The organism is Bacillus niameyensis (genome assembly GCF_001375535.1).
GTDB classification, from domain to species: Bacteria; Bacillota; Bacilli; order Bacillales; family Bacillaceae_C; genus Lederbergia; species Lederbergia niameyensis.
Genome location: NZ_LN831197.1, coordinates 4,238,331 through 4,296,001, shown reverse-complemented (window position 1 = coordinate 4,296,001; position 57,671 = coordinate 4,238,331). Strand labels below are relative to the sequence as shown.

55 protein-coding genes (2 of these 55 cut by a window edge) are annotated in these 57,671 nt (G+C 37.8%); 13 read left to right on the top strand and 42 right to left on the bottom strand.

Going from position 1 to position 57,671, the window contains the following annotated elements:
* From BN1243_RS19850 to BN1243_RS19835, 5 genes are all read right to left on the bottom strand, one after another.
* Window positions 1-65, bottom strand: the 5' portion of a protein-coding gene (locus BN1243_RS19850; RefSeq protein WP_062109760.1) for a hypothetical protein. The gene continues 436 nt to the left of window position 1, outside the view; 65 of the gene's 501 nt are visible here — the first part of the coding sequence; its start codon is at window positions 63-65; the stop codon falls past the left edge of the window.
* Window positions 66-290: 225 nt separating this feature from the next.
* A complete protein-coding gene (locus BN1243_RS19845) occupies window positions 291-1,436 on the bottom strand; it encodes an AlbA family DNA-binding domain-containing protein (protein ID WP_062109758.1) in 1,146 nt (381 codons plus the stop codon).
* Window positions 1,437-1,553: 117 nt separating this feature from the next.
* Window positions 1,554-2,384, bottom strand: coding sequence for a hypothetical protein (locus BN1243_RS19840; RefSeq protein ID WP_062109756.1), 831 nt, complete (start codon window positions 2,382-2,384; stop codon window positions 1,554-1,556).
* 88 nt (window positions 2,385-2,472) lie between these two features.
* Entirely contained in the window at window positions 2,473-2,649 is a 177-nt protein-coding gene (locus tag BN1243_RS22795; protein WP_230200264.1) for a hypothetical protein, read from the bottom strand.
* A gap of 6 nt (window positions 2,650-2,655) precedes the next feature.
* Window positions 2,656-3,756 carry an AIPR family protein gene (locus BN1243_RS19835; RefSeq protein ID WP_062109754.1) on the bottom strand — a complete coding sequence of 367 codons (1,101 nt, stop codon included), beginning with the start codon at window positions 3,754-3,756 and terminating at the stop codon, window positions 2,656-2,658.
* An 803-nt stretch (window positions 3,757-4,559) separates the two neighbouring features.
* Here BN1243_RS19835 and BN1243_RS19830 point away from each other — a divergent pair.
* Window positions 4,560-6,041, top strand: a complete 1,482-nt coding sequence (locus BN1243_RS19830; protein WP_062109752.1) for a recombinase family protein — start codon at window positions 4,560-4,562, stop codon at window positions 6,039-6,041.
* A gap of 51 nt (window positions 6,042-6,092) precedes the next feature.
* Window positions 6,093-7,841 carry a recombinase family protein gene (locus tag BN1243_RS19825; RefSeq protein WP_230200263.1) on the top strand — a complete coding sequence of 583 codons (1,749 nt, stop codon included), beginning with the start codon at window positions 6,093-6,095 and terminating at the stop codon, window positions 7,839-7,841.
* Here BN1243_RS19825 and rlmH read toward each other — a convergent pair.
* Window positions 7,767-8,246 carry a 23S rRNA (pseudouridine(1915)-N(3))-methyltransferase RlmH gene (gene rlmH, locus BN1243_RS19820; RefSeq protein ID WP_062109748.1) on the bottom strand — a complete coding sequence of 160 codons (480 nt, stop codon included), beginning with the start codon at window positions 8,244-8,246 and terminating at the stop codon, window positions 7,767-7,769. The two genes, BN1243_RS19825 and rlmH, sit on opposite strands and share 75 nt — an antisense overlap.
* 134 nt (window positions 8,247-8,380) lie before the next feature.
* Between rlmH and BN1243_RS19815 the strand changes: the two genes are divergently transcribed.
* Both BN1243_RS19815 and uvsE read left to right on the top strand, forming a co-directional pair.
* The gene (locus tag BN1243_RS19815; RefSeq protein ID WP_062109746.1) at window positions 8,381-8,848 is read left to right on the top strand and encodes a ferritin-like domain-containing protein; all 468 of its coding nucleotides are present in this window, start codon (window positions 8,381-8,383) and stop codon (window positions 8,846-8,848) included.
* Between the two features lie 135 nt (window positions 8,849-8,983).
* Window positions 8,984-9,949 carry a UV DNA damage repair endonuclease UvsE gene (uvsE, locus tag BN1243_RS19810; RefSeq protein ID WP_062109744.1) on the top strand — a complete coding sequence of 322 codons (966 nt, stop codon included), beginning with the start codon at window positions 8,984-8,986 and terminating at the stop codon, window positions 9,947-9,949.
* Here uvsE and BN1243_RS19805 read toward each other — a convergent pair.
* Window positions 9,941-10,885, bottom strand: coding sequence for an AEC family transporter (locus BN1243_RS19805; protein ID WP_062109742.1), 945 nt, complete (start codon window positions 10,883-10,885; stop codon window positions 9,941-9,943). The two genes, uvsE and BN1243_RS19805, sit on opposite strands and share 9 nt — an antisense overlap.
* Before the next feature lie 184 nt (window positions 10,886-11,069).
* Between BN1243_RS19805 and BN1243_RS19800 the strand changes: the two genes are divergently transcribed.
* The 3 genes from BN1243_RS19800 to BN1243_RS19790 all read left to right on the top strand — a co-directional run bounded on the left by BN1243_RS19800 (window position 11,070) and on the right by BN1243_RS19790 (window position 13,460).
* Window positions 11,070-11,333 (top strand): transcriptional regulator SplA domain-containing protein, encoded by a 264-nt coding sequence (locus tag BN1243_RS19800; protein WP_062109740.1) that lies wholly within the window; start codon window positions 11,070-11,072, stop codon window positions 11,331-11,333.
* Window positions 11,330-12,358: a spore photoproduct lyase gene (gene splB / locus BN1243_RS19795; protein WP_062109738.1), complete on the top strand. Its 1,029-nt coding sequence runs from the start codon at window positions 11,330-11,332 to the stop codon at window positions 12,356-12,358. Before BN1243_RS19800 ends, splB begins: the two co-directional genes overlap by 4 nt.
* A gap of 127 nt (window positions 12,359-12,485) precedes the next feature.
* A complete protein-coding gene (locus tag BN1243_RS19790; RefSeq protein ID WP_062109736.1) occupies window positions 12,486-13,460 on the top strand; it encodes a phosphotransferase in 975 nt (324 codons plus the stop codon).
* Window positions 13,461-13,784: 324 nt separating this feature from the next.
* Here the strand turns inward: BN1243_RS19790 and BN1243_RS19785 are convergent, their stop codons facing one another.
* The 5 genes from BN1243_RS19785 to BN1243_RS19765 form a co-directional block, all read right to left on the bottom strand.
* Complete coding sequence (locus BN1243_RS19785) at window positions 13,785-14,843, bottom strand: LLM class flavin-dependent oxidoreductase (protein WP_062109734.1); 1,059 nt, start codon at window positions 14,841-14,843, stop codon at window positions 13,785-13,787.
* A gap of 29 nt (window positions 14,844-14,872) precedes the next feature.
* Window positions 14,873-17,227, bottom strand: a complete 2,355-nt coding sequence (locus tag BN1243_RS19780) for a polyprenyl synthetase family protein (RefSeq protein WP_062109732.1) — start codon at window positions 17,225-17,227, stop codon at window positions 14,873-14,875.
* Window positions 17,228-17,400: 173 nt separating this feature from the next.
* Complete coding sequence (locus tag BN1243_RS19775; protein WP_062109731.1) at window positions 17,401-17,718, bottom strand: thioredoxin family protein; 318 nt, start codon at window positions 17,716-17,718, stop codon at window positions 17,401-17,403.
* 1 nt (window position 17,719) lies between these two features.
* Window positions 17,720-18,739, bottom strand: coding sequence for a PTS sugar transporter subunit IIC (locus tag BN1243_RS19770; protein WP_062109729.1), 1,020 nt, complete (start codon window positions 18,737-18,739; stop codon window positions 17,720-17,722).
* A gap of 198 nt (window positions 18,740-18,937) precedes the next feature.
* The gene (locus tag BN1243_RS19765; RefSeq protein ID WP_062109727.1) at window positions 18,938-19,450 is read right to left on the bottom strand and encodes a lipoprotein; all 513 of its coding nucleotides are present in this window, start codon (window positions 19,448-19,450) and stop codon (window positions 18,938-18,940) included.
* A gap of 204 nt (window positions 19,451-19,654) precedes the next feature.
* Between BN1243_RS19765 and BN1243_RS19760 the strand changes: the two genes are divergently transcribed.
* Window positions 19,655-20,095 (top strand): YtoQ family protein, encoded by a 441-nt coding sequence (locus BN1243_RS19760; protein ID WP_062109725.1) that lies wholly within the window; start codon window positions 19,655-19,657, stop codon window positions 20,093-20,095.
* Window positions 20,096-20,249: 154 nt separating this feature from the next.
* Here the strand turns inward: BN1243_RS19760 and BN1243_RS19755 are convergent, their stop codons facing one another.
* From BN1243_RS19755 to BN1243_RS19680, 16 genes are all read right to left on the bottom strand, one after another.
* Window positions 20,250-20,765, bottom strand: coding sequence for a DUF84 family protein (locus BN1243_RS19755; protein WP_062109723.1), 516 nt, complete (start codon window positions 20,763-20,765; stop codon window positions 20,250-20,252).
* A 27-nt stretch (window positions 20,766-20,792) separates the two neighbouring features.
* Window positions 20,793-22,184: an NAD-dependent succinate-semialdehyde dehydrogenase gene (locus BN1243_RS19750; RefSeq protein WP_062109721.1), complete on the bottom strand. Its 1,392-nt coding sequence runs from the start codon at window positions 22,182-22,184 to the stop codon at window positions 20,793-20,795.
* A 351-nt stretch (window positions 22,185-22,535) separates the two neighbouring features.
* Window positions 22,536-23,552 carry a GTP 3',8-cyclase MoaA gene (gene moaA / locus BN1243_RS19745; RefSeq protein WP_062109719.1) on the bottom strand — a complete coding sequence of 339 codons (1,017 nt, stop codon included), beginning with the start codon at window positions 23,550-23,552 and terminating at the stop codon, window positions 22,536-22,538.
* A gap of 619 nt (window positions 23,553-24,171) precedes the next feature.
* Window positions 24,172-25,692, bottom strand: coding sequence for a nitrate/nitrite transporter (locus BN1243_RS19740; protein WP_062109718.1), 1,521 nt, complete (start codon window positions 25,690-25,692; stop codon window positions 24,172-24,174).
* A 178-nt stretch (window positions 25,693-25,870) separates the two neighbouring features.
* Entirely contained in the window at window positions 25,871-26,398 is a 528-nt protein-coding gene (locus BN1243_RS19735) for a hemerythrin domain-containing protein (RefSeq protein ID WP_062109716.1), read from the bottom strand.
* A gap of 19 nt (window positions 26,399-26,417) precedes the next feature.
* Window positions 26,418-27,065 (bottom strand): response regulator transcription factor, encoded by a 648-nt coding sequence (locus BN1243_RS19730; protein WP_062110808.1) that lies wholly within the window; start codon window positions 27,063-27,065, stop codon window positions 26,418-26,420.
* Complete coding sequence (locus tag BN1243_RS19725; protein ID WP_062109714.1) at window positions 27,065-28,129, bottom strand: sensor histidine kinase; 1,065 nt, start codon at window positions 28,127-28,129, stop codon at window positions 27,065-27,067. The genes BN1243_RS19730 and BN1243_RS19725 overlap by 1 nt, the downstream gene beginning before the upstream one ends.
* Entirely contained in the window at window positions 28,129-28,587 is a 459-nt protein-coding gene (locus BN1243_RS19720) for a GAF domain-containing protein (RefSeq protein ID WP_062109711.1), read from the bottom strand. Before BN1243_RS19720 ends, BN1243_RS19725 begins: the two co-directional genes overlap by 1 nt.
* Before the next feature lie 124 nt (window positions 28,588-28,711).
* Window positions 28,712-29,398, bottom strand: coding sequence for a respiratory nitrate reductase subunit gamma (narI, locus tag BN1243_RS19715; RefSeq protein WP_062109709.1), 687 nt, complete (start codon window positions 29,396-29,398; stop codon window positions 28,712-28,714).
* On the bottom strand, window positions 29,385-29,960 hold the full coding sequence (gene narJ / locus BN1243_RS19710; RefSeq protein WP_062109707.1) for a nitrate reductase molybdenum cofactor assembly chaperone: 576 nt from the start codon (window positions 29,958-29,960) through the stop codon (window positions 29,385-29,387). Before narJ ends, narI begins: the two co-directional genes overlap by 14 nt.
* Window positions 29,953-31,491 (bottom strand): nitrate reductase subunit beta, encoded by a 1,539-nt coding sequence (gene narH / locus BN1243_RS19705; RefSeq protein WP_062109705.1) that lies wholly within the window; start codon window positions 31,489-31,491, stop codon window positions 29,953-29,955. The genes narJ and narH overlap by 8 nt, the downstream gene beginning before the upstream one ends.
* Window positions 31,481-35,158, bottom strand: coding sequence for a nitrate reductase subunit alpha (locus BN1243_RS19700; RefSeq protein ID WP_062109703.1), 3,678 nt, complete (start codon window positions 35,156-35,158; stop codon window positions 31,481-31,483). Before BN1243_RS19700 ends, narH begins: the two co-directional genes overlap by 11 nt.
* 233 nt (window positions 35,159-35,391) lie before the next feature.
* Complete coding sequence (locus tag BN1243_RS19695; RefSeq protein ID WP_062109701.1) at window positions 35,392-36,462, bottom strand: M42 family metallopeptidase; 1,071 nt, start codon at window positions 36,460-36,462, stop codon at window positions 35,392-35,394.
* Window positions 36,463-36,504: 42 nt separating this feature from the next.
* Window positions 36,505-38,124: a hypothetical protein gene (locus tag BN1243_RS19690; RefSeq protein ID WP_062109699.1), complete on the bottom strand. Its 1,620-nt coding sequence runs from the start codon at window positions 38,122-38,124 to the stop codon at window positions 36,505-36,507.
* The gene (locus BN1243_RS19685; protein WP_195892165.1) at window positions 38,117-38,872 is read right to left on the bottom strand and encodes an ABC transporter ATP-binding protein; all 756 of its coding nucleotides are present in this window, start codon (window positions 38,870-38,872) and stop codon (window positions 38,117-38,119) included. Before BN1243_RS19685 ends, BN1243_RS19690 begins: the two co-directional genes overlap by 8 nt.
* Window positions 38,873-38,965: 93 nt before the next feature.
* Window positions 38,966-40,513: a peptide-N4-asparagine amidase gene (locus BN1243_RS19680; protein WP_062109697.1), complete on the bottom strand. Its 1,548-nt coding sequence runs from the start codon at window positions 40,511-40,513 to the stop codon at window positions 38,966-38,968.
* Between the two features lie 139 nt (window positions 40,514-40,652).
* Between BN1243_RS19680 and BN1243_RS19675 the strand changes: the two genes are divergently transcribed.
* Complete coding sequence (locus BN1243_RS19675; protein ID WP_062109695.1) at window positions 40,653-40,964, top strand: PepSY domain-containing protein; 312 nt, start codon at window positions 40,653-40,655, stop codon at window positions 40,962-40,964.
* 68 nt (window positions 40,965-41,032) lie between these two features.
* Here BN1243_RS19675 and BN1243_RS19670 read toward each other — a convergent pair whose 3' ends face one another.
* The 5 genes from BN1243_RS19670 to trmB form a co-directional block, all read right to left on the bottom strand.
* A complete protein-coding gene (locus BN1243_RS19670) occupies window positions 41,033-42,709 on the bottom strand; it encodes a DUF6044 family protein (protein ID WP_062109693.1) in 1,677 nt (558 codons plus the stop codon).
* A 19-nt stretch (window positions 42,710-42,728) separates the two neighbouring features.
* Complete coding sequence (locus BN1243_RS19665) at window positions 42,729-43,130, bottom strand: GtrA family protein (RefSeq protein WP_062109691.1); 402 nt, start codon at window positions 43,128-43,130, stop codon at window positions 42,729-42,731.
* A complete protein-coding gene (locus tag BN1243_RS19660) occupies window positions 43,130-44,119 on the bottom strand; it encodes a glycosyltransferase family 2 protein (protein WP_062109689.1) in 990 nt (329 codons plus the stop codon). The genes BN1243_RS19665 and BN1243_RS19660 overlap by 1 nt, the downstream gene beginning before the upstream one ends.
* A gap of 178 nt (window positions 44,120-44,297) precedes the next feature.
* Window positions 44,298-45,176: a YtnP family quorum-quenching lactonase gene (locus BN1243_RS19655; RefSeq protein WP_062109687.1), complete on the bottom strand. Its 879-nt coding sequence runs from the start codon at window positions 45,174-45,176 to the stop codon at window positions 44,298-44,300.
* Window positions 45,177-45,306: 130 nt separating this feature from the next.
* On the bottom strand, window positions 45,307-45,945 hold the full coding sequence (gene trmB, locus BN1243_RS19650) for a tRNA (guanosine(46)-N7)-methyltransferase TrmB (RefSeq protein WP_062109685.1): 639 nt from the start codon (window positions 45,943-45,945) through the stop codon (window positions 45,307-45,309).
* Between the two features lie 127 nt (window positions 45,946-46,072).
* Between trmB and BN1243_RS19645 the strand changes: the two genes are divergently transcribed.
* Window positions 46,073-46,351: a YtzH-like family protein gene (locus BN1243_RS19645; protein ID WP_062110804.1), complete on the top strand. Its 279-nt coding sequence runs from the start codon at window positions 46,073-46,075 to the stop codon at window positions 46,349-46,351.
* Between the two features lie 5 nt (window positions 46,352-46,356).
* Here BN1243_RS19645 and BN1243_RS19640 read toward each other — a convergent pair whose 3' ends face one another.
* The 7 genes from BN1243_RS19640 to BN1243_RS19610 form a co-directional block, all read right to left on the bottom strand.
* Window positions 46,357-47,136, bottom strand: a complete 780-nt coding sequence (locus BN1243_RS19640) for a phosphotransferase family protein (protein WP_062109683.1) — start codon at window positions 47,134-47,136, stop codon at window positions 46,357-46,359.
* A 374-nt stretch (window positions 47,137-47,510) separates the two neighbouring features.
* Window positions 47,511-48,455 (bottom strand): NERD domain-containing protein, encoded by a 945-nt coding sequence (locus BN1243_RS19635; protein ID WP_062109681.1) that lies wholly within the window; start codon window positions 48,453-48,455, stop codon window positions 47,511-47,513.
* Between the two features lie 11 nt (window positions 48,456-48,466).
* Complete coding sequence (thpR, locus tag BN1243_RS19630; RefSeq protein WP_154669907.1) at window positions 48,467-49,021, bottom strand: RNA 2',3'-cyclic phosphodiesterase; 555 nt, start codon at window positions 49,019-49,021, stop codon at window positions 48,467-48,469.
* A gap of 97 nt (window positions 49,022-49,118) precedes the next feature.
* Window positions 49,119-49,973, bottom strand: coding sequence for a D-amino-acid transaminase (gene dat / locus BN1243_RS19625; RefSeq protein WP_062109677.1), 855 nt, complete (start codon window positions 49,971-49,973; stop codon window positions 49,119-49,121).
* Between the two features lie 44 nt (window positions 49,974-50,017).
* Complete coding sequence (gene pepV / locus BN1243_RS19620) at window positions 50,018-51,436, bottom strand: dipeptidase PepV (RefSeq protein ID WP_062109675.1); 1,419 nt, start codon at window positions 51,434-51,436, stop codon at window positions 50,018-50,020.
* Window positions 51,437-51,491: 55 nt separating this feature from the next.
* Complete coding sequence (locus BN1243_RS19615; protein ID WP_062109673.1) at window positions 51,492-52,661, bottom strand: ABC transporter permease; 1,170 nt, start codon at window positions 52,659-52,661, stop codon at window positions 51,492-51,494.
* Window positions 52,651-53,358: an ABC transporter ATP-binding protein gene (locus tag BN1243_RS19610; protein ID WP_062109671.1), complete on the bottom strand. Its 708-nt coding sequence runs from the start codon at window positions 53,356-53,358 to the stop codon at window positions 52,651-52,653. Before BN1243_RS19610 ends, BN1243_RS19615 begins: the two co-directional genes overlap by 11 nt.
* Window positions 53,359-53,615: 257 nt before the next feature.
* Between BN1243_RS19610 and BN1243_RS19605 the strand changes: the two genes are divergently transcribed.
* The gene (locus tag BN1243_RS19605; protein ID WP_062109669.1) at window positions 53,616-53,834 is read left to right on the top strand and encodes a DeoR family transcriptional regulator; all 219 of its coding nucleotides are present in this window, start codon (window positions 53,616-53,618) and stop codon (window positions 53,832-53,834) included.
* Between the two features lie 77 nt (window positions 53,835-53,911).
* Here BN1243_RS19605 and BN1243_RS19600 read toward each other — a convergent pair whose 3' ends face one another.
* Window positions 53,912-54,634 (bottom strand): pseudouridine synthase, encoded by a 723-nt coding sequence (locus BN1243_RS19600; RefSeq protein WP_062109667.1) that lies wholly within the window; start codon window positions 54,632-54,634, stop codon window positions 53,912-53,914.
* Between the two features lie 114 nt (window positions 54,635-54,748).
* Here BN1243_RS19600 and BN1243_RS19595 point away from each other — a divergent pair, with 114 nt between their 5' ends.
* A complete protein-coding gene (locus tag BN1243_RS19595; RefSeq protein WP_062109665.1) occupies window positions 54,749-55,051 on the top strand; it encodes a hypothetical protein in 303 nt (100 codons plus the stop codon).
* Window positions 55,052-55,117: 66 nt separating this feature from the next.
* On the opposite strand, the gene BN1243_RS19590 is transcribed toward BN1243_RS19595, so the two are convergent.
* Entirely contained in the window at window positions 55,118-56,752 is a 1,635-nt protein-coding gene (locus BN1243_RS19590; RefSeq protein WP_062109663.1) for a putative polysaccharide biosynthesis protein, read from the bottom strand.
* Window positions 56,753-56,933: 181 nt separating this feature from the next.
* Between BN1243_RS19590 and BN1243_RS19585 the strand changes: the two genes are divergently transcribed.
* On the top strand, window positions 56,934-57,671 hold the 5' portion of the coding sequence (locus BN1243_RS19585; protein ID WP_062110801.1) for a BaiN/RdsA family NAD(P)/FAD-dependent oxidoreductase. 531 nt of this gene lie beyond the right edge of the window; the window shows 738 of its 1,269 coding nt (coding positions 1-738); the start codon lies at window positions 56,934-56,936; its stop codon lies off the right edge, out of view.

Here is a 57,671-nt window from a genome sequence, read left to right as displayed (position 1 = left end):
AGGCATAGGGATACAGCGAAGCCGTTTATTTCATTCATTTTCAATACTTTTCCGTAATCAGCCATATTTATCTCCCCTAAAGTAGTTATATCTTATTATATTATCAAAAGTACATTCATAAAGATACAAAATCAAATAATAAGTATTTAAATACTCAATAGAATGTCCTCTCTGGGATATTCCCGTCACCGTAGTGATTTAAGGGGCAAAAAACAGCATTGGGATAAAATCTCAGTGCTGTTTTCCTAAATCTAATCCCAATATTTAGCCGTTATTCATAAGTGATATGATTACTGCCTTCTGAAGTTCAGTAATTCCCTGTTAAGCAATATCCCCGTATGAATTCTTTTATTCTCAACATTCCTAATATGTTCATCTACAGTTTCAAAAACTAAATTACTTCTTTTCATTTCTTCTAAATCCTGGGTAATATCAGTAATATTTCCCCTAATATAGGATTCAAATAGTTCTTTTTCCCTTTCCGAATTGTATAATAGAACTAATTCCATAAGTCTATCTCTCGCAATTCTTGCTTCTTCATTATCTTCATCAAATAAAAAAATATTTAAATGATATTTCAGCGAACCTTTAACATAATATTTATAAGATAGTTTTTCTCGATGATATTTATCTAATGGAATAAATCCCCAGTTAGGAACCGGTGCAATATACCTTCCACTATCCAGGACAACAGACTGACACTCGAATAAAACCGTCATATAATATTTGCAATGAAGTGTTTCATATGAAGTAGAAGAATTCATTTGATAATAAGAATAGAATTCTCGATTCGTATTTTGATACCGATTTTCATAATCATCTATTTGTTCAATAGTAAATTCGGGGGATGGGTTATAATAACTAACAGATTCTTTTTTTGTCCAATTTTTCTTATCCGATAGGGAATGCTTTAATCTGTCTATTGGCAATGGAAGAAGTCCGAATCTTCTTTTCCATAAATTCTCTACAACCCTTTCATCAGCTGATTTATCTTTAGGTGTATTTGTATCCATAATCCTCGAATAAATATGATATGCTCTCACTTTTTTCTTACCATCGCTAAAGTATTTTGTTAAAAAATATGGTGTCCGATTACTTTGCTTGATAATTAAGACATCAATACTATGGCTTTCTAATTCAATACTATTATATTCAACAACTGGTCTATATCCACCCTCAAAATCCTTATCTCTTAAAAATGAAATGAAATTTTCTTGGTTTTTTCTATTTGGATCATCTTCTACGCCCTGGATTCTTCCATCATCTGTTATTCCAAAAATAAGATAAGCATCTCGATTCTCGGTGTTATTGGCCAAACAGATAATATCGTGTAACAAATCTGCTCTGTTTTTATGATATTGTTGCTTATAATCCCAATAATTCCCTTCATATTTTCTACTAATTAATTCATTAATTTTCTCTTTGAGCGATACCAATATGTTCACCTACAGTTTTTATATCTATTGACTGACTTTCATTATGCTTTTGTATGAAATTGCAACTTCAACTTATCGGGTCTAACCCCAATATAGGCATGGTAAAAAGTTGTAGTATTAATCATCTTCTTTACTAATGAAAAACCTAACAAAATCCTTTCCAAACTTGGACAGCTCCAGGTTCTCCTTGGATTTTAATTTTGGTAGCCTTAACTTTGGAAGAGATCGTGTATATTTAGGATTGGTTGCTTTGTCTAAGTATGCGTATATCTCCTTGAATTTCTTAACTATTTCTTCAAGATCATCAGTTATATTTAGATCTGTCTTTGTTATGAGCAAACCTATTCTTTGAAGGTTTCGTCTCACTGATTGGTATTGCTCGTAGCTAAGTCCATGCCTTTCCATAATATCCCGAAATGTCTCAGTGGTGTCGTTGGCAATTATATAACGTGAATTGTACATTAATCTAAGTACTGATATATCTACCATTCTCAATTCTTTAAGAACATCATAATACGTAAGGACAAAATCATCTGATACTTGTTCATGATTTGTTAAGTTTAAAAATCCATTCACCATGTATTCAATCTTGTCTTCTTGCTGTTCATCAATAACATAGTCCAAGACAATATTAAACAATTGATCAATTTTTTCTTTTTGCTCATTATTCTTGCTTTCTATGTTCACCCGTATCGTATCAATATTAGAATATAATTGCTCTGTAAAAGCAGTTATGTTTCTTTCGAAGCGGACACGCTTATATCCCTGGACTGCTCCTGAAATACCAGGAAGAAGAGAACTTGCGGTGTCAACCAGAAGATCCCCAAATATGCTAGTAATTGATTCTTTTGCAATCTCTGCAGCAGTCTCACTCCCTACACTTAATACAGTATCAAGTACAAGCCCTTTACCTGTTTCTTGTATATCTTTTCTTTTATCTTTACTCAAAAGTAATCTCCTCCCCCCTTATAAATCAACACAAAATCCATAGGTCCATGGATAGGTTACTTGCCCCATTAGTCATTAGTAATCACTTTCACTCTGTTAAACTAGCTCGATTCATTTTACTGTCAATATATCTCAAAATAATACGTGCGGAATTTATTACAAATTGGGCTTCCTCTTCTGGGAGAAAATCTTCATTTGGATGAGCCATACTTAGTGTCTTCATTTTCTTCTTTCCTTTCACGTGAGTTTTTAAAACAATTTTCATATCCTTCTATTCAACAGGGATTAGATTTTGTTCCAAGTCTGCCGTCAACATAATATTTTGTATCTCTTGGTAGATGTTCTTTTCCCGTGAGATTTCCGATACCTTTAACCCCTCATCTTCATAGGATTGCAATTGGTTTACAATTTGAGGAAATGATATTTTCGTTAAATCTTTCAAACGTTCGATGTCATAGTTCTTTTTAAAGCATGGATAGAGCGTTTTTGGTACATAAACCGCAAAATTAAACGCATTAAGGATGTTAAACATCAAAGAATCAGTAATAACCCCTTTGCGAAGCCAACCTGTCTTTTTCAAATTCCTTTTTACACTCACAATACATTCTTCATCTGATCGGATAAACAGGTAAAGATCAATAAGCTCCTTTAATATATAACGAGTTCTTTCCAAATTGATCTTGCCATCATTGTGTTTTTTCACGATGTCACCTTTATTGCGTAGATAGCTCTGAAACTTTCTGTAATCCTTATTGACAAATTGACTTGTCCGATCATTCACCTGAAAAATACCCGCTATATGCAAAACTGTGGCAATATCCAAGTCGTACTTATCACTTTCTTTATATTTAATCGGATAATCAGGTAAAATCTTTTTTACCCAATTATAGCGTTCTAGCTTTTCCCCACGGCTTATCTCCTTCGTTGGTGTACTTGAATTTTTTGCAACAATAATGTCCACGATTTCCTCTTCCGGTACATCAAAATAGATAACTAGAATCACATAACTATTAGATTTACCTTCCGTTTCTTGGACATTCTCAGTGTGTATTCCATTGTAAACACCCTGTCCCCTTTTGAAAAATACCTTTGTTGTTCCATCTTCATTTCTGATATATGATTCTGCTATTATATGAATTCCATTATTCATATAGACAAATAACTCAGGCTTATTACGAAGTGTTTTCTTCATTTCTGGGACATATTTATTATCATTACCCATGAAATCCCTGGTATTCGGCTTGTTGGGAATATCATTATTCTTTTCCCGTAGTGCCTTACCTGAAACAAATCCCATGAGAATCTTTTTATTGTTGACCATATATTCTCTTAAATCAGCATCAATTGTAACTGACATTAAGTCTTCTTTCATTTTTCTTTGCTCCTTCTATAGAATTAGATAATACTTGTATTTCGAAATCAACATCACTAGATTAACACCAGTTGTGTAAATTTTCAAACTATTGTTTATAGTCAATGGTAAAAAGAGAGATGAAAAAACCTTGTATAATGCGGGTTTGCATAGTTATTGATAAATCCCCCATTTCATGTAAATTTACCCAATGGGTAAATTAGCGTAGAAAAAGCTACCGACTCACGGAATTAACCTTTCAGTCGGTAGCTTTGCTTTAATCTGGATCTTGACGGTAGGGTTCGCATTTTAACATCTGGATTATGTTGGCCGACAAAGGACATTCGCTTATATTTGAATGAATTAATTTCAACGGAGTAAATAAAATTGCACACTAAAAAGCTAAGAGCCTAATCTGTACTTTCTAGTTTACTGTTTATCCATTAAGTGGAGCAGGTATACAGAATAATAGACTCCTTCCAAGTTTCCTAATGGAATAGAAATTTATCTATTACCCTAAATAAACTTTTTAAGGTAGAACCTTATTTTTTGGACTTTGATTTGATAGTCCGTTAAAGTTAAAAACACAGGGTAGCAATTATACCCTATCCCACGAAAAACACCTCATCTACGAAAGGAACCGAGTCTATGAAGAAATCCCCCTCACTTGATTACAATCATGAATTCGAACAACAATTATTGACTGAAAAGGAACTCGACAAGGTAAGAGCTAAGAGTTTCATAAACTTAATGTCTGAGATGTTCCTAAAATATGAATCTGAAATTGAAAAAACAATCATTCCAAACTAAGGAGGAGATTATCCATGCCGAGAGCTATTGGATATGTGCGTGTCAGTACAGATAAACAATTAGACAACACATCTATCGAAAAACAAAAAGAGGAAATAGAAAAGTACTGTAAAAACAACCAATTAACACTCGTTCACATTTATGATGAAGGAGCATACTCTGCCGAAAATATCAGAGACAGAAAGGAATTTAAGCAAATGTATTCACATGTTTTCGATAAAGATGAAAACATTGATTATGTGGTGGTTTTCAAATCGGATCGTATTTCCAGAGACAACCTTGATGCCTTGTACATCTATAAAAGAATTACACAGGCAGAAAAAAACTTAATTTGTATTGCTGACAATATTGATACCCGAGACAAAAATGCAAAACTACTCTACCAATTCATGTCGCTTGTTGCGGAGCTTGAAAGGGATATGATCAAACTTCGTACATCCTCTGGCATGGAAAAGAACGCAGATAAAGGAAACTTCAATGGCGGAAAGGTATATGGCTATAACACCGAAAACAAAGAGCTTAAATTGAATCCAGATGAAGCAAAGGTAATAAAATATATCTTTAAAAAATACGCCATTAATCAATGGGGATACCGAAAAATTGCTGCAAACCTTAATGAACAAAGGATCAGGACGAAAAACGGAAGGCATTGGACTATCACCGCCATTAAAACAATTTTAAACAACAGAATATATATTGGCGAAATCAAGTGGAGGGGAAGCTATCGGAAGGGAAATCATACAAGGATTATTGATGACAACCTTTGGAATCAAACACAGAAGGTACTTCAACTTAAAAGTTATATGCCAGAAAAGCTCCATCCCGGAACCTATCCTCTATCGGGTCTTATCAAATGTCCGGAATGCGGGGCTCCAATGGTTCAAGGGAACAGTAGCAAGAAATATAAATACTACCAATGCAGTAGAAATAAAAACAGTGGTAAATGTGCTTGTTCGTCCAACCTCGTTGTTAAAGAATACGCTGAGCAATTCGTATTCAATCACTTTTTCCATACTTTAAAATCATTGAACCTCACAACTCTCATCACAAACACCACCCTTGCCGATATTTCTAGTGAAGTAGAACCCATTGAAGATAAAATAAAAACGATGAAAAAAGAACTGAAACGCTTGTCAAAGAAAAAAAGCGATGTTATATCCTGGAGAAGTGATGATGTTATTGACGAAGTAACCTTTAGACAGCAAATGAAGGATGTACAAAAGGAAGAAAGTGAACTTATCCAATTTCTCAGGACGCTAGAAAAACAGCTAGAACAGCGACAAAAGCCTGATATAGGTGATAGTGTTGCAATCGCAATCGAAAAATTGGAGATGTTTTTTGAAATTATGTCTGATGAGGATAAGAAAAGGGTTCTACACTCTTTTATTGACAGCATTCATGTAACGCAAGGCACCACATCAAAAGAAAGAACCATTAAAGAGGTTAAATTTAAGTTTGATTTAAGTCATATAAGCCATTTGAATCGAACCGCCTAAAGGGAAAGGAGCATATCCTTTCTCTTTTTTTATTTTCATACTAAACTATCAATGAAGGGAGAAAGATATATGGGTGAAATAAAACGTGTGGCAATTTATTGTCGGGTTTCGACAGAAGAACAAGCGGCGGAGGGCTATAGTATTTCCGCTCAGTTACAGACCCTACGTCAATATACACAATTGTATGGATGGCAAGTAGCGGAAGAATATGTTGATGAAGGGATTTCTGGAAAGAACATTAAAGGGCGTCCTGCTATGCAAAGACTGGTTGCCGATGTTGAAAAAGATAAGTTTCAAGCAGTTCTTGTATGGAAGATCTCACGACTTTCCCGAAATATGTTAGATACACTCACACTTTTGGATAAGTTTGAGGATTATGGGGTAAAGTTCATTTCATACTCGGAAAACTTTGATACAGGTAGCCCTATTGGTCGTTTAGTCGTTCAACTAATGGCTTCCATTGCAGAAATGGAGCGTAACACATTATCAGAAAACGTAAAACTCGGAATGAAACAGAGGGCATTAGAGGGTTCTTGGAATGGCGGTGTTGTTTTTGGCTATGACACTATCGAAAAGGAGCTTGTAATTAACCAAAATGAAGCTAAGGTGATACAACTTATCTTTCAATTGTATGCCAGTGGTAAAGGTTTAAAGGCAATTGCTAATCACTTAAATAAAGCAGGATATAGGACAAAACGTAACTGCCACTTTTCTATTAATGGTGTGGAAACTATCTTAGATAACGTTATCTATAACGGTAAAATAAGTTGGTTAAAGGTTGAAAATTGGGATACGAAGCGGAGAAAAGGTAAAAACCCCAATCCTATACTTGTTGAAGGTCAGCATGAAGCCATAGTTTCAGACGAACTGTGGAGTGTTGTACAAGCAAGGAGAAAAAGTAAATCATTCAAACAGCGTCAATCACATGAACCATTTTTACTTAGCAGTCTTCTGCGTTGTCCTGATTGTGGTAAAGGCATGGTTCCTTCTATTACTACATATACACGAAAAGATGGAACAAAATGTAGGCATCGCTATTATGTATGTGGTAATTTCCACAATAAAGGATCATCTGCATGTAAGGCAAACTCAATAAAAGCGTATGAAGCAGAAGATAAAGTCATCAATAAAATTGAAACTTTCCTATCCAATAAAAGGTGGCTATATAAATCGCTTCAAGATAAAAATTCACATTCCGTCGATTCCTTGAATCAACTCAATAAAGAATTGGAGCAAATCGAAAAAAGGTTGTCCGAAATAGAATCACTTCAAGATCGTTACATGGAAGCATTTGAAAAGAACACCCTTCCAACGGGTATCTTACAGGAAAGGTTGCAGAAGATTTCTAATGAAAAAGGCGAGTTAGACCAGAGAAAAAATGAGATTACAGTACAAATAGGCTCTACCGATACAAAGATCATACAACCTGAAATCATAGAATCCCTCTTAGAAAAATTCCTGAACGTATATAGGAATGCTTCAAGGGAAAATGGAAAACAGTTGTTACAATTACTTATTAAAAAAATTACGATTAAGCAATTAAAGGAACGCTCACGATCAGTTAATAAAATTGAGCTTGATTTTGACTTTACGGAGGTCAATATATCCAAGACCTTTACACTTATCCACATGTTGTATCGTGAAACGGATACGGAAGATGCATTTTCACAACCAATACCCGTTTTCGACAACAAAATACCACCTTATCTGCAACAATTTTTGCCTCTATTTATGATACGGTTCCCCCCTAATAATCCTAAACCCCCGATACACTTGCTCCAACAAAATCAACCTCATTAACTGATGTGGAAATGTCATTTTAGAAAATGATAAGGCGTAGTCACTTCGATTCTGAACCTCTTCACTTAGGCCAAGTGAGCCGCCGATAATGAAGGCAATTTTACTTTTTCCGTAGGTTGCGAGTTCGTCGATTTTGGCGGCGAGTTGTTCGGATGTGAGCATTTTTCCGTTAATTTCTAATGTGATGACATAGGTGTCTTGGGAAAGATGGGATAGGATCCGTTCTCCCTCTTTCTTCTTTACGATTTCCATATCTGCTTCATTTAAATTTTCGGGAGCTTTTTCGTCTGCTACTTCGACAATCTCAACTTTCGCATAGGCGCTTAATCGCTTCAGGTATTCTTGAATCCCCTGTTTCAGATATTTTTCCTTTAGTTTTCCAACAGAGATAATAGTAATTTTCATAGTATTTTCCTTTTCGTGTTTTTTATTGAATAGTGTAGCAAAAAAGAATCCCTTTTCCTACCTAGGCCATGACACACCTCTCGATTCGATCAAACATATGATACATTACCACTGTTTAAACGAGGAGGTAAGTGATGAATTACGGTCAATATTATTATCATTATGTTCCCTCTTATGATGATGTTTATCGATTACTCCCTGATGCACCGATCATTGATGATATTCAAAAGGCTATTAATGGAGAGTATCAAGCGATTGTTTGTTATGAACAATTAGCAAGAATTGCCCCTGCCCGAGAGGAACGGAATATAATCCTTGAAATACGAAATGATGAAAGACGGCATTTGGAAGAATTCAGTAAAATATATGCAAAGTTATCAGGCAGGCAACCCACTTACGCAAATCCGAAGCAATGTCCCGATCACTACGTAACCGCACTGGAATGGGCTTTTAAAGATGAGCAAGAAACAGTCGATTTTTATTTGGATATCGCCGATAAAGCAAAAGACCCTTTTATCAAGGAAAGATTTCGTCGTGCCGCCGCAGATGAACAAAATCACGCGGTTTGGTTTTTATCTTTTCTTCAAAAAATCCGAAGGTAGAACCAAGTAATTTGGTACTACCTTCGGATTTTTGATCAAAATGGCGGCCTTTCTTCTGACAACCCTACCCGCATAATAATCAGAAGCTTGTCCATCCTATTTTTTAAAACGAATATCTTGAAATGTGGTGTCCATATGACGATTGTTCGTCTCGGTTTTGTTGCGATGAGTATGGAGTTACAAAACGCATCCCCATCAAAAACAATGACCTTTGCTCAATTTCAAAAAATAGCCGATCGGGAAGCTGCTCTACGAAAATTAGAACGAATTGCTCTACAAAATATCGAAAATACGTTGCGTCTGTTAAAACATTGCACTGCTTCTGAGATTCACTTTTATCGACTTACTTCCCGTATTATTCCATTAGCGAACCACGAAGAGTTGTTAGATTGGGATTATATGTTACCTCTTAAAGAACCTTTAAGAAAAATGGGTGACTATGCAAAAGAACACCAAATTCGGATCGATTTTCATCCCGATCACTTTGTTCTTCTCAATTCTGAGAAAAAACATGTATTAAAAAACTCACTAGAAACATTAAAGTTACATTATCGTTTACTTAAAGGAATGGGAATCAATTCAACTCATCGCTGCGTCATGCATGTAGGCGGTAATTATCATAATACGGAGACATCGCTCGAACGTTATATCGAAAACTGGATGATCGTTCCCCGTGCCATTCAAAACATGATTATGCTTGAAAATGATGATACTTCCTTCACTTTTGAAGATACGCTTTATTTATGCGAGAAATTGGATATCCCGCTCGTATTTGATTATCATCACCATCTCGCTCACCATCAGAATCCGAATTGGGAACTACATTGGACCCGAGTACTACAAACGTGGAAACATTCGCCGCTTCCTCCGAAAATGCATATCTCTAGTCCAAAAGACGAGAAACATTTTCGTCATCACGCGAACTATGTTGATTGTGATATGTTTTTTGACTTTTTAAATAAGATTAAAGATAGTCTTCCGCAGATTGATTGTATGATTGAAGCGAAGAAAAAGGATGAAGCCCTTTTCCAATTAATGAGAGAGATCAAAACAAGGCAGGATGTCGAAATTATCGATGGCTCCTCTTTCCTTTTAAAATAGCCCATTTGTATAATGTAAAACAAAATAAAGAAACGGAACCGTTACAATGCAAAGCAATGTTGTCATTAGGACGCCTAAAGAGGCATAGTGAGCATCTCCCCCGTACTTTTGGGCATAAAGAGACATCGTGGGTGCGGAAGGCATGCCCGATACAATCACAGCCACAATAAGTAAAGTAAACGGGACAGACAAAAAGGTAAAGGGGAGTAGCAACAATGGGATTATTAATAACTTAGCAATCGCTACTTTCCATAGGGAACTATCTTTCAACGATACCATTAGGTTCTTCCACGGGATATCTGAAATAAAGCTGCCAATTATCATCATGGAGAGTGGAATGGTCATCTTCCCAACCATTTCAAGCCCAGTAGAGATCGTTGTTGGAAAATGGATTGGAAGTAAAAAGAGGATAATTCCAATAAGTGTTGACACTGTTCCTGGATTGAACCAGATGTTTTTCCAGCGGATGCTGCCTTTATTTTTACTAAATAAATAGATGCCATATGTCCAAATAAGAATGAAGTAACATAGGTTAAACATCGTTAAATAAACGACCCCTTCTTCTCCCAATAGAATAAAAATGATCGCAAAGCCGATAAAACCTTGGTTACCAAATAATATAATCCCTTCGTACGCACTTTTTTGCGAGTCTAGCAAAGAGGAACGTTTTCGCATTCTATTGGCAAGAAAAATCGAAATGGTAAGGATATATACTGACATCGCCACAAGCCATACAAATTCTTTCATTAATGAGAATGAAAACGGAATATCTAATGAAAACAAAATAAGTGCTGGTAAAGTGAAATAAAGAATAAGCTGTGTTAACACTTGGTTTGTATGTTCATTTAAAACATTTGTTTTTCTCGCGATCCAACCGATAAACGCCATACCATAAAGAATGAACATTTGTTGCACAAGTACCCCAATGGAAATCATCTCAGCCTCTCTCCCCTCTTCGATACGGTATGCAAAATGCATAGGCAAAGTGTTCGCGAGAGCTTCTCGTAACGTATTTCATGTAATAATGCTGTGTTAACCAACAAATCCCTCTCCGATAATCAACATATTTTTCATTTTTAAAGGCACAATCTTAATAATGATGATTAAAATAGGTGATCAAATGGAACTTTTTAATGAAAATTTGCCGTACCGTCCTGGAGATATTGTTTATGTGTTTTACCGCAATCCCCACACTCAGGACGTTGCCAATATCCAATCGGCCGCTGTAGTAAATAATCCAGAAAATCCGGAAGAATTGGCGATATTTTTATATGAAAATTATTATCCGCTTTCAAGTGATATGGCAGTGTATGCAACTGAAAAAGAAGCGAATGAAGCGTATGAATATTACTATGGCGATCATCTTGAAGGGAGAATGGAATGAGAGGACCATTTACGCCTAAACTTGTTTATTTCGAACCAGACGCATTAGATTATCCATTGGGAAAGCAATTGCTGGACAAGTTTAAAGATACAGATGTGGAAATCCGATACACCACCTCACACAATCAGGTGAGAAATCTCCCCGGGGAAAATGACTTTCAAAAATATCGGGTCGCTAAATCAACATTAGTTGTAGGTATTCGGAAAACATTAAAATTTGATACATCGAAGCCTTCAGCTGAATACGCCATCCCTTTTGCGACGGGTTGTATGGGGCATTGCCATTATTGTTATTTACAAACAACGATGGGCAACAAGCCTTATATCCGTACCTATGTGAATGTCGATGAAATTTTAGCAGCAGCCGATCAATATATGGAAGAACGCGCACCAGAGTTCACGAGATTTGAGGCTTCTTGTACATCGGATATAGTGGGAATCGATCATTTAACCCACACGTTAAAGCGTGCGATTGAACATTTTGGTGAATCAGAATTTGGGAAGCTGCGATTTGTCACGAAGTTCCATCATGTCGATCACTTACTCGATGCCAAACATAATGGCAAAACGAGATTCCGTTTCAGTGTGAATGCTGATTATGTTATAAAATATTTTGAACCTGGTACCTCACCTTTAGCAAAAAGAATTGAAGCCGCCGGAAAAGTGGCTAGAGCTGGTTATCCCCTTGGGTTTATTGTCGCACCCATTTATCTGCATGAAGGCTGGGAAGAAGGTTATTATCATTTATTTGAACGTTTAGATGAGGAACTTCCCGAAGATGCGAGAAAGGATATCACATTTGAATTTATCCAACATCGTTTCACAAAGCCTGCTAAAAGAGTCATCCAAAAAAACTACCCAATGACAAAACTGGAGCTTGATGAGGAAAAAAGGCGATATAAATGGGGCAAATATGGCATTGGAAAATACATTTATCAAAAAGAAGAAGAACAAGATATTAAGGATCATCTTTATAAATACATGTACAAATTTTTCCCTGATGCGAAATTAGAGTATTTCACATGATCGGATTCGAAAAAGTGTTGGCTCAAAGTGGGCTAACGCTTCTTTTTAATGGTATAATGTGCCAATAGATAATGTAGAAACAGAATACAAACATGTAAATATATCTGGGATATAAGGGGAATAAGATATGCTGAATCTTCCAATTAATCATTCAATAATTTCTTCCGAAGCGTTATTACATACCATTAATGATTTATATGAAATCGGAGACGTATTGGAATGCCGTTTTCTCCAGACTGGTCTAAATGACACTTACAAATTAATCACAACAAGCGGAAAATATATACTTCGGATTTACAAATCGCATTGGCGGGACAAAAATGACATCGCTTTCGAAGTTGAGATGCTAAATCATTTGGATAAGATGGATATACCAGTCTCTGTTCCGGTGATAAGAAAGGACGGAGAGTACCTCTTTGGAATAGTTGCCCCTGAAGGACAGCGTTTCGCAGTTTTGTTTACTTTTGCTGAAGGAGGGTATTCGGACCAAAAAGAGCAGTGCGCTTTATATGGCGAACAAGTCGCCAAGATGCATCAGGCCTTGAATGAATTTCAATGCGAGCATGATCGGTTCGAGATTGATTTACCTCATCTGCTTAAGCAGCCTATAGAATCAATTCGGGCTTCCTTATCCCACAGACCCGAGGACATGGATTACTTAGAAACTTTATCGCAACTACTGTGGAGCCGTATAGATGAGATCTCATCACAACTGGAATGGGGTGTGTGTCACGGTGATCTTCATGGAGGGAACGTTCATTTTCATGAGAAATCTTTAATCCATTTCGACTTTGATTGTGGTGGTTTTGGGTGGAGGGCCTATGATGTTTCGGTCTTTTTATGGGCAAAGGTGAGAGGTAGAGGAAAGGAACATTTTGAAAATGATCAATGGAACACTTTCATTGAATCATATCAACAGATCAATGCACTATCTGAATACGATCTTAAAGCGATCCCTTTATTTATAGCGATTAGGGAAATATGGCTGATGGGGCTCCATACCGCTAATTCACATATTTGGGGCAGTTGGCAAGATGATAATTATTTCAACACGAACCTGCAGTTTTTAAGGGATTGGTGTGAGAAGCATTCCATCCAATGATATCGAAATCGTTATCACTAAGGGATATTTTAGTGTAAATGTAATTTCGCAGATTAGGCGATTAAAAGAATAGTAATATATTCTTCTTGTTTTACTAAACCTGCTAGTTGTACTCTCTACCCTATTAACTGCAAATTATCATTATCATCTTATACGAGAAACCAGCTAATACCTTTTCAGAGATTAGCTGGTTTTATCATCAATAAATAATGAAAACTATCAGACTTTCAACATTATGATCCATTCCCTTTTATTGTATTATTGCCATAAAAAAATCCAATCAAAAAGTGAGAGATTCATCTCCCACTTATTATTAACTATTGGTCATGATTGTTTATTATTCTGTTCCCATTCTAAAACTTCTTTTCTAACAATAGGGGCAACTTCTTTCCCTAATAACTCGATCGCTCTCATTACGTCATTATGAGGCATGGAGCCAACTGGGACGTGAAGCATAAAGCGAGTGATCCCTACATTTTTTCGGAGATGAATAATTTTATCTGCTACTGTCTTTGGATCCCCAACATATAAGGCTCCTTCAAAACTCCGGGCTGCATCAAATGTGGAACGACTGTATGGCCCCCAGCCACGTTCACGGCCTAATTGATTCATCACTTGTTGAGTAGATGGGAAAAATTTTTCTGCTGCGCTTTCTGTCGTTTCTGCGATAAAACCGTGCGAATGAGAAGCAACTGTCAATTTAGAAGGATCATGTCCCGCTTTTGCAGCAGCTCTTTTATAAAGCTGTACGAGAGGCGCAAAGCGAAGTGGTTGTCCTCCAATGATGGCTAAAACAAGTGGTAATCCTAAGAATCCGGCTCTAGCCACTGATTCAGGTGTACCCCCACTTCCAATCCATACTGGTAACGGATTTTGAACAGGACGCGGGTAGACACCGAGATTTTGAATAGCTGGGCGATGTTTTCCCGACCAAGTCACTTTTTCAGAATCACGAATTTTTAATAGCAAATCTAATTTTTCATCGAATAGCTCATTATAGTCTTGTAAGTCGTAACCGAATAACGGAAATGACTCGATAAAAGAACCCCGTCCTGCCATAATTTCGGCACGGCCATTCGAAATCGCATCCACTGTGGCAAAATCCTGAAAGACCCGCACTGGATCATCTGATGAAAGAACTGTTACTGCACTTGTTAGTCGAATCCGCTCTGTCTGAGAGGCAGCTGCCGCTAAAATGACTGCTGGAGCTGATGACGCATAATCTAAACGATGATGTTCCCCCACTCCAAATACATCTAGCCCTACTTGATCCGCAAGAACAATCTCCTCTACCACTTCACGAATCCGCTCGGCATGGCTGACGACCTTCCCTGTTTCAACATCAGGTGTTGTCTCAACAAACGTGCTGATCCCAATTTCCATACATTATCCCCCCATTATTAGTACTAATCTTAATGATCGCGATTCACGATATAATTGATTAAATGCTTCAAAAAATCTGTGTTGCGCGGTACTGCTTCCAACGCTTCAATTGCTAAGCAGTATTGATCCCACATCGCTCTTCTGGCAGAATCCATACCGAGAATGGTTACAAAAGTAGAACTATTATTTTTCATATCTTGGCGAATTGGTTTTCCAAGTAAGCCTTGATCACCTTCCACATCAAGAAGGTCATCCTTAATTTGAAATGCAATGCCTGTATGATAAGCGAATTTTTTTAAAGCTTCAATTTCTAAATCATTAGCTTGAGCAAGAATGGCAGGCATTAAAAGGGATGCTTCAAAAGCAATTCCCGTTTTATAAAAGCATAACATCTTTAATTGTTCCAATGTCAACTGTTTCCCTTTAGACTCTAAATCCATCGCTTGGCCTTTACACATTTCAGCAGTTGTCTGAGCAGAGTATTGAATCAGTTTTAGTACCATTTTCGGATTAAATTGCTCTAAGGATGCTTGTTCCTCAATTGCTTTTTGAGTTAAAAACAATCCTGTTAATTCTGCTGTGGCAACATTATATACTTCATGTAAAGTCGGACGTCCTCTTCGTAAGAATGCATTATCTTGCGAAGGCAAGTCATCAAAAATTAAAGATGCTGTATGCATATATTCCAATGATTTTAAAAGCGGAACTATCGCTTTCTTATCTAAATCATATTCATTCACACCGACTACCCAAGTTACAATCGGTCTAATTCGCTTACCGTCTCCTCTTAAACTATAATTTGCTGCATCAATAAGAGATTGTTTCAGAGAATGATCGTTACTTGGTAAGCTTAGGAAAGTATTAATTTCATTCCGTGCTGTTTTGATCGTCTTAAAAAAAGATTCCTGTTCCTTCTGTTCATTTTTCAAATGCGTTAATATATGGTCACGCAAAATTTTATCAAGAAATTCGACATTATCAGTTTTTTGAATAACCTTCTGGAGATTCCGATTGAATTTTTTATTTCTAGTGGCAAACTGTCTCATAACCTCGTTGTATTCTTTAGCTCCTACTCGCTCTTTATATCGTCTTAGACCATTTATGAGCCTAGCGAGAATAACTTCTCGAGTTTTTTCATTTGAGTGATAAACGTCGTGAATCAAATGAGAAATAACAGCTAAGTATAATTCAAAAGGATTAAGAAGGTCAGATCGTTCATTTTGATATTGAAGATAATATGTATAAGGAGTAACTCTCCCCTCCTGCAGGTCATCAAACATATCTGCAAAATCGTCGGCTAACTGATTATATAAGCCATAAAAGAAAATTCGATCATCTGCTTCCTTATCTTGTGGAGTATTAATTAATGATCTGACAATTAATCTTGAGTAGGATGATTTTAAAATAACTGGCAAATATAACTCTTCATTCGTATAATGGGGATCGGTTAATTTTTTGGCTCGGTCTATTTCCTGAGATTGGAAAAACACATAAGATTGCTCGAAAAAATGCTGATTGACCTCAGGTTGAGCCTTAATATACTCAAATGCACTTTTAAGTTCTGAATGAACAAATTGCATTAATTCCATGTTTTCACTAGTCCATTCCCCAAATTCTGGAACTACTCCGGTAATTAATGAACTGCGAATTAAATCAGAATACCGCCTTTTCTCTTGAGCTGATAAAACATTAGAATCAAGAAGATCGTCAATGAACGCATAAGTTAATCCATAGGAATAGCCAAGTCGAATGGCTTTATCTAACTTTTTTGCCCGTTCACTCGCCGATATTCCCTCTTCCATTTCCTCAACAATTTGCATAACAACTCCAGCAATGACTTTAATCAGCTTTCGTTTACTCTCTTCGGCGTCCATTTTATCCGGAATATTAGCAGTTACCGTCCTTAATTTACCTATTAGCCAGATAATAGTAGATTCAATAGCTTCCTTCTGAGCTATCCGGTACAACCCGGCCATACTAAGATAATCCTGTTTTTTCTCTTTATTAGTCAATTGTTTTCTTAAATAGGCGCTAACATTGGCAATTCTTGTTTGCGTGTACTGTGAATCCAAAGAATGTCCAAGATCACGTAGGAAAATATAGGAGATGCTGCGATCCAAAAATGGATCAAGTTGGTTGGAGGAAATAAGCCATTGAATATAATGATCGTAAACTTGAGATTTGGTTTTCTTTTTTTGCGAAATGAAAGATAGGTAACGAGTATGATGGCGTTTCCAGATTCTGAAGTCTTTCGTAAGATGGAGATTATGTGCTTGTTGCTCAACTTGCACATAAAGGGATTGAAAATAATGTGCAGCTTTCAGCTCTGCCTGTCGGTAGCACTCTTCTGGATTATTTACTAACGTTTTATTCATACTGTACATTTCCCCTGCCTAACAAATTTCAAAAATTATTTTACCTCGCAAATCTTTAAAAACATTATCTAATGATTTCATAGCTTTGAACACTTTTCTGCTCATGAAGGGCCGGTTTTCTTATAATCCTAGTGTATTCTTAATAAAAGAAGGTTACCCCTTAAGAGTAACCTTCTTTATCATTATTCAGATAATCCGTTTATAAAATCTTCAATTTCCTCTAACGTTTTACGGTCCTTGCTGACAAAACGACCAGCTTCTTCACCGTCATGATAGGCAATGAAGCTTGGAATACCGAAAATATCTAGTTCCCCACACAAATCAATGAACTGATCACGATCAACGTAAGTAAATATATATTCTGGATAATCTGCCTCTAGCCTTGGTAAGAACGGATCGATAAAGCGGCAATCAGAACACCAGTCCGCCGAAAACATGAAGATGGCTCTTTCTTCATTCTTTAATTGTTCAAATTGTTCTTTTGACTGCAATTTTTCCATCTTATTTCCCTCCCGTGTTGATTAGCATTTGGCCTGGTTTAATCCAGCCACGCTTTCTCATAAACTCTGATATAAGTAAGCTTATCACAGCTGGAGCAATAATATGCAATACAACGACTTGCATCAAAACGGTCGATGAAAAACCCATCGTTTGGAATGTCATAATTTGGCCGACAAATCCACTAGTTCCCATACCAGCACCTTCAGCATTACTAGTCATAGGCCAAATCGTTGTAGCAATAGGAGCCAGTATGATTCCAGCCACAGTTGGCGGTATTAAGATTAAGGGATAGCGAATAATATTAGGCACTTGAAGCATTGACGTACCAATCCCAATGGCAAGCAAGCCACCAATTTTATTTTCACGGTAACTGGATACGGCGAAACCAATCATTTGTGCACAGCAACCAATTGTCGCTGCCCCTGCCGCAAGTCCACTTAAATCCAACATGATTGCAATAGCTGCACTTGAAATAGGAGCTGTCAAAGCCAGACCCATCAACGTTGCTACGAGGATTCCCATCATAATTGGCTTTTGTTCAGTAGCCCAAACAATCCAACTTCCAAATAATGTTAAAAACTTTCCAAGTGATGGACCAATAAATTTAGCAACTAAAAATCCTGTGAATATCGTCACAAATGGAGTAACAATAATATCCACTTTCGTTTCTTTACTTATTAGTTTACCAATTTCTACTGAAATTAATGCGGCAACATAACTTCCTGCAGGCCCCCCACCAAGCGCTGCTCCAGCTGCTCCCGTCACAACTGCTGCAAAGATAACGAGAGGTGGTGCTCCAAGACCTACTGCGATCGCTGCGCCAATGGCCGGCCCCATTAAACCCATCGCCAACTCGCCCATTTCAACAAGCAATGGCCATTTTACCTCTTGACCGATAGTTTTGATGATTAATCCAATTATTAAAGATGAAAAAAGTCCAAGCGCCATATAACTTAAGGCATCAATCAAATAAGCTTTTGCTGTAAGATGAATTCCTTTTTTTTGCAAGAAATTTTTCATGATATATCCCCCTGTCAATCCATCTACTTAACTAGTGTAAAGACAGTATCGATATTTGTCTATCCTTTTTTAAAAAACTTTTTATCTGCAAAGAATAGCACTAATTTATCATAAAAAAAGAACACCCAAAAGTCGATTCGTCGACGAATGGATGCTCGTTTTTAGCATAAGAATAATGATTGATTTTCCCTCTTGTTGTCACTCTTTCAAGGAAGCAGAAGCTACGATTTTCATCATTGTTTCTGCGTCGTCTGAAACATTTTTTGTTTTAGACTCAGTCGTTACTTTCATTCCACCAATACCAGCCGTCACTTCAAATGTTTCCTCATCGATCCCAGTAATCATTAAGTAGCCAAAACGATTCTGGTCTGAGAAAGTCTTATTGACGATAAAAGCACCCTCTTCTTCATTTACCATGTTGTCATATAATGCCTGACTATTATTAGGTTCATTCTGATTATAGAAGAATATGTACGGATGATCCTTTTTCTCTAGAATGATATTATTGGGCTTATCACTCTTCACACTCATATCTGTCGGCAGATAAAAATGAAGCACTTGGACTTCCTCGTTTGCCGCTTCTGGATCCGCATTGAAAGCCTTTTCAGCTCTATCTTCGGCTTTCACCTTTTCTTTTTCAATAGATGCTCCGCAAGCGGCAAGAAAGAAAATCGAAAATAAAACCAAAGTTCCTGCAATTACCTTTTTCATAGATTGTTTCCCCCTAACACTCCTGCCTGAATCTATCATACTACTACTAAAAACATATTGACAACCCCAGTTTGATATTTCTAGATGGTAGTTTTTAGATAATCTAACATTCATACTGCGTTTTAATTTGGTGTAAAAGCTGTTTTTAGCAACATAGTCGGATTGATGCTACAATGAAGGAAATCAAAGCAGGAGGGATGTAAGATGAGATTAACTGTTTATTTAGCAGGAGAGATACATAGTGAGTGGCGAACTGAAATTAAGGAAAAGGCCCAAGCTTTAAAACTCCCTGTTGATTTTGTCGGCCCAATGGAAGATCATGATCGTTCCGATGCAATTGGGGAAGAAATTCTCGGAAAACAACCTAATGCCGTATTTCGTGATGCAGCCGCTTCTAGCTTTAATAATTTGCGCACGCAAGTGTTAATGCAAAAGGCCGACCTAGTTATCGCTTTGTTTGGTGAAAAGTATCGACAATGGAATACAGCTATGGATGCTAGTGCAGCATTGGCGAATGGAAAACCATTAATTATTATTCGTCCTGAGGAACTGCACCATCCATTAAAAGAGTTATCTAGGAAGGCGAATGCAACCGTAGAATCTGTTAACCAGGCAATTAAAGCATTAAGTTATATTTTTGAATAAAGATCTGTATTACAAATGGGGATCCAATAGCGATCCCCTTTTTACCTGGAGCATACACAATTTAGGATAAGTAAAACTTCACGCTGTGGGATACTTTCTCTGCTTTTTGACTCGAACTTGTACAGATTCAAGGTGAGTATACATGCATTGCAATTTATTTTGTCCAATATCGATGTTGCCCGATCAGTAATTTCATAATATGAGTAAACATATCGGCTCGGTTGACTAATCCATCGGTAAAAACACCAATGGCCCCTTCGTTATGGCGAATATTCTCTTGCTGGCAATAGTCATCCATAACGGGACCTAATTCTTCACCAGCGCGAAGTCGTACAGCAATTTCTTCCGGAAGCTTAATTCTTGCTCCACCTGCAACGATGGTCTCTTTCCCCTTTTCAGCAAGTGCTCCCCAATTGATTAAAAATAGACCAGATGATGTTTCTGTTACTCCACCTTCTAAGCCAATGCCGAAATGGACATCTTCGTGCTGAACACAATATTCTGCGCGGTTGATCGCTCCCTGCATTGTTTCCTCATCAGAAAAGGGCATTCCACTTACATTAGATGGCGCATCCACAGGTATGATCTCTGCTTTTCTTCCAGCCATTTGAACAACTGTTTCTACTGCTTTTAACTTTGCTTGATTTTTCGAACCTACTGCAATTTTCATTTATTCTTACCTTCTTCCGATTTCCTTCTACAAACCGCCAATCGACATGTATTTAGTCTCAAGGTATGGTTCGATCCCTTCGATACCACCTTCACGACCTAGACCGCTCTCCTTCATGCCACCAAATGGAACATGAGCTGCAGAGGGGCCACCATCATTCCATCCGATAATACCAAATTTTAAATGCTCGTGTAAATAAACACCCGTTCGATAATCATTTGTGAAAAAGTACGCTGCTAATCCATATGGAGTCCCGTTTGCTAATTCAACAGCTTCTTCAATCTTCTTAAAGCTTGTGATCGGAGCAACTGGACCAAATGTTTCTTCATGCATAATCGTCATATCTGTTTTCACATTTTTCAATACGGTTGGATACACGAAGAAGTAGCCTTTTTCAGGATTAGCATTGACCTGATTTCCAACGAGTACTTCTGCTCCTTTTCCAATTGCATCCTCGATTTGTTTGACGATTTTCGTATAACCCTTCTCGTTAATGATTGGTCCTATATCCGTTCCTTCCTCTAAACCGTTGCCAACTGTTAACTTCTTCACCCCAGCAACAAATTTTTCGATGAATGGCTCCATCACCTTTTCATGAACAATAATTCGATTAGCACATACGCATGTTTGTCCAGCATTTCGGAATTTCGTGGCGATCGCTTGCTGTGCTGCTAACTCGATATCGGCATCTTCAGCAATGATTAAAGGTGCATGTCCACCTAATTCCATAGTGGCGTGCTGAATGTTATTAGAACTGTTTTTGATTAACAACTTCCCGACAGCTGTTGATCCAGTGAACGTTATTTTTCGGACAAATTCACTTCCCGTGAAAATTTCTCCAACAACACTTCCCTCACCGATCACATATTGGATCACATCTCTTGGAATTCCGACTTCATAGGCATAATCAATAAATTTCATACCAGATAAAGGAGTTTCTGGAGCAGGTTTCACAATAAATGTACAACCAGCTGCAAGTGCAGGCGCTGCTTTCCGGGCCATCATCGCAGTTGGAAAATTCCATGGGGTAATCGCTGCGACAAGTCCAATAGGCTCTCTTGTTACGATGAGCCGCTTTGAATCTGTATGGGATGGAATCGTTCGACCATAAATTCGCTTAGCTTCCTCCGCATACCAATCTAAATAATCTGTTGAATAATCAATTTCTCCCCGAGATTCGTTTAACGGCTTACCGTTTTCTAAGGTCATCAGCTTCGCTAGCTCTTCCTTATTTTCCTTAACTTTATCACTCCAAGCTCTCATTAACCGAGAACGTTCATGTGCATTCGTTTTGGACCATTTTTGAAAAGCCTCATGACCTCTTTGTACGGCCTTTTTTATTTCAGCATCTGTTTGAATGTTCACCTCATCAATGAATTCACCTGTAGCTGGATTTTTAACTTGGATCGTATTTGCCATGATCTGGACTCCTTTCTATTTGGACCATTTATTTTCCTCATTTTAGCAAAAATCATCACTATACCGTAATAATAGGCAACTTGAGCTAAGGTAAACCACTAGTTGCAACGAAAAATTGCCTATTTGCAACTGAAACTTGGTGGAAAAAATATAGATAGGAGGTTGTTCATTTTACGAACTAAAGGAGGTCGCTTCAATAGTGACTTATAATAATATGCCCTATATTGACTTTTATATAAAAGGATTAAATATGAGTTTCAAAGTTTCTGAGCCTGTGGAAGAGTATCTTTTTCAATATTAATCGAAAACGGCAACTCATTTCCTATTTCAATGAGTCGCCGTTTTTTGAACTTATCCACCAATATAAGACATCCCTATTTTCTTTTTATTCCGGGCTGTCCATTCTGTCCGTTCATCCGAATAACGGTCCGATCTGCGGTCCCACAGCTGACAAATTTTTTCCCGTAATTCATCGTCGGAGGCACCGTCCCGCAACATCTTTTTAAAATCAAAACCATTTGAAGCAAATAAGCAAGAATAAAATTTCCCTTCCGATGACAAACGAGCCCGAGTACACGTTGAACAGAAAGATTCCGACACAGAAGTAATGAAACCGACTTGTGCATCATTATCAGAATAACGATACAGTTTAGCAACTTCACCGAAATAGTGAGGATCAACAGGTTCGAGCTCAAAAGCATCTTTTAACATTTCATAAATCTCTTTTTTCGTAACGACTTTTTCAAAGCTCCAACCATTGTCATTCCCAACATCCATAAATTCGATGAAACGTAGAGTGATCCCGCGATCCTTAAAATAGCGAGCCATTGGGATGATCTCTTGGTCATTCACTCCTTTTTGCACAACCATATTCATTTTTATTTCAAAACCAATTTCTCGTGCAAAATCGATATTTTTTAAAATATATTCAGGCTTAATACCACGACCATTAATCTTCCCAAACACTTCTGGATCTAATGCGTCTAAACTGACATTCAGCCTTCTTAATCCAGCCGAGTATAAATCTTTCGCATACGTTTTTAATAGCATTCCGTTTGTAGTAAGACCAATATCTTCTATACCTTCTATGTGCATCAATTGGCCGACAAGTTCTGGGAGGTTCCTTCTCATTAACGGCTCCCCGCCGGTCAATCGGATTTTCTTGACTCCAAGCGAAGCAAATAAGGAAGCAAGCCGAACCATTTCCTCGAAACTTAATAATTCACTTTTAGGCATAAAAGCATAATCATCACCAAAAATTTCTTTTGGCATGCAATACGTACACCGAAAATTACAGCGATCTGTCACAGAAAGTCGTAAATCTCGCATTGGCCTTTTTAATTGATCATAAATTGATTGTTTCGTCATGCTCTCCTCCTCTCCCTTACTCCAATTCTATTTCAACATACTTGCGAATAAAACTAAAACAGTATGGATTGTAAGTATTTTGAAATTCAGGCATACTTCGATCCCGGATCTCGCTCATATTTCCCGAATCTCGCTCATATATCACGAATCTCACTCATATTTCTCGAATCTCACTCATATATCACGAATCTCGCTCATATTTCTCGAATCTCACTCATATATCTCGAATCTCACTCATATATCACGAATCTCACTCATATTTCTCGAATCTCACTCATATATCCCGGGTCTCGCTCATATATCCCGAATCTCACTCATATATTTCGAATCTCGCTCATATATCACGAATCTCGCTCATATTTCCCGGATCTCGCTCATATATCCCAAATCTTGCTCATATATTCCGAATCTCACTCATATTTCCCGGATCTCGCTCATATTTCCCGAATCTCGCTCATATTTCCCGAATCTCGCTCATATTTCTCGAATCTCGCTCATATATCACGAATCTCGCTCATATATTCCGAATTTCGCTCATATATCACGAATCTCACTCATATATCCCGGATCTCGCTCATATATCCCGAATCTCACTCATATATCTCGAATCTCGCTCATATTATAACGGGCTTTGTTTTTCTCGATTTTCATGACGGGAAGTAATATCCGAAAACGTCCCGACATATCGCACATCTTCTCCCGAGTCATCCTTAACAGCACTAATATTTAACCACTGTAAATATTCTTCCCCATTTTTTCGGCGATTCCAAATTTCTCCTTGCCATTCGCCAAATTCCTTAATACTTCCCCACATCTCTTTATAGAAATCCTTAGAATGTCTTCCTGAACTTAGTATACTTGGCTTTTCATTGACCACTTCATCTTCTTCATACCCCGTAAGCTTAGTAAAAGTGGGGTTAACTGCTTTAATTTGGCCATTTCGGTCTGTTACTAAAATCCCTTGCCCTGTTGAGTTAAACACTTCTGAAGATAGGCTTAAACGATCCATATAATACAACCAAACGACTAACACGAAACTGACCAAAGCCACTTGTGATAATAACATGAAGCCAATCGAATATTGGCCTGTCATGGAGTATATCGCTGCAAGCAATAGTGGAGGGAAAAATCCTCCAAGGCCTCCCAATGCGGAAACAATCCCGTTCACTGTACCAGCCTGTTTATTGAAATAAAAAGGAACAAGTTTGAAGATAACACCATTTCCGATTCCAGCACAAATCGCGATTGCAATACAGCCTACTGTATATAATCTAATGGATGGTGAAAATGCAAGAATAATAGCTGCGCCTGTGTAAGTGAGAAACACACCCATCAACAAGAACAACGGCTGGAATTTATCAGCGAGCCATCCGCCTACTGGGCGTAAGAACGTTGCCACAGCAATAAAACCTGCTGTCCTCATTCCAGCATCTACTTTATCCAATTGAAAATAATCGACTAAGAAGTTCGGTAAATATACTGTGAACGCTACAAATGAGCCAAACGTAATGAAATAGAACAGGGAAAAGAACCATAGTTTTTCATTTTTATAGACACCTTTAATTTGTTCGATCATTGGTGTCTTCACTTTTGTTTCTTTCCGATCACCCATAAAAAAGTTTAAAATACAGAAAACCAATAACAAAATTAAATAAAGCTTAACAGTTTGCGACCAGCCAATTTGCGTTGCAATGACAGGTGCAGCAAATGTCGTAATCGCTGTCCCAATATTTCCCGCTCCGTAAATCCCGTTAACAAGACCATGCTTTTCTTTCGGAAAATATTTGGGCAATGACGTAACACCAACTGAGAAAACAGCCCCCGCAATTCCTAAAAACAAACCGCCAATTACAAGATCAGTAAAACTAGATGCTTCACTAATATAGTAAACTGGGAATAGCAATAAGATGAAGCTAATAAGAAAAATAACTCTTGCTCCAAAAATATTAGCATAATAACCTAGTGGAACACGTAAGATCGATCCTAAGACAACTGGGATCGCTGTAAGAATCGCTAATTTCTCTGCTGGGATTGAAATGTCTTCGATAATAAATGGCAATAATGCCGATATGATAACCCACACCATAAAACCTACAACTAAATTCAATGTTTGTAATGGTAATTGAACCTTCTTAATCATTCCAACCACCTTTTCCTTCTCTACATATTATTTTAATTCCCTTATTCGTAGTTTAGCTGTTAGTCAGTTTTATGTTTATTAGGGAGTTCCCTTCCTTTGCATAAGGGTTTCCCTAAATATGTGAATCAGTGCACTTTCTCTTCGCCTACTAAAAAACACTACCCTCTATGGTAGTGTTCTAAACGATTAGTGTATTTAATTGCTCATATAATTTTTCTTCATCTACTGCTTTCATAACCTTCTCTGCCATCGGAAATAAAACAGTCTCCTCTTTCACAAAATGAACCGTTAACACCTCGAAGGCTTCTCCTGCATCGCGAACAATCACCGTCATTCTCTCTAATGACAAATTGTCCATACCTTGCAGAGTATGATGGAGAAAGTGGCCAATATAACCGTCAATCTCTTTATGTTCTTCTTCAATCGATACAATCGGTCCTTGCTCATAGCCGATATAGTGTCCAAGCATAGGGAAGAAATATTTTTCCTCTTTATCTGTATGGTTTTTTAATGGTTCAATAAATTCTACAAGCAGTTGTCTCAGCTTTTTTAAAGCATCACGGGCTTCTTCTAAACGGTAATGACCTCTTTCAAAGTTTAAAACAATCTCATGCCATTCCGTCATCAAATAAGATAAGTAATTATGCTCATTTTCAAGGATGCGCATAGCTGGCAATTTAAATCGCAATTCTGTACCTGGAGGCATGAATAGTCCTCCTTTCTCATTAGAAATTAAGCAGTTTTTTCTTTAAAGCATATTCTACTAATTCTGGCCGATTTTTTAATGAAAGTTTTTCCATAATTTTAGCCTTATGAGCTTCAACAGTCTTAACAGAAATAAATAACTTTTCGGCAATCTCTTTATTGCCATATCCCTTTGCAACTAAAGGTAAAATTTCCAATTCACGTTTCGATAAAATTTTAAACGGATCATCTGTTACTTGATCCTCATCTTTTTTAATAAATTCCTTAACGAGAGAAGTGGCCATTTTCGGATGAATATATGTGCCGCCACTATAAACCGTTCGTACAGCAGCCACTAACTCTTCGTCCGGAGCATTTTTTAAAATATATCCAGCTGCTCCATTTTTAAGAACATGGAACAAATATTCTTCATCATCATACATCGTTAAAATCAGGATCTTCGTTTCAGGGAAATCTTCACTAATTTTCCCCGTTGCAATCAAACCACTCTCACCAGGAGGCATACTTAAATCTAGGAGTAAAACGTCTGGGTGATGCTTCCCCACCATGGCATATGCTTCAATTCCGTCAGCCGCCGTTGCGACTACTTCCATATCCGGTTGGTAATTCAAGATCATCGAAAAACCGCTACGTACAACGGCATGATCATCTGCTATTACGAGTTTGATCATGACATCAGCCCTTTCGTTTGTTCAGGTGCAACTGGAACTTGAAGGTGCACCTTCGTTCCCTTTCCAATTTCCGATACGATCGTTAGTTTTCCGTTTATGAACTCAGCCCGCTCTCTCATTCCATATAAACCTAATCCAGTCCCTTTAGCCTCAGCCGTTAAATCAAAACCGACTCCAGCGTCTTCAACTAATAATTGAAGTACATCACTTTCTTCAAAAAGTCGGACATTCACTTCATCAACCTGTGCATATTTCAACGCATTGAATACAGATTCCTGACATATACGGTAAATAACCGTTTCAATTTCATTTTCATAGCGTTTTGAATTAAGCTCAGCGATAAAATGGACAACTAGCCCATAATTTTTCTCAAGCCATTTAAAATGCGAACGGAAAGCTGCTTCTAGCCCAAGGTCATCTAATGAAGATGGTCTAAGTTCTACCGAAAGATTGCGTACATCATCTAATAGTCGGGTCAATGATTTCTCTGTTTGCTTTATTTTTTGCATTTTATCTTCTTCATTGTTTAAGTATTTTAATAGCCTTAGTTCAACGAGAGAATTTAATAATTCCTGAGTCACGCTATCATGAAGTTCACGGGAAATGCGTTTTCTTTCATCTTCCTGCGCCTTAATGATGTGTTTCGTCATTTTATTTTGATAAAGCTCTTCTTGAGTTTTTAATTGTTTCGTTAAATTCCGTAACATTAATATTCTAATCCCATTCGTATCATCAATGACTTGGTAACTCGCAGCGAACGGAAGAATCCCATCCGTTTTGGTTTTTAAAAATATTTGAAAAGAGGAAAAATCCTCCTCTGGATTTTTTAAATAACAGTTAAAACAAGTTCTAACTTCTGTATTATTTGTATAACCTTTGCAAAACTCACAAATAGAATGAGTAAATTTATGTTCAACCTCTTGAAGATCCACAATCCTACGAGCGGCTGGATTCATATCCATCACTTTTCCATATCCATTTAAGAAGAAAATAATTTCCGAACTTCGCTCATACATTTTTTTCAATAAGTCGATCATTTCATTTTCCGGTAAATTCATCATTAAACGATCCTTTCTTTTCCATAGAAAGGTTGGAAATTATCCCCTATTTCCGTTTGTAAACTTTCAATATGCTCGCTAGTCACCATCTTTTCCTTTCGAAAACCAACTAGCAAGACACCTTCAACTCGTTGATCCTTCCAAAGAGGAATAGCGCCAATACTCTTTAACGATTCTGAGACGATGATCGGATAATTAAATAAATCCTTCCCATAAATTTCTTCATTTATGTTTTGGATTAGTAAAGGTTTTCCTGTTTTAAAGACAATCCCCGCTATTCCTTTTCCAGAAAATAATGTAATTCGCTTATAGCGATGATTTAAATTGCCTGCAGCAAATTTCCATTTCAAAACAAAACTATCCTCAAAAGACTGAGTAAGCGCTAATGAGACAAAGTCAAATTGATAACGTTCCTTCAAGAGGTTTATCTTTGTTTGGAAGTTTGCGTTTTTTTCATTCATACGTATTCTCTCCAATGTTTTAAAAGCAGATCTTTTTCACTCACTTTTTGCTGATTCAGGGTTTTATCTTTATATTACGTTATTATGGACAGTTTTCCCGTAATACCAAGATCCAGAATTATTGTTAACTCGCGCGATGCTTCCTATAAATAATATAACTTCTTCCTACGTAATTCAATGGAACGCTCCAAACGTGAACAAGTCTTGTGAATGGCCATAAACCGAAAATGATGAATCCGGAGAGAACGTGAATTTTAAAAGAAACAGGGACATCTGCCATTAAAGAAGCGTCTGGACGGAGGATCAACAGTCCACGAAACCATACCGAAATAGATTCTCGATAATCAAATTCAGGTTGAACTACATTCGTGACAATTGTAGAAAACATCCCCATAAAAACAATAAATAATAGGAGAACATTCACGATTAAATCAGAAGCGGAGCTTAATTTTCTCACACTTTTAATCGTAAAACGTCGAGCAGTCAAAATAATCATTCCTGCCAGTGTAAGAACACCAAAAAAGCCTCCGCCGTACAAAGCTCCCATATGATACAAATGGTCACTGATTCCTAACGCTTGTGTCCAAGATTTCGGTATCCCTAAACCAGATACATGGCCTAAAATAACGGGAATGATGCCAAGATGGAATAAAATACTTCCTACCATAAGCTGCTTTTTTTCGATAAATTCACTGGATTTGGCTGTCCAGTTGAATTTATCAGTGCGATAGCGAAAAATATGTCCAACAATAAAAACAGCTATACATAAGTAAGGTAGGATTACCCATAGAAATTGGCTAAGCATGTTCATGTGTCGTTTCCCCCTGTTTTACACATGTTCTCAAAGTTTCCCTTAAACCTTTCACTAAGTGAAAATAAGGGCTTTTATCTTTTTCAAGTGATTTTAATAGATGGTACGTTCCATCCTCTAATACGGCGAATAGGATCGAAAAACTTTGTGGTGAGCGCGGATCCCCTCCCCATTCGGCTGCATATAAAAATTCACACATAAGTGGCAAGTAATCTGATAACTCGTGGGCTGGCATTTCAAGTCCATACATTTCATACATCACTTTTAATTTTGCCAACATTTGTCCCCGCTCTTTCCCATCTTCATATTTAAAATAGGTCATGAAAAGAGCCGAGTTTTTTTGAAAGTCAAATGTAGCTGTGTACATTTCTTCCATTTCATCAAGATTGAACTCATGAATCAAATCCCAAAATATCTTAATGTGTGCATAGGCTGGATGGGAAGAGTCTATTGACTCCTCCAAAACCGCCGGATGGAAATACTGCTTTTCAGGATAGGAAAGCATTTGGGCAAAAAATCCAAAAGCATCTTTGTGTTGATATAACTTTTCGAGATCAATCACGCCAAATACCCCCATAGAAATTTTCTTCGTAGATTTCTTTACCACTCTTACCTTGTGTCACATGAATCGGACCACAACCATCACAGTCAGATCCAAATCCTTCTTGACCTTGAGCACGATATGGATCCATATACCCTTCTTTATGTGAAGTTGGGATGACGAAACGATCTTCATATTTTGCAATAGCAAGGAGACGATACATTGCCCGAGTTTGATGTGCGGTTAAGCCAATGCGATCCAAACGGCTTTCATCAAATTCTTTCCCAGAAGAAAGAGCACGCATGTAAGAACGCATCATTGCCATTCTTTGGAGAGCTTCTTTCACTGTTTCGGTATCACCAGCTGTCAGCAAATTCGCTAAATATTGGATCGGAATGCGCATTTCTTCAATTGCAGGGAAAATGGCATCCGGATTTTTAATCGAATCTTTTCCTTCAAAATAGTTCATTATTGGGCTTAATGGCGGCACATACCAAACCATTGGCAGCGTACGATATTCTGGATGAAGCGGGAATGCCAATTTATACTCAATCGCTAGTTTATAAACTGGCGAGTTTTGTGCTGCTTCTATCCAGTCTTCAGAAATACCATCTTTTCTTGCCTGTTCAATTACTTCAGGATCGTTTGGATCAAGAAATAGATCGCATTGCGCTTTATAAAGATCTTTTTCATCTGGTGTTGCGGCTGCTTCAAGTACGCGGTCCGCATCATATAGCAAGACGCCTAAATAACGAATTCGACCTGTACATGTTTCCGAACAAACGGTAGGAAGCCCCGCTTCGATTCGTGGGAAACAGAATGTACATTTTTCTGCTTTATTCGTTTGCCAGTTAAAATATACTTTTTTATATGGGCAACCAGTCATACAATAACGCCAACCACGGCAAGATTCCTGGTCAACAAGGACAATCCCATCTTCATCACGCTTATACATCGCACCTGAAGGACAAGAGGCGACACAGCTTGGATTTAAGCAATGTTCACAAAGCCGTGGCAAATACATCATAAAGGCTTTTTCAAAATTAAATTTGATCTCTTCCTCAATTTTTTCGATATTAGGATCAGTTGGGCCGGTAATATGAGCACCTGCTAAGTCATCTTCCCAGTTTGGTCCCCAATTAAGATCCATTTTTTCACCAGTAATAGCTGATTTTGGACGTGCTACTGGCTGATGTTTCTTCTCACCTGAGTTTGTTAAATGTTCATAGTTATATGTCCATGGTTCATAGTAATCTTTCATTTCTGGCATATCAGGATTATAAAAGATCTTCCCGAGCGCAATTTTTTCAAGCTTACTTCCCGAATTTAATTCAAGTTTGCCATTTTTTAAGCGCCAACCGCCTTTATATTTTTCCTGATCTTCCCATCGTTGTGGATAGCCAATTCCAGGCTTTGTTTCCACGTTATTAAACCACATATATTCTGCACCCGGACGATTAGTCCAGGTCGTTTTACATGTAACGCTGCATGTATGGCAGCCAATACATTTATCTAGGTTCATCACCATTGCCACTTGCGCTTTAATCTTCAAGCCAATTTACCTCCTTCATCTTCCGAACGGCAACATATTCATCCCGTTGGTTCCCGATTGGTCCATAATAGTTAAACCCATAGCTAATCTGGGCATAGCCGCCAACCATTTGCGTCGGCTTCATATGAATTCTCGTTGGAGCATTGTGACTGCCTCCGCGTGTATCGGTAATCTCTGAACCTGGCACATTAATATGTTTGTCTTGCGCATGGTACATGAACATTGTGCCTTTTGGCATCCGATGACTAACTACTGCTCTAGCTGTTACAACACCGTTTCGGTTATAGACTTCAACCCAGTCATTATCATGAATATCATGGGCTTTTGCATCTAGATCACTCATCCAAACCGTCGGGCCGCCACGGAAGAGAGTTAACATGTGTAAATTATCTTGGTACGTGCTATGAATATTCCATTTTCCGTGTGGTGTTAAATAACGAAGCACAAGAGAATCTTGCCCACCGACAATTTGCTTATCACGCGGTCCAAATACCATAGGCGGTAATGTTGGCTTGTAAACTGGTAAACTCTCTCCAAATTGGAGGAAAACTTCATGGTCAACATAGAAATGTTGCCGGCCTGTCAATGTTCGAAATGGGACAAGTCGTTCGATATTCGTTGTAAAAGGTGAATAACGTCTGCCCATTTTATTCGACCCGCTAAAAACCGGGGTAGGAATTACTTCCCTTGGTTGAATCGTAATACTTTGGAAAGTAATTTTTTCTGCAGCACGGTCGGCAGAAATATCTTTTAATTCCACTCCATGTTCTTTTTCTGCTTCGATCCATGCTTTTTGTGATACACGACCGTTTGTTGCAGATGATATATTGAGAACAGCGTCAGCCGCATGACGTGCAGTATGCAATTTTGGTTTGCCTGATTTAATCGTCTCATCAAAGTAAGTTCCGTTGATTTTTTTCAGCTCTTCATACTCTTCTGCAACCGAGAAGCTAACTCCATGAGCACCAACTTTTCCAGTTTCTACATTAGGTCCTAACGAAACATATTTATCGTAAATCTGTGTGTAATCACGTTCCACGATTGAGAAGTTCGGCATTGTTTTCCCCGGAATCGGATCAACTTCACCTTTTTTCCAGTCTTTTACTTCACCGAGAGCTTGCGCGATTTCACCTTTTGAATCGTGTGTAAGTGGCGAGATTACTACGTCTTTATATTTTCCAGGTAAATGATCCTTCGCCATTTCCGAAAATTCCTTCGCAAGGGTCCGATAAATATCCCAGTCAGAGCGTGATTCCCAAAGCGGATCAATTGCTGGATTGAATGGATGAACAAATGGATGCATATCTGTCGATGACAAATCCGTTTTTTCATACCAAGTCGCAGCTGGCAAAACAATATCCGCATATAATGGAGTTGCTGTCATCCGAAAATCGAGTGCCACAAGTAAATCGAGTTTTCCCTCTACCTCTTCACGCCACTTAATTTCCTCAGGTTTTTCCTCCTCATTCGGTGAGGAGAGCAGGCCATTATGTGTGCCAAGTAAATGTTTCATAAAATACTCTTGACCCTTAGCGGAGCTTGAAATTAGATTCGAACGCCAAACAAACAGTGTCCGTGGAAAATTTTCTGGAGCATCTGGATCTTCAATTGCAAACTGCGTTTCACCTGACACTACTTGGTCAACAGCATGTTCGATAATCTCTTCATTCGATTCTTTGCCTAATTTAGCAGCCTCTTCAGCAAAAATAAGACTATTTTTATTAAACTGCGGATAAGATGGCAACCAACCGAGCCGTGCAGCTAGAACATTATAATCAGCTGGATGTTCATATTTAATTTTTCCTCCAGTCGGCGATTTCAATGATCCTGTGCCCAACTCTTCATATTTCCACTGATTAGTTGCGAAATAGAAGAAAGATGTAGCGTTCTGCTGTCTTGGTGCACCTTGCCAATCTTTTGCAAAAGCGACAGTTGACCAACCTTCGATAGGACGACATTTTTCTTGGCCTACGTAATGTGCCCAGCCGCCACCGTTCACTCCTTGAGAAGCTGTTAAGATCACTAGATTTAAAATCGCCCGATAAATGGTATCACTATTAAACCAGTGATTAATCCCTGCCCCCATAATAATCATCGAGCGACCTTTCGTATCAAGTGAATTTTGGGCAAACTCACGAGCAATTTGAACGACGAGTGCTGGTTTTACGCCAGTCACTTTTTCTTGCCATGCTGGAGTATAATGGGACTCGGCATCATCATAACTTTGCGCTTCCAATTTACTTCCGATTCTTTTCACACCATATTGACTAAGCATTAAATCATAGACAGTAGCAACGAGACGTTCCGAACCATCAGCGAGTTTAATCGTTTTTACTGGGATCGGTCTAGTAAATGTGCCATTTCCGGCGTTATCAAAATAAGGATAAATAATTTCTGTCCACTCGGAATCATGCCCTTCTATCGAAAGAGCTGGTTGAATTACTGTGCCATCCTCTCTTTCAAGGATCAAGTTCCATTTTTTATCTTCTTCCCAACGTTGACCCATCGTGCCGTTTGGAACAATGATTTCATCAGCAGCCTCATCAAAAATGACAGGTTTCCATTCGGAATGTTGGGATGAATCTCCAAGGTCACTAGCTCGAAGGAAGCGACCAGCTTTATACTTTCCCTCATGCTTATCCAACATGATGAGAAATGGCATATCAGTGTATTGTTTGGCATAATTCAAAAACATTGGTTCTTTTCGTTCTTGATAAAATTCATTTAGGATAACATGGGTCATTGCTTGCGCAATTGCAGCATCTGTTCCAGGATTTGGAGCTAACCAGTTATCGGCAAACTTAACATTTTCCGCATAATCTGGAGCAACTGATACGACTTTTGTTCCTTTATAACGGACTTCTGTCATAAAATGAGCATCTGGCGTCCTTGTTAGCGGAACGTTTGAACCCCACATAATTAAATAACCAGCATTGTACCAATCGGATGATTCAGGTACATCTGTTTGATCTCCCCAAATTTGCGGTGATGCAGGTGGAAGATCGGCGTACCAATCATAAAAGCTAAGCATTTCTCCACCAAGAAGCGAAATAAAACGAGCTCCTGATGCATAGCTGATCATCGACATCGCTGGAATTGGTGTAAAACCGGCAATCCGATCAGGGCCATATTTTCTAATCGTATAAATAAGTTGCGCCGATATTAATTTTGTAGCATCTTGCCATGATACACGTACATGACCGCCTTTACCGCGGGCTTGTTTGTACGCTTTTGCCTTTTCTGGATTTTCGACAATACTTGCCCAAGCATCAACTGGATTATCATGTTCTTTTAATGCTTGTTTCCAAAATCTCCATAACCGGCCACGCATATAAGGGTATTTCACCCGCAACGGACTATATTCATACCAAGAGAATGACGCTCCGCGCGGACAACCCCTTGGTTCAAATTCTGGCATATCTGGTCCACAAGAAGGATAATCAATTTGCTGATTTTCCCAAGTAATAATTCCATTTTTCACAAAGACTTTCCAGCTGCAAGATCCCGTACAGTTCACTCCATGAGTTGTTCGGACAACTTTATCATGAGACCAACGTTGGCGATACATTTTTTCCCATTCTCTGCTTTTCTCTTCAAGAATTGACCAATTTCCCGAATACCGTTCAGTCGGTTTAAAAAACTTGAGTCCAAATTTCTTCTTTTTCATTGGACAGATTTCCCTCCCCCATCATCGCTTAAAGAAACAAATGATGATTCTTCTTACTTCTTATTATCAAAGAAGTGGCAAACACTTCCTATTAGGGAAACACCTATTCATAGTAGGGAAAACCCTAAAGGTGCCTGTCACGCCCCGAGTTTTGTCGAATTCGACAAAACTCGGGGCGTGACAGGCACACTATAAATAAAAAAATGACCCACAAGGGGTCATTTTTTTCACTATTATTTCTGTTTAATTGCGTCTACCGTTGCACGATCACTTGCTTTCACTAACTTAACGAGCAATTCTTTCGCTGCTGCATAGTCATCGACGTGGATAATAGATGAAGATGTATGAATATAACGTGAACAGATCCCAACGACTGCACTCGGGACGCCATTATTAGCGGTATGAACTCGTCCTGCATCCGTTCCACCTTGAGATACAAAGTATTGATACGGAATATCATTTGATTCAGCTGTATCCAAAATAAATTCGCGCATCCCTTTATGTGTCACCATTGAGCGGTCTAAGATACGAAGCAATGTTCCTTTACCAAGTTGGCCAAATTCATTCTTGTCACCTGAAGCATCATTAGCCGGACTAGCATCTAATGCAAAAAAGATATCCGGGTTAATCATATTGGCTGCAGTTGCAGCTCCGCGGAGCCCAACCTCTTCCTGAACTGTTGCTCCGGAATAAAGAACGTTAGGCAATGCTTCTCCTTGTAGCTCCTTCAACAACTCAATCGATAAACCACAGCCATACCGATTATCCCATGCTTTCGCCATAATTTTCTTTGGATTCGCTAAAGGAGTAAACGGACAGACCGGAACGATCATTTGACCAGGACGAATGCCGATTGCTTCAGCATCTTTACGATCGTCTGCACCAATATCGATCAACATGTTTTTAATATCCATTGGCTTACTGCGTTGTGCATCTGTTAACAAATGGGGTGGTATCGAACTGATTACTCCGTCAATTGTAGTTGCTTCTGTTACAATATGTACCCTTTGAGCAAGTAAAACTTGATTCCACCAGCCCCCGATCGGTTGAAAACGGATCATCCCATTATCCGTAATTCCGGTAACCATGAATCCAACTTCATCCATATGTCCAGCGACCATGATAGTTGGCCCTGCTTCTTCCCCGCGTTTCACACCGAAAATTCCGCCTAGCCGATCTTGGACAACCTCATCAGCATATTTTTTTAACTCTTCTCTCATAAAACTTCTGACAGCATACTCATTTCCTGCAATAGCGGGAAGTTCTGTCAATGTTTTAAATAAATCCATTGTTTGTTGATTCATTTTCCTACCTCCTACCCTTTTAGTTTAACGAATTAATATAGATCAAACCATTTTTTTAACTCCGAAAGTCCATTTCCAAAGCACACCTGTTATAAGAACGAGGACGATAAAATAGCCAATTATTCCATACGGAATCCTCAACACTATTAAATGAAGTCCCGCAAAAGCACCAGCTACAAAAATCACGAGAAATACTTTAAAGGAATTTATTCCTTCTTGTGCACTTTCTACAGGCCTCGTAAACGGAAATCTCTCATTATTAATAACTTTATATGCAAGAACTGTCATTAACACTGCACTAACAAATACAATCAATAAATCTGGCCAGATTCGCCATGAAAAAATAACCATAAATATGATCGATACGATAAGATAAATCGGCAAATATAATCGTACAAGAAATGCTTTCAATGCCGCACTATAAAAACGTTTCTCAGATTTTAATGGAATCGCATGGAATATCCAACCAGCTTTATAGTTTTTGGAGAATTTTATCATATGAACAACTGTACCGACAATAATCGTACTAAAATAAATATTCAAATGAACCTTACTATTTATTAGAGTTTCCTCAGACATAATGGCGTTCATAACAAAAATAAACGGAAAAACTAGTGCCATTCCAAGAAGAGGATAAACTTTTAACTTAAACTCCCGCTCTCTGCTCATCATTAACGATGCAAAACGGAAATACATCTTTTCCTCATCATCAAAACAAACGATTTTCTCCCATAGATTCAAATGTCTTTTCTTAATAACACCAGTTTCTCCCATTAATTTCTGCAAATTACGTTCAAAGCTTGGCATTAGCCATATATAGGCGAAAAGTGAAACTATCGGCATAACTATGGCTAATATCGATAAAACAATATATTCGCTAGCGATATTGTGGCTAATTAATAATTCAAATGGTGCAGCAAACCAAATCGGCGGAATGAAAAAGTGCCACCACTCAAATGTATAAGAGAATTGTAAGTCAACAAAATTGAAAGCACGAATGGCTACTTGATAACCGACGACCACTCCAACCGAAAGGATGATTTGGACATAATTTATAATATCCTTCAGTTGCTCGCTCCCGAATACTTTTAAAATAAACAGATAAATCAGTGCAGTAAAAGTCATGATAAAGAGGATAACTAGTATTATTTCTAATACAAAGATTAAGAAAAATAAGGTCCCTTGTCTAAATAGAATCACAATTGATGGTATTAGAATAAAAGCTCCCGTAATCATCGCCATATAATACGAAATATGTATGAGCTTTGCAGCGTTGACTGTCCTTAAATTCAATGGTTTCGTATGTAAAATAGTCTTGTCTCTCACATCTAATAGGACAGTTGAAAAATCTGAAATCAAAGTCGTCATTAATAAAAATAAAGTAATGGAAAAAACAATGCTCATTTGAAACATATAATGTTGTTTCATTATTACAAACATAATCAACAGCAAACCATAGAGGGCATAAATTCCCAATGATTTTAAAAACTGATTGCCTTTTTGTTTTGATTCTGGCCGATTAGCAAAAATCGTCGGTGTTCGTCTTTGATCCATAAGAAGTTTCGTTTCAAGAATTCTTCTCATTATGGAATAATCTACTTTCACCATTCGAAAAAATGGCTTAAAAACATCGAGCAATTTTAGAAAACGAAACTCAGTCATTTTCAACCCTGCCTTGGACGATCGCAACAAAATTCTTTGCAGATTCTTTATGTTGATCATAGCCTGTTAAACTATTAAAAATTTCTTCTAAAGAGCCTTGCTCACTTTGCTTTTGCAATTGCTCAAAACTACCATCAGCCGCAACATTTCCATCCACTAATAGAACGATGCGGTTGCTAATCTTTTCAACGACATCCATTATATGAGAGGAATAGAATATCGTTTTGCCGCTTTGCGCAAGCCGTTCCATAATATCTTTCATCATAATGACACTATTTGCATCAAGACCACTTAAAGGTTCATCTAGAAAAATGAGATCCGGATCGTGTAGTAAAGCCGAAATAATTAATACTTTTTGCCGCATACCTTTAGAAAATGAAGAAATTCGTTTATGAAAAACATCCTCTAAATTAAATACTTCCATTAGTTTTAGTGCCTTTTGTTCAGCATCATTGCGTTGCAAGCCGTACAATTCACCGATAAAAGTTAAATATTCAGCTGGTGTTAAGTTCTCATATAGATCTGCACTTTCCGGTACATAGCCTATTCTTTTTTTGTAATCCTGACCACTTGTCGCTATATCTTGACCAAAAATTTCTACCTTTCCACCATAACCGTCAACTAAACCTAGCATTATCTTTAAAGTCGTACTTTTCCCTGCTCCGTTAGGGCCAATATAACCGATGATTTGACCGCGGTACACATCAAGGTTGATTCCATTCAAAACTTGTTTATCAATAAAGCGCATCGTCAAATCTTGTATGGATAAGATTTTTTCCTCCAACTGTGTAATGGAAAACACCCCTTTTTTGCAATAGATTAGCAGGGGATTAATCCCCTACTACTTTGTTTCGTGCACATAGTAAACTCTTCCGCCGCGGGTCATGATTGTTTTTTGGTAATCCTGATTAGCGGAATCTTGGAAATTAATATGAGCAGTTGTATTGGCATGTGTAGCACTTGCTTCTTCGTTCATTCGTTGTAAAACTGCATAGGCTTGTGAATTCAAATGCAATGTACTGTTGTATGGCTTTGCTAGCTCTAAACTATCAAACTCACAAACCTCCGTGAATATTTGCGATAAATTTGAGTTCATGCTGATCCCTTTCTTTTCACTGTCGCGAATATAACTGGAGGAACAATCGAGTGTATACGTTGTCTCACGATGTTGTTTTTTCACTATTTGCTCTGATTTGTAAAGTGTTTCATCTGTAGTAACTACTTGAGCACCGTGATCTATTTGCCAGTTAGCTGACTCTATCGATGATTTATCATTAGAGTATTGCAAACTAGATTCAATTTTAGATGTAAAAAGCCCCTCTTCAGTTTCAATTTCTCCCTCAATTACATAAGCCATTTTTGCTTCTTCAGTAGTGAGAATGTCTTGCTCCGAATCTAGCACGCTCGTTTTCGTAGAATAGGCTTGACTAGGAAATTTCATTGTATTTTTTACAATTTTACCTTTTGTCGGAATTCCATTATTTTGATAAAGGAAAAGTGAGCCTCCGATCAACCAATAATTCATATTATTTTCAACACGAATGGATAGTTTATGCTCGCCGCCTAGAAGGCCAGCAAAAGGTGTTAAATTTATTATAAATGTTGGCAAGTTCATGGAACGCAGTCCACTTACAGGTCTGTACAGTAAAGGATTCACTCCACCCGTATATAAAATAGGCTCTGGCCAGACAACGCCAGCTGGTTGATCATCTATGAAAATTTCAACCTCACGAAATGCTGGATTCAATGACCAGAAAAATTCGTCTTTGTTTTGATGAATAACATATAAATCTAAATAAAGTTCCTTCATATCATTTGGCAGAGTCAAAGGCACGTCCATTATGCCATCTTTCTCAATCATATAAGGCTTTGGTGCATTTAAAATCGGGATAATAGAATCAGGGATTTTCATTTCCCACGATTTTTGAGTGATTTCTTTTTCTTCTGATGGGAAAAACTCCAAATAATAAGACATATTAGGGATTCCCGTATGAAGCTCATCCATATAGTTTTCAAGCTGCGTCGTAAATGTCTTTTTACCAGAAAGTATTGGTAGATAGAGTGTAATATCCTTTTCTAATTTCCACATAATCCCATCTTTCGTCGGTTCTGGTGTGCAACCAGCAAAAATTTGAGTATTCCCTGCCCAAATATGCATAATTCGATCAAATTGTCTGCCTTCTTGATCACCTGTTATCGTAAGAATAACCTTTTCCCAATTGCCCTCTGGGAGAGTTACTTCATTTTCAACAGGCGGATGAGCATGATCAAACTTTACATGTTCCATTACTTGAACGACTACAGGCTCAACTGTAGGACGTTTTATTGGTATTTCAATTGAAATGGGATCATCTGTCTTCGTAAATTGCTTCTCAGGTGCTATATTCATTGGACTTCCTCTCCTATTTTTATCTTTTTCTAGATTATAACAGTTTTGTGAATCGGTTACATTTTTTGTTCACCAAATCTTTTCAAAATACACAATTCCTGTATACTAGAAATACCGATTAACATTGGAGGTATGACTTGTGAATTGGAAATCATTTCTCGCTGGAACAGTTGCCGGCCTAATTGGAGGCTATTGTCTTCGCAAAGTTTTAGATGAAAAAATGCCGCTTTCTCCTGAAAAAGTATTGGATGATGTTAAAAACACTTTTAAAAAAGAAGGCAGCATTGATGGTTCGTGGATGCAAATGAAACCTGAGGATTATCAAAAGTACCCAGTAAAAACAAAGGTGTACCGCGGGGGGATTATGCGCACCCATAATGAAGAACGTCAGCAATTTGAATTTATTGCCGATGCCTTCACAGGCAGTATTTTGGACGTATATCCACTCTAAGTTTAGTACCTGTCACGCCCCGAATTTTGTCGATTCGACAAAATTCGGGGCGTGACAGGCACCTTTAGTTACTGCACTTTATATAAGTAAATATTCCAGAACGAATCTGGATGCTTGAATTCCTTCTCTAAAGCTAAATTATTTTCCGTAGCATTTACAATTTCTACACTTGAAATAATGAACTCTCCACCCATTTTTTTCAATTGCCCCGTATTAAGCTCTAAGTTTTCAACTTTCTTATTTTTGTATTTCGAATACTCATATTTCTTCCCAAGTTCATCAACGAAGATATAACATCTTCCTCCCCACTCGTCATAGTAGGTCTGTAATTTTTTATTCTTCGCAAGCTCAGGCGCTATGATTTCTCGAAATTCATCTTTATACGTTAATGGGTAAATATTATTATATGAATCTAGTGTATACATGCCATTATATTGAGCGATATCTGGGTGTATTCCAATACTTACCACACGATAATCTTCAACTGGTTGACCAATGTAATCCTTTATTTCTGTAAATTGTGCTTCTGCAAAAAACTCCCGATAGCTTGGTGAATTTTTATAGGCAATTTGCTCATTATAAGGAACCAACGCCAAAAATTGAAGAGCAGCACATGTAATGGCGATCCAGCGCCCCCACTTTCCCTTTCGCCATAGAATAAGCAGAGATAGGGCAAATAATGCATAGACAATTATCGCACTAAAATAATGGTACCGTGAAAAATTGAAAGTTGTTAATATATTTATTTTATCTTTCAACGGCTGCCAAGCCTCATACCACCAAAACGCATACCAAGTTGATAAAAGAAAATGAGAAATATGTAAAGCAATAAATAATTTTTCCTTTTTCCACTGCTTCGACACGATGATATAAAGTAATAGTATGAGAGCGAGTGGTAAGATAATAATTTCATGGACAGAGCGATCCTGATTATGACCAATGATATAGTTTTTAAATATTAATTGAATAGACCGACCGAAAGTGTTTTTCGAAGCAACAAACACATCTCGGTTCGTCGGTTCATGTGGCATTAGCATGGAGCCGACTAAACGATAATCAATCAATAAATAGATAATCGTCATATAAACGATCGCAAAAAGGAAACGCAGATTCCACTTTTTCGTTCTAATTAAATCAACAACCCAAAAGATTCCGATTGCCGTTAAGAAAAAGAAGAAACCGAGAACGAAGCTTGATAGAAACGGCAAAATCGTTAAAATTAAATAGTTTTTCCACGACTTTTCCCCGTTACGAATGTTTAAAAAAGCCCATAGTGCTAATGGCATCCCTAAAATACTTAACATCCCAGATGGCCAGTAAGGTGTGAGTGCGAATAAAAGAGCGACACCTACTTGAATAAAAGGTACATCCTCTTTCATGACATATTTTTTTAATAATAAATACATCCCTAAAAAGGCAAGTGCTCTTGTAATAAGTTGACTTAGTCCGTAAGCAATTAAAGGCGGAAACATCATAAATAAAGCGACCATTGCATAAAATTGCGAGTAAAATGCATCACGCGATAATTCCCCATTCATAATTTGAGGGATTGCCACATCACTAGGCGCAAATAATTGACCACTTTCTTTTAATACTTTATACCATGCCAAATTGGAATCCAGATTATCATGAACACGCATATGCGCATCCTGCCCAAAGATAAAATAAGGGGCGACCCACACTCCAATCATTATGGAGGCAAGGATCAGCAATAGCTTTCTATTCGAAAAAACTTGTCTTACCATAAATGTTCTCCCTATCTGTTTACTTGTTAAATACGAAAAACTTTTGACCGAGATAATTAGTGATTGTATACAACCCACTGCCAATCAACACTGCGACCTCGTTAACATATGTCATTGGTATCAACAGACTTTTTTCCAATCCCCATTCTGTTACTACTAGGCCTATTTTATAAGAAACGAAATAGCAGACTACGATAACAAGTACAAAACGGAACGCACTTGTGGAAAAAGCAGCTTGACTTTGAAAGGTGAAGCGTTTATTTAAAAAGTAACTAACGACCGCACCGACAGCATTTCCAATCAATGTCGAAACCCAGTAATTCCAATGAAAGAGACTTAGGCAAAGGTACATGATCGATAAACCGACTATTGTATTCATGACACCAACGAGTAAAAAACGCAAAAAAGAATGACGGAGCATTACTCCATCACCTTCTGGATTGCTTCCTGTTCGTTCATAACTCTCGTCAATGATTCTTCAATAATAAATCTTGGTCTATCTTTTACTTCTTCATAAATTTTTCCAATGTACTCGCCAATAAGACCAATACTCATGAGCATTAAGCCCCCGATAAACCAAATGGAAATCATGAGAGACGCCCATCCACTTACAGGTTCAGACATAAACTTTTCTACTAACGCCCAAATACCAGCAATTAAACTGACTAATGCTGATAATAAACCAATCACGGATATTAAACGAATTGGTTTAACACTGAAAGATGTAATCCCATCAAGCGCGAAAGAAATCATTTTGGCTAAAGGATACTTTGATTCACCAGCAAATCTCTCTTTCCGATCATAGTAAACTTGTGTCGACTTAAATCCAACTAAAGGAACCATTCCCCGTAAAAAAAGATTCTTTTCCTTAAATTGAAGTAAAGTAGATAAAGCTCGTTTACTTAATAAACGATAATCTGCATGGTTATTCACTAGTGGTAATCCCATTTTTTCCATTAAACGATAAAAGCCGAGCGCGGTGGATCTTTTGAAAAAGGTATCTGTTTCTCGGCTATCTCGTACACCATAAACGACATCATAGCCTTCTGAATATTTTAAAACAAAATCCTTGATAACCCGAATGTCATCTTGCAGGTCAGCATCGATAGAGATGACACAATCGGAAATTTTTTCAGCCTCTTCTAGACCTGCTAATAATGCACGTTGATGCCCAAAATTTCTTGACAGCTTTACACCGATGACACATGTGTCTTGTTCATACGCTGTAGCTATTTGATCCCATGTTGAGTCTTTACTGCCATCATCCACAAACATCAAATGACTCTTAACATCGATCAGGTTTTCATCCATTAATTCTAGTAAAACTTCTCTTAACTTTTCATAGGTTGTTGTAAAAACTTCTTCCTCATTGTAACAAGGAACAACAATTGTTAATTTTGGTAAATTCATATCTTTTCACCTTCATCTAATTCTCATTTCCTAAATATAACTCTTATTACAGAAGTTGTATATAGTTATTTAAATAGATGAAGCGAATACAATTATTTTTGTTATTGATCAAAGATTCAGAGTCTATGGAAAGGGGGAGCAAACCCTTGTGAAAGGCATTTTTCCGCAACCTTTGCCTCTATTTCCTTAACTCTCCCAACAACGTCCCGTCATCGGATCGATTTCTTTTCACTGAAGTAAGGATCTTTCCATTTCCATTCCATTTTAGAGCACGATAATAAGCATCATGATAAAAACTAAACCAATCACCCGCCTCGATGATGGAATGAATCCATTTTTGTTTGGCGCGAATCGAATCCATCGGATAATCATCATAAGCCAATACCCATAACACATTTTGATGAGCATGAGTCGGCATCAGATCCGCCATATGAACTAGCCGCTCGCCACCACTTTCAATCACAATAATTGAATGACCATTGCTATGGCCCCCTGTATGGATCATTTTAATTGTATCTTCAATGACAATTTCCTCTTTGTACGTTACAACCTGCTCCTTAATAGCTTCCCAGTTTTCTTTCCAATATGTATTCTGTGAACGTATATTTGGGTTTCGCATCTCATCCCACTCTACTTCTGACGTGTAAATAACGGCATTCGGAAATACCGATGCAAAGTCGCCATCTACAGGTTTCGTCAATCCACTGGCATGATCAAAATGAAGATGAGTCATACAAACAACATCAATATCATTTGGGGTTAAACCAATTTTTGCCAAATCACTTTCTACACATGATTGTTCAGTCACACCAAAATTACGTAGTTGTTTCTCTGTTAACTTTCCATTTCCAATCCCTGTGTCAATCAAGACATTTTTTCCATTCACTTGTAAAAAGATTGGATCACAGCGCAATTCAATTTGATTCTTTTCATTCACAGGATATTTCCTTGACCACAATGGTTTTGGCACTACTCCAAACATCGCACCTCCGTCAAGAAAATTATCCCCTCCATTCAACCACCTCAAAGTAAGCTTACCTAATTCTAATCTCTCCATAAAAAGATCCCCCTCCTTGGGTGCCTGGCACGCCCCGAATTTTGTCGAAATTTTATTTTGTGTACCCATTAATTTTAACAATTACGACGCTACTTACCAAAAAAAAGCACACGCAAACTTACGTGTGCTTTTACAAATATTTTACTTCACAACGATAGATCGGTTGGCCCTTTGCAGAAAACTTCTCTTCATATTCGGTCATAATATTACCTTCAAATTCGCTTTTATGAAGATCAAGCCAAACACCCTTCAACAGCATTCCATACTCTGAAAAGCTAACAAGCGAATATTCAAATAAACCGCGATTATCGGTCTTAAAGTGAATCTCTCCGCCATCTATAAGAATATCTTCGTAAATTTTCAAGAAAGTTTTATATGTCAAACGTCTTTTTTCATGGCGATTCTTCGGCCATGGATCTGAGAAGTTTAAATAAACGCGTTGAACATCATTCTTCGCGAAAAAATTCCGCAAATCTTCACCATTCGTATTCAATAATTTAACATTCGGCAAGTCTGCTTCAATTAATTTATCAAGGGCAGAAACAATTACACTTTCCGCAAGTTCTATCCCAATATAATTAATATTTGGATGAACACGAGCCATTTCAGTAATAAAACGCCCTTTTCCAGTCCCAACTTCAATATGGATAGGATTGTCGTTTTCGAAAAGATTGTTCCATTTTCCAATATATGATTCTGGATTAGGAATAACATATTGTGGATGCTGTTCAATTCTTTCTCGTGCCCAAGGTTTATGTCTTACACGCATCGTTTTTTACACCTCTATATTTACTTTTGTTGAAACACCAATAACCTTCCGTAAAAACTTAACTCCGCATAAAGACCAAACATCTGCACAAACTACAATCAACATTCTTACAGAAGGGAAGAGTATGATGTCTTTAAGTCACCAAGATCAAGTCAATTTATTGCAAGATATATTAAATAATCATTTAGAAGATTGCTGTGGTTCTGTAGCAGAATATGAACAGGTTGAGCGACTAATCAAGTCTTTACTTGCGAATAATGCAGTTCCTCAAGCCATGGAACCGCTCTTACATGATATCTATTCGTATTCACAATCTGGAAAAAACTCGTCCAATTCTGATTCGCATATAAATGCCCACCAGGAACAGCTCTCCCAGTGGGTTCAAGTCATTAACACTTTTTCCTAGACTGCTCACTCATAGTAAAAGTTTTCCAAGTCCTTCAACCAATATTTCATCTCCGGCATGTGGTTCTTTTGCTTGTGCCATTGAATTGATTGAAGGGTATGGGCAATCGTGTACCATTTCATGCGAAGTTCTAAATCTGGTGTCAAGGCAGTACCATAATGATTCAGCCAAGTCACCCAGTCACTCTTCGGTATATACCAATGTAGCAAAGGCCCTAAATCTAATGCCGGATCTGCAATCGCAGCACTGTCCCAATCAATCAAATAAACTTCGCCTTCTTCTGAAAGCAACCAATTATTATGATTGACATCACCATGGCAAACCGCCCATTCATCACAATGAATATGGGCGATCTCGCTTTTCAAGAAATTCAATGCGTCTTTTACAACGTGGAGAGCCAAGAAATCTCTGTCTAGTGTGGATTCTATATCTTGGAGCATGGAAGTGGGCGCGTAAGGGGTCTTTTCCATGCGAATCATCATATTTAAAAGCGGCCGTGATTCATGTATTTTTTTTAATAACATGGGAGCAAGATCTCCAGCCATTTCCTCCGCATTAAATTCTCTACCTATTAAACATTGCTGGGCAGTAATGACATCCCCATTTTCCATTCTTCTTGTCCAAATCAATTTTGGAACAATACCTTCAGCTGATAAAACAGCTAAAAATGGAGATGAATTTCGTTTGAGAAATAGCTTTTGCCCGTCTTTGATTGCAAAAAAAGCTTCACCTGTTGCACCGCCAGCTGAAACAATTTCCCAATCCTGCCCCAATAAATGTTCCACTTTGATTTCACCTTCAATTATGTCAACAAAATAGTAATTGCATTTCAAGTTGTTACTTTCGTTGTCTAGCTCCAGGCGGCAACGACTAGCAAACTTTCAGCTTCTTCCTACGATAAGTCAACATCAGTTCGCCTATCGGCTCACTGTGTTTCCTTTATCTCAGGCCAACAGGATGTTGGTCAGAACGGCGTTGCGCTAGGACGGCGCGTCCTTAGCCGTTCATCCTTATTATAAAAGCTTGTACGTCGCTAAACGCCGCCTTCCGCTTTTCGAATAAAAAAGACAGCTATCGACTACTATAGCCATCCTTTTAAATTTTAGCGTTAAAGGACTTTTGTCGTCAAGTAGATTTATGAGAATACCTACATTTTACATTATAATCGATCATGTTCCCACTCTGGCCGACGAAAGGAAGTTGTTTGACAATAGTCAAGAAGAACTTTAGCTGCTTGCATTTGCATCCTTTTAACGGGTGAGTGGGCATGCCGAATTTTTTGGAACCACTCTTCATACGAACGTTTATCTAAGAATTGCAAGTCACTAGGCACATCCGGATAATCTATAAAGCCTGTTCTGGAAACAATGACCTTGTGAATTGGAAGATCAACCCCAGCTAACGTAAAAAGTTGTTTCACTATTTTCCCCATTCGGTTAGCTGACATCATTGGACTTAATACCTTCGTTTCCCGATCTCCTATTTTCATGCTCCAAAAGTGATCATTAGAGCCAATATATACCGCATCCTCTTCTTCCAAAAAGGCAAGACACCAAATATCTGTGGGAGTTAGTAATAATAGCTCAAATTCAACAGGTGCTTTTTTCAACAAGAAAACCGGTTCATACAACAATAAGGTATGATCAGGAAAACTTTGCAAAAAATGCTTTAAACGTAAATCCTCATAGTAACGCGAGTCAACAAAAGACTTTTCTGCGATCGTTGAACTAGCCCACTTTATCTGAAATTTTAGCAGGTGATCGAGAAATTGTTGTTTTAACTCTAGCTCCGTGTTTGCATTAAAGGAAAAAGAAACGTCCAACTCCTCTTCATTCATCCCTCTTAACAAAGCCTCTTCATACTCTCTATTTAAAAAGTCGTCTTCATCACGATTGAAAATCTGTTTGATTTTATTAAAGACACTGCGTTTTTCCGGCACTTCTTCAACGATTGGCTGTTTGTGAACGTCAAGTTCTCCCATTTCCCAAGCGACCTTAATCTTTTCCCATTGTTGCTTTTTTAATCGAATATACTGGGAAGGATATCTGGATAGGTCCGTTTCATAACGTGATATATAATCCTGTAATTTAATCAATTGAGCCATTTCTATCATCCTTAAAAATAAAACGATTTTATCTTTTCATACTTCGGGGTTTGCTCCGGATGTGTACGGTATAGGACGACTTCTACAGCCGTAAAATCAATCTTCGGCCTATATACAGATAACTCTTTCCGATCAAAGAGTCGTTCGTCCCCCCATCTTCGAGCCAGTGTAATATGTGGAGTAAATGGACGAGTTTCAAGTTGAAATCCTGCTAATTTACAACTTGAATAAACTTGCTTTTGGAGCTGATTCAATTCATCTGAAGGCTCAACACCGGCCCATAAAATGCGACTGCCAAATGAATCGATAAAACTTATTTGCATTGGAAAGTTTGTATAGTTATTTAAACAAGCTTCAACATGACCAAGAGCGACTTTCAACTGCTGTTCGTCTGCAGAGCCTAAAAAGGCTAACGTTATATGGTAATCAGCAGGATGAACCCATTTTTTAAAAGGTAGGGCTGATTGAAGTTCTTCACTGATTGTCCATATAGTTTGCTTCGTTTCGTCTGGTAGAGCTAATGCAAAAAAATAATGAGCAGCCGTCATGATCTTTACTCCCTTCAAGCAATTCCCCTATCCTGCCCTTTGATTTTCAAATAAATCTATTTAAAGCCATTAGCGCCCGTTTCATAGGGCGCTAATGGCAATGCAGTTCATTCTTTCACTTATTATGTTTGTCAGATTCAATTTTTGCAACAAATAGAGATTGTAATTGACTCGTAATACGCCCTGGTTTTCCATCCCCGATTACTTGCTCATCAATTTGAATAACGGGCATTACTTCAGATGTTGTGCTTGATATAAAAACTTCATCGGCATTAAAAAGATCATCTATGTGGAACGGTTCTTCTGAAAAAGGAATGTCATTTTCTGCACATAGTTTTGCAATTACTTGGCGTGTAATACCGTTCAGTATCAAGTTCGTTGCAGGATGTGTTTGAATTTTTCCGTCTTTAATAATATAAGCATTAGACGAAGAACCTTCTGTGACTAACCCATTACGGTGTTGGATAGCTTCAAAGCAGCCTTGTTCACTTGCTTCTTGTTTTGCCAAAATATTAGGAAGTAGGTTTAAACTTTTTATATCACAGCGAAGCCAGCGAATATCATCGACAACGATCGCTTTCACACCATTTGCCATTGCTTCTTCTGGTCGTGGTACCTCTTTCGTGTAAGCTGTCAAAACAGGTTGAATTTCTTCCCCTGGGAAAACATGGTTACGAGGTGAAGCACCTCTTGTCAATTGCATATAAAGGGATCCGTCTTTCACTTGATTTTCTTTCACAAGTTGCTCCACTAAAGCACGCAATTGTTTTTTATCAAACGGAACAATCATTTTGATTTTCTCAGCACTTTGATAAAATCTGTTCAAGTGTTCCTCTGCTGTAAATAAGGATCCATCATAAATACGGATTACTTCGTAAACTCCATCTCCAAATTGATAGCCACGATCTTCAATATCAATTACGGCTTCTGAACGCTCTGTTATTTGATCATTAATAATTACTTTACCCATTAAGCACATCCCCTTATTTTTCTGGAAATTCTGATGAACTTATTTTACTCCCTACTTGCCAGTTCGTAAATGGCCTCAGCGTAAATAGCCGTTGCTTTTAGTAAATCAGCCAATTCCATGTATTCATCTTTTTGATGAGCAACGTCTGGTCTTCCTGGAAATAAAGCTCCAAACGCAACCCCCATTTTAAGAGAGCGGGCATACGTTCCACCGCCAATCGCTAAAAGTTGCGCCTTTTCCCCCATTTGCTTTTCGTACACATTTTTTAAAACTTGAATCAATTCACTATCCTCTTCAACATGGTGAGGATGAGAATTTGAAAATTTATCAATCGTAAAGCCAACGTTTCCTGCGACCTGTTTAATTGTTTCTTTGCCAATTTCCATATTAAATGTGACTGGGTAGCGAATTGTAAGGCCGAAACGTCCTCCATCCTGCTCGTTATAAGAAAGGATTCCAATATTGACAGTTAGTTCGCCTGAAATTTTGTCACTATAAACTATATTTATACCGTGACCACGGGAATCAGCAAACAACTGCCCTGCAGTTGTAACATATGTTTTGCCTTTTTGGTCTAGTTCCAGCAAAGCTAGAAACTCAGCTAAAATTAATCCGGCATTTTTTCCTTTCTCTGGTTCGGAACCGTGTGCAGCTTTTCCATCCAATTCTAATACTGAGTAGCCGCTTTCTACATAATAGTTTCCCGTTACCTCACGGCGTTCAAGGAAATCTTGGAATAATTGGATGATTTCAGTATGCCCAGCTTTAATATCTAAAACAGCCTTCGCATAATCAGGTACCATATTGTAGCGGAGCCCCGCTGTAAATGAAATTAATGTTATATCCGAACTTTTCATTTCAGCAGGAGAAAAATTTTGCACTAATTCAAGATCCGCTATTCCTTTTTCGGCAATAATAATTGGAAAATCTGCATCTGGAGCAAACCCCATATCAGGCATTTCCTCATGCTGGAAATAGTGGTCGACACAACGCCAATCACTTTCTTCATCTGTTCCGATAATTAATCGTACTCGCTTCTTTAGTGGCAGACCTAATTCTTTTACTATTTTCATTCCGTAATATGCCGCAAGCGTAGGGCCTTTATCATCGATAGCACCACGCGAATAAACTCTATCATCCTTAACAGTTCCGGAAAATGGATCAACCGACCAACCATCACTTGCCGGAACTACGTCAACATGTCCTAAAACCCCGATCAATCTCTTTCCTTCGCCCATTTCAAGATGTCCTGCAACATTTCCGGAATTTTTCGTTGTAAAGCCATCTTTTTCTCCAAGGGATAACATGTAATCAAGCGCTCGCTTAACGTCGACACCAAGTGGAGCATCTTCTGTGGCATTTTTTTCATCTAAAACACTCGGGATCTGCAATAAGCCTTGCAAATCAGCAATCAACTCTTCTTTCCTACTCTCCACTTCCACTTGCCAATCTATTTTTTCCATAAGTCCATACTCCTTTGATTAATGATCCTATTATATTGTACCTCTATTATCTTCCTCATAGCTGATAGAAAATATAAATTCTTATGTAAGTTATTAAACCAACAATTAAAAGAAATGGAATAACAGCGACAGCCGTCACGCTCCTTTTCCCGACAAAAAACGCGTCTTCACTTGCATATTTCCTTGTAAATGGAGGAGATGCAATCACCTTATGCCAGACATTTCCAATCCAACTAAGGAGAAAAATACACCCACTACCGACAACCGCTACTTTCAACCAGATCGGAGGTAAGAAGAAAGCTGCAGCTGAAGTCCAGCCGATAATTTGGAAGTAACTTAACATATATTGTTTATCCCTAGTTATTACTTTAATAAAAAGTTCCAAAAATCCATTTTTAGGTGTGCGCTTTTTAAAAATCCGGTTGGATCGGGAATAAAGACGTGGACTTTTACGGTTTGAATAAGAAATGGGTATCTTTTCTATATCCATTGATATTCTAAAAATCGCCTCTGTCCATTTACTTTTTTCAAGCTGATCGATTGCGAGATCTCGTTCAAAATTATAAACAGAAGTGAAGCGAGGGCGTACTAATGCAATCGAAATGAAACTATTAAAGAAAATAAGAGCAACACATAGTAAGTATGCTTGATCAATGAAAAAGCTATAACTAAACTGCCAAATTAAAAGAGCCCCTAAAAAGATTGGAATTCCTCGCAGAAAACTTCTCCAACCGCGGATCATAACATCGACTTTCCCTTTTATCCCCATTATTAACCATTTAAGCGACACCCAGAGACATGCAAATAATAACAACTGAGTAATGTTCAAATCGAAATGACGAAACCAAAAAGGAGCAATCGCCAAACAAAGGCCTGCGGCTGACAAGCATTCAAACAGATAAGAATATATAATTCCTCCTCGTTTTAACCCGAGGAATAGCTTTTCATTCCTTTTAAGAAAAATTCGATCTGCTTCCCGTACAAAAGTTAAAAAATGATCGCCCCATAAAAGGAAAAAGAAAATCAAGAAAAGTATGCCAACAGGAATCCCATCCATCCAACTCGGAATTTCTGTCCACCATGATTTATACACAAAGAATGATATTACAGTTGCAGGTATAACGAAATAAACGAAAACTGTCCAATCGATGACAGATTTTAAAACACCATATTGCCCTTTCCAATGTTGTTTAAGTCTTTGCCATAAAAGTTGCCTACTCGTCATACTCATCATCCTCCATGGTAATGCACGAATAAAGACTGTTATCAGTTGCACCACATTGGGATAATACTTCTTCGAGTGTACCTTTCGCTTTTATATTTCCTTTTTCAACAATTACGAATGAATCACAAATCCGTTGTGCAGTATCTAAAATATGAGTACACATTAAAATTGCAGTTCCATTCTTTCTCTCTTCCTCTAGCATGTCTAATAACAGCTTTGTAGAACGAGGATCTAATCCCATAAATGGTTCATCTATAATTAATAAACTTGGTTTCGTAAATAGAGCGAGAGCGAGCATTCCTTTTTGTTGCATTCCTTTTGAAAAATTACCCGGAAACTCATGATAATGTTGACTTAATCGAAATTTCCGTAAAATTTCTTTTGCATAACTTAGATACTCTTCGCCTAATTCCTCAACAGCTGAAACAAACTCAAAGTGCTCCCATAAAGTTAATTCTTGATAAAACAGTGGTCGTTCAGGTATATAAGCATATCGGCTTCCGTGCGCCCTAGAAATTTGACCTTCTATAAAAGGAAGATCATTCAAAATAGCTTTAATCGTCGTACTTTTTCCTGCGCCATTAGAACCAATCATTCCCATTAATTCTCCTTGATTAATAGAAAAGGAGATATTGGAAATGACAGCCTCGTTTAATTGATAACCTGCTTCTTTTATATGTACATCTAAAATGGCCATAAGCATTCACCCCCTATTTTTTACGGTGCTAAAGCTTGATAAGTTTCATAATTGTCCTAGTTTTGCAGGTCACTCCTTATTCCTGCAAAATAGCCCTTCCATTTTTTTTATAAATGAGTTAAAATAGAACTGTCTGAAAAATTAAAATAGGGAAAAGGAGTTGTCTGCGGGAATTTAATCATCGGAAAGCCGCCGCTTTGAAGGGGCAAAGACGTAAGAACCTACTGCCATTGGATTAAAAATGAGGGAGTGGTTTTTTGAATCCGTCGACAAATCGAATGCTTAACCGAATTAAGGCCATTTACATCTATATATTAGAAAATGGTACCGTGACAACACGAGAGCTTGCTGAAGAATTCGGGAGCACTCCTCGCACCATTCAAAGGGATTTAAATGTTTTGGAATATAATGAGCTTATTAGCAGCCCTAAACGTGGAAAATGGACAACAACAACGAAAAAGGTGAAACTAACATAAGCCATTATAACTTTCATCTCTTATTCTGAATTTGATATTTATCGGGGGTACTACAAGGACTGCCCAAACATTGAGGGTCAGTCTTTTTGGTTTGCGTCTTTTAACATTAAAAGTTCTTCATCCGTTAGTTCTCGATAAGTTCCGAGTTTTAGTTCTTCATCAAGAAGGAGAGGTCCCATAGAAATTCGTTTCAAAAACACGACTTCTTTATCTACCGCAGCAAACATTCTTTTTACTTGATGAAATTTCCCCTCAGTAATCGTGATCTCTATATCGGAATATGGTCCTGATTTTAAAATTTCTAATTTTCCCGGTTTTGTTATGTAGCCATCATCGAGTTTTAATCCTTTGGCAAATTTCTCTACATCGTCTTCAGTTACCATTCCTTTAATGACAGCAAAATATGTTTTTGGAACATTTTTATTTGGTGATAATAATTGATGAGCTAGTTTCCCATCGTTTGTTAGTAAAAGTAAACCTTCTGTATCTTTATCTAACCGACCAACGGGAAATGGCTGAAAGATGATATCTTCTTCATGTAATAAATCAACTACCGTTCGTTCTCTCACATCCTCTGTTGCTGAAATAACCCCTGCTGGTTTATTCATCATCAAATAAATAAACTCTTTATACACAACTTCCTCATTAAAAACAGTAATTATATCATCATTTGGATTGATGTGGGTTTTTCCATCCTTTACTATCTCGTTATTAACAGTCACACTACCATCTTTTAAAAGCTTTTTAACTTCTTTTCTACTCCCAAAACCTTGATTAGCTAATAACTTATCAATTCTCAATCTTTTCACTCCCAAAAAAGTAATTCCTTCTAATTAGGCATTTACCCATACACATATGAGACTATAACATAGGCTAATGATGCAAAGAGATAACAGAATGGAGTGACGTGTCAAATGGATTTTCGTCAACAAATGCTACCTCAGTTTCCCGGTCAAATGCCATCTCCTTTTTATGGAGACATGACACCACAGTTTCATGGAGAGATGATGCCACAACAACAGCAATTCTTTCCAGGTTTTCCAGACAACTCAGGATTAGAGCGTCGTGTTAATCAATTAGAAAACCAGGTACAAAAAATGGAGCGGCAATTGAACCGGGTTGAAAGAAGATTATCACGTTTGGAAGGAAAAGGCTCCCACACAGGGTTTCCGGGATACACCCCTCGACCAAATTATGAAGAAACAGGGTATTATTAAACTTAATTAAACTGATTGGCTGTATAAGGACCTTTCGTCTCTAGACAGCCAATTTTATTTTGCCGATTACGAATGTTTTTCTCGTTTCCCCATTCCCAATTTGGCCTTTACCTTTTCAATCCTAGTTCCAAATAATCGATCGGCAAGACCAGATCTCAATCCAAGATAACCATAAATTACAACACCTAAAGATGCACAAATAATAATTATAAGTAAAGACAAAAAGCGAGATTCAGGATTAAACAGATGGTCTAAACCGCGATAAACAAAAAAGACTGGAACAAGCATCATCACATTAAAAATTAAGATCAACATCGTTCTTCGACTTACCAATTTAAATGGATAACGACCAAATATTTTTATGACGATCAAATTAATGATAATCGAGATTGCATAGCCCAGTGTTGTCGCATAAATGGCTCCTACGGTACCATATGCTTCAATCATCGGAGTATTAAAAGCTAATTTGAAGAGGATCCCTGTTAGTAAACTAAGAATCGTAAATCGTTGTTCATTGATTCCTTGTAAAATCGCAGCCGTAACAGAATACAAGGCAAATAAAATAGCAACAGGTGCATATGCTTGCAGGACTTCAGCTCCAAATGGACTATATTCATAAAAAACAGTATAAATTGGTTCGGCTAGTATGGCTAAGCCTAAAGCTGCTGGTACTGTAATAAACAAAAGCATTTGTATCGTTTGGTCTATTTGTCGAAACATTACTTTGCGATCGCTATTAACAAAGGATTCTGTAATTAAAGGGACAATTGTCATGGCAAAGGCTGTTGCAAGTGAAACAGGAATGATGACAAGTTTATGAGTTGTCATCAATGTTCCATAGGCGGTATTGAGATCTTTCGCCACATGTCCTCCTGCAATCATTGCACTATTAAAAGTTAATTGATCAATAAATTGATAAAGTGGATTCGCAATCCCCACCATTACAAATGGAAAAGCGTATACGATAATCTCTTTATACATATTTGTAAGAGAAATATCGAGAGTCCCCTTATCCTGCCGCAATTGCTCATCTAAACCGGATTTCCTTTTCTTCCAATACCAAAGCAATACAACGAGACTTGCTAGACCACCGATAAATGCAGCAAATGTTGCAACACTTATGGCTGTTACGATACTTCCTTTCCAAATATGTAAAACCGCATAACTTCCTGCCAATAAAAAAATAATTCTTGCAAGCTGCTCGATTACAGTTGAAACTGCTGATGGCCCCATTGATTGGTTTCCCTGGAAAAAACCGCGAATTAAACTCATTATGGGAATAATAATCAATGCAAAACTAACAGCCTTAATAACAGCAGCGACATCAGTTACTGTGTAAGTTGTGTCAGCTCCCCTTAGCACGATTTCAGCCAGTGGTGTCGCTAGTAAGTACATCACTATAAAGGATATAATCCCTGTAATCGACATTACTACAAGACCGGAGCGAAAAAGCTTACGGCCAACCGCATACTCTTCGAGAGTATTATATTTAGCAATATATTTTGACACGGCCATAGGTACACCTGCTGTGGCAATGCTAATAAAAATCGTATAAGGAATATAGCCGTAAGAATAGAGAGCATATGGCCCTTCCCCACCAATAATTGCATAAAACGGAATAACATAAAGTAAACCTAACACCTTGGACAAGATTGTTCCTAAAGTTAATATAAACGTTCCACGAATCAATTTAGAAGACATACATCTCTAACTCTCCAATGTAATTTTTATATAAAAATGCAAAAGCATTTTTTGAAAATAAATTCACTACTTGTTAGTTTACAGCTATCGACGATGTTTGACAATCTTCTTCGAGTTGCGAATCCATTTCATCCGTTGTATTTTAAATAAAGGAAATATAACAACTGGATGTGAATAAATGATGATGTACGATGTGATCGTCATCGGTGGCGGCCCTTCAGGATTAATGGCTTCCATTGCCGCCGCTGAACAAAATAAACGTGTACTGTTAATTGATAAAGGTACGAAATTAGGGCGAAAGCTAGCCATTTCTGGTGGTGGGCGCTGTAATGTAACGAACCGCTTGCCTATTGATGAAATAATTCGCCACATCCCGGGGAATGGCCGTTTTCTTTACAGCGCCTTTTCTATTTTCAATAACGAAGACATCATTCGTTTTTTTGAAAATCTTGGGATTCCCTTGAAAGAGGAAGACCACGGACGGATGTTTCCTGTTTCAAATCGTGCTCAATCGGTTGTGGATGCACTACTTTCACGGATGGACGACCTCGGAGTAGAGGTACGAACTCAAAGTAAAGTAAAAAAGATTGTATATCAGAACTCCCAAACTGAAGGTGTCATATTAGAATCAGGTGAAAAAATATTGTGTGCTGCTGTTGTAGTGGCAACAGGAGGAAAGTCCGTTCCACAGACTGGTTCCACTGGTGACGGTTATCCTTGGGCTGAGGACGCTGGTCATACGATTACAGAGTTGTTCCCAACGGAAGTTCCGATCACTTCGGCAGAACCTTTTATTAAAGACAAATCTTTACAAGGCCTATCCTTACGAGATGTTTCATTGAGTGTTCTGAAACCAAATGGCAAACCTCTAATCACCCACAAAATGGACATGATTTTCACCCATTTTGGAATTTCTGGA

Excerpts from the sequence above, each read along its gene's own strand:
- BN1243_RS22795 (WP_230200264.1), bottom strand. The coding sequence starts at position 2,649 with ATGAAAATTGTTTTAAAAACTCACGTGAAAGGAAAGAAGAAAATGAAG.
- BN1243_RS19835 (WP_062109754.1), bottom strand. The coding sequence starts at position 3,756 with ATGAAAGAAGACTTAATGTCAGTTACAATTGATGCTGATTTAAGAGAA.
- BN1243_RS19830 (WP_062109752.1), top strand. The coding sequence starts at position 4,560 with ATGCCGAGAGCTATTGGATATGTGCGTGTCAGTACAGATAAACAATTA.
- BN1243_RS19825 (WP_230200263.1), top strand. The coding sequence starts at position 6,093 with ATGAAGGGAGAAAGATATATGGGTGAAATAAAACGTGTGGCAATTTAT.
- rlmH (WP_062109748.1), bottom strand. The coding sequence starts at position 8,246 with ATGAAAATTACTATTATCTCTGTTGGAAAACTAAAGGAAAAATATCTG.
- BN1243_RS19815 (WP_062109746.1), top strand. The coding sequence starts at position 8,381 with ATGAATTACGGTCAATATTATTATCATTATGTTCCCTCTTATGATGAT.
- uvsE (WP_062109744.1), top strand. The coding sequence starts at position 8,984 with ATGACGATTGTTCGTCTCGGTTTTGTTGCGATGAGTATGGAGTTACAA.
- BN1243_RS19805 (WP_062109742.1), bottom strand. The coding sequence starts at position 10,885 with ATGATTTCCATTGGGGTACTTGTGCAACAAATGTTCATTCTTTATGGT.
- BN1243_RS19800 (WP_062109740.1), top strand. The coding sequence starts at position 11,070 with ATGGAACTTTTTAATGAAAATTTGCCGTACCGTCCTGGAGATATTGTT.
- splB (WP_062109738.1), top strand. The coding sequence starts at position 11,330 with ATGAGAGGACCATTTACGCCTAAACTTGTTTATTTCGAACCAGACGCA.
- BN1243_RS19790 (WP_062109736.1), top strand. The coding sequence starts at position 12,486 with ATGCTGAATCTTCCAATTAATCATTCAATAATTTCTTCCGAAGCGTTA.
- BN1243_RS19785 (WP_062109734.1), bottom strand. The coding sequence starts at position 14,843 with ATGGAAATTGGGATCAGCACGTTTGTTGAGACAACACCTGATGTTGAA.
- BN1243_RS19780 (WP_062109732.1), bottom strand. The coding sequence starts at position 17,227 with ATGTACAGTATGAATAAAACGTTAGTAAATAATCCAGAAGAGTGCTAC.
- BN1243_RS19775 (WP_062109731.1), bottom strand. The coding sequence starts at position 17,718 with ATGGAAAAATTGCAGTCAAAAGAACAATTTGAACAATTAAAGAATGAA.
- BN1243_RS19770 (WP_062109729.1), bottom strand. The coding sequence starts at position 18,739 with ATGAAAAATTTCTTGCAAAAAAAAGGAATTCATCTTACAGCAAAAGCT.
- BN1243_RS19765 (WP_062109727.1), bottom strand. The coding sequence starts at position 19,450 with ATGAAAAAGGTAATTGCAGGAACTTTGGTTTTATTTTCGATTTTCTTT.
- BN1243_RS19760 (WP_062109725.1), top strand. The coding sequence starts at position 19,655 with ATGAGATTAACTGTTTATTTAGCAGGAGAGATACATAGTGAGTGGCGA.
- BN1243_RS19755 (WP_062109723.1), bottom strand. The coding sequence starts at position 20,765 with ATGAAAATTGCAGTAGGTTCGAAAAATCAAGCAAAGTTAAAAGCAGTA.
- BN1243_RS19750 (WP_062109721.1), bottom strand. The coding sequence starts at position 22,184 with ATGGCAAATACGATCCAAGTTAAAAATCCAGCTACAGGTGAATTCATT.
- moaA (WP_062109719.1), bottom strand. The coding sequence starts at position 23,552 with ATGACGAAACAATCAATTTATGATCAATTAAAAAGGCCAATGCGAGAT.
- BN1243_RS19740 (WP_062109718.1), bottom strand. The coding sequence starts at position 25,692 with ATGATTAAGAAGGTTCAATTACCATTACAAACATTGAATTTAGTTGTA.
- BN1243_RS19735 (WP_062109716.1), bottom strand. The coding sequence starts at position 26,398 with ATGCCTCCAGGTACAGAATTGCGATTTAAATTGCCAGCTATGCGCATC.
- BN1243_RS19725 (WP_062109714.1), bottom strand. The coding sequence starts at position 28,129 with ATGATGAATTTACCGGAAAATGAAATGATCGACTTATTGAAAAAAATG.
- BN1243_RS19720 (WP_062109711.1), bottom strand. The coding sequence starts at position 28,587 with ATGAATGAAAAAAACGCAAACTTCCAAACAAAGATAAACCTCTTGAAG.
- narI (WP_062109709.1), bottom strand. The coding sequence starts at position 29,398 with ATGAACATGCTTAGCCAATTTCTATGGGTAATCCTACCTTACTTATGT.
- BN1243_RS19700 (WP_062109703.1), bottom strand. The coding sequence starts at position 35,158 with ATGAAAAAGAAGAAATTTGGACTCAAGTTTTTTAAACCGACTGAACGG.
- BN1243_RS19695 (WP_062109701.1), bottom strand. The coding sequence starts at position 36,462 with ATGAATCAACAAACAATGGATTTATTTAAAACATTGACAGAACTTCCC.
- BN1243_RS19690 (WP_062109699.1), bottom strand. The coding sequence starts at position 38,124 with ATGACTGAGTTTCGTTTTCTAAAATTGCTCGATGTTTTTAAGCCATTT.
- BN1243_RS19685 (WP_195892165.1), bottom strand. The coding sequence starts at position 38,872 with ATGCGCTTTATTGATAAACAAGTTTTGAATGGAATCAACCTTGATGTG.
- BN1243_RS19680 (WP_062109697.1), bottom strand. The coding sequence starts at position 40,513 with ATGAATATAGCACCTGAGAAGCAATTTACGAAGACAGATGATCCCATT.
- BN1243_RS19670 (WP_062109693.1), bottom strand. The coding sequence starts at position 42,709 with ATGGTAAGACAAGTTTTTTCGAATAGAAAGCTATTGCTGATCCTTGCC.
- BN1243_RS19665 (WP_062109691.1), bottom strand. The coding sequence starts at position 43,130 with ATGCTCCGTCATTCTTTTTTGCGTTTTTTACTCGTTGGTGTCATGAAT.
- BN1243_RS19660 (WP_062109689.1), bottom strand. The coding sequence starts at position 44,119 with ATGAATTTACCAAAATTAACAATTGTTGTTCCTTGTTACAATGAGGAA.
- BN1243_RS19655 (WP_062109687.1), bottom strand. The coding sequence starts at position 45,176 with ATGGAGAGATTAGAATTAGGTAAGCTTACTTTGAGGTGGTTGAATGGA.
- trmB (WP_062109685.1), bottom strand. The coding sequence starts at position 45,945 with ATGCGTGTAAGACATAAACCTTGGGCACGAGAAAGAATTGAACAGCAT.
- BN1243_RS19645 (WP_062110804.1), top strand. The coding sequence starts at position 46,073 with ATGTCTTTAAGTCACCAAGATCAAGTCAATTTATTGCAAGATATATTA.
- BN1243_RS19635 (WP_062109681.1), bottom strand. The coding sequence starts at position 48,455 with ATGGCTCAATTGATTAAATTACAGGATTATATATCACGTTATGAAACG.
- dat (WP_062109677.1), bottom strand. The coding sequence starts at position 49,973 with ATGGGTAAAGTAATTATTAATGATCAAATAACAGAGCGTTCAGAAGCC.
- pepV (WP_062109675.1), bottom strand. The coding sequence starts at position 51,436 with ATGGAAAAAATAGATTGGCAAGTGGAAGTGGAGAGTAGGAAAGAAGAG.
- BN1243_RS19615 (WP_062109673.1), bottom strand. The coding sequence starts at position 52,661 with ATGACGAGTAGGCAACTTTTATGGCAAAGACTTAAACAACATTGGAAA.
- BN1243_RS19610 (WP_062109671.1), bottom strand. The coding sequence starts at position 53,358 with ATGGCCATTTTAGATGTACATATAAAAGAAGCAGGTTATCAATTAAAC.
- BN1243_RS19595 (WP_062109665.1), top strand. The coding sequence starts at position 54,749 with ATGGATTTTCGTCAACAAATGCTACCTCAGTTTCCCGGTCAAATGCCA.
- BN1243_RS19590 (WP_062109663.1), bottom strand. The coding sequence starts at position 56,752 with ATGTCTTCTAAATTGATTCGTGGAACGTTTATATTAACTTTAGGAACA.